The sequence below is a fragment of the Vibrio cyclitrophicus genome, from assembly GCA_023206055.1.
Taxonomy (GTDB): Bacteria; Pseudomonadota; Gammaproteobacteria; order Enterobacterales; family Vibrionaceae; genus Vibrio; species Vibrio cyclitrophicus_A.
In genome coordinates, this window is the sequence record CP065366.1 from 3287267 (window position 1) to 3344317 (window position 57051).

The window sequence follows — 57051 nt, forward strand, 5'->3', positions numbered from 1 at the left end:
CTTTGTGCTGCAAACACTTTACGACCTTGTTGACGCTTTGCATAGTTAACGACGATACGACGTTGACCACGCTCCATGAAAACTACGAAGTAAATTACAGCAAAAGACAATACCGCGATAAACAACAGAAGAAGCACATGCAATTCACCTTGACGCGCTTGCTCGATTGTTTGACCGATTGCAGAAGGCAATCCAGCAACAATACCTGCAAAAATCAGAATGGAAATACCATTACCGATTCCTCGCTCAGTGATTTGTTCACCTAACCACATCAAAAACATGGTACCAGTTACTAAACTCACGGTAGCAATAAGCGTAAACATGGTTTGGTTGATAACAACCAGATTGTCGACCATGTTTGGTAAGCCTGTTGCGATACCAATAGCTTGGAATGTTGCAAGTACAAGCGTGCCGTAGCGTGTATATTGGCTTATCTTACGACGGCCTGCTTCACCCTCTTTCTTGAGTTCCGCTAACGCTGGATGAACTACAGTTAGCAATTGGACTACGATCGATGCCGAAATGTACGGCATGATACCCAATGCTAATATAGATGCACGCTCAAGAGCACCACCGGAGAACATGTTAAACATTTCTACGATGGTACCTTTTTGCTGATCGAACAAATCGGCAAGTACAGCTGCGTCAATACCAGGGATCGGCACAAAAGAGCCGGCTCGGAATACTAAAAGTGCACCAATTACGAATAACAAGCGCGACTTTAATTCACTTAAGCCGCTCTGAGCACTACGAAAATCTTTTCCTGGTTTCTTAGCCATCTGTACCTCGTTCCTCGAGATTATTCCTCGATTTTACCGCCTGCAGCTTCGATTGCAGCTTTAGCGCCTTTAGTCACGCGTAGACCTTTAACAGTCACAGCTTTGCTTAGGTCACCAGAAAGAACGATCTTAACAAACTCGATGTTCTTAGTGATAACGTTAGCAGCTTTAAGGCTGTTAAGATCAACTACGTCACCTGTTACTTTCGCTAGCTCAGCTAGACGAACTTCAGCAGACACTAGGCTCTTACGAGAAGTGAAACCGAATTTAGGTAGACGTTGTTTTAGAGGCATTTGACCGCCTTCAAAACCTGGACGAACAGAGCCGCCAGAACGTGACTTTTGACCTTTGTGACCGCGGCCACCTGTTTTACCAAGGCCAGAACCGATACCACGACCTACACGCTTCTTAGAAGGTTTAGAGCCAGCAGCCGGTGATAGAGTATTCAAACGCATTCTGATTACTCCTCAATCTTAACCATGTAGTAAACCTTGTTGATCATACCGCGTACGCACGGTGTATCTTCAAGTTCTACTGTATGGTTGATGCGACGAAGACCTAGACCTTTAAGACACGCTTTGTGCTTAGGTAGGCGACCAATTGAGCTTTTAGTTTGAGTTACTTTAATAGTTGCCATCGTGTTCTTACTCCGAAATAGATTCAACAGTTAGACCACGTTTAGCAGCAACCATTTCTGGTGACTTAACGTCTACTAGAGCACCAATCGTTGCGCGAACAACGTTGATTGGGTTCGTTGAACCGTATGCTTTAGAAAGTACGTTATGTACGCCTGCAACTTCAAGTACGGCACGCATTGCACCACCGGCAATAACACCTGTACCTTCAGCAGCTGGCTGCATGTAAACTTTAGAGCCCGAATGACGACCTTTCACCGGGTGGTGAAGAGTGCCTTCGTTAAGCGCAACAGTAACCATGTTACGACGCGCTTTTTCCATTGCTTTTTGAATCGCAGCAGGTACTTCACGAGCTTTGCCGTAACCGAAACCTACACGACCATTACCGTCACCAACTACTGTTAGTGCAGTGAAGCTCATGATTCGACCACCTTTAACCGTCTTAGATACACGGTTAACTGCGATCAGCTTTTCTTGCAAATCATTAGCTTGTTGTTGTTCTTTAGCCATCTTCCAACCCTACCTTAGAATTTCAGACCAGCTTCGCGAGCAGAATCTGCTAGCGCCGCTACTCGACCGTGGTATTGGAAACCAGAACGATCGAATGCAACTGAAGCTACGCCTTTTTCAAGAGCGCGCTCAGCAACAGCTTTACCAACTGCTTTAGCTGCATCAACGTTACCAGTGTTCTTAACTTGCTCACGGATCGCTTTTTCTACAGTAGAAGCAGCTGCGATAACCTCAGAGCCGTTTGCCGCGATAACTTGTGCGTAAACATGGCGAGGAGTACGATGTACTACCAGGCGAGTTGCACCAAGTTCTGCAATCTTACGACGTGCACGTGTAGCACGACGGATGCGAGATGCTTTCTTATCCATAGTGATACCTTACTTCTTCTTAGCTTCTTTAGTACGCACATTTTCATCTGCGTAACGAACACCTTTGCCTTTGTAAGGCTCAGGAGCACGGTAAGAACGAATGTCAGCCGCAACTTGACCTACTACTTGCTTATCGCAACCAGTAATGATGATCTCAGTTTGGCTAGGGCACTCAGCTTTAATACCTTCAGGTAGAGCGTGCTCTACTGGGTGAGAAAAACCAAGAGTTAGAGCTACAGAGTTGCCTTTCATAGCAGCACGGTAACCAACACCTTTAAGAGTTAGCTTCTTAGTGAAGCCCTCAGTAACACCCACAACCATGTTATTAACTAGAGCGCGAGCTGTACCAGCTTGTGCCCATGCGTTAGTAACACCTTCTTTCGGACCGAAAGTTAGGTTGGTTTCTTCCTGTGCAATAACTACGGCGCTGTTAAGAACGCGAGTAAGCTCACCTTTGCTACCTTTTACAGTAACTTCTTGGCCGTTTAGTTTCACCTCTACGCCAGCTGGAATAGCGACAGGTGCTTTAGCAACACGAGACATAATCTACTCCTTAAGCTACGTAACAGATGATTTCACCGCCAAGACCTGCTTTACGAGCAGCACGGTCAGACATCAGACCCTTGGAAGTAGAAACAACTGCAATACCAAGACCACCCATCACTGTAGGTAAAGAGTCTTTATTTTTATAAACTCTTAGACCAGGACGTGATACACGCTTGATTTGCTCGATTACAGGTTTAGCTTGGAAGTACTTAAGAGTAACTTCTAGCTCAGGTTTTGCTTCGCTGTTAACAGCGAAGTCTACGATGTAACCTTCAGCTTTAAGTAATGCAGCAATTGCAACTTTAAGCTTTGAAGAAGGCATTTTTACAGCAACTTTGTTTGCTGCCTGACCGTTACGAACTCGGGTCAGCATATCCGAAATCGGATCTTGCATGCTCATAAGATTTACTCCAAATGATTAAGTGGCAATTACCAGCTAGCCTTACGAAGACCCGGAATCTCGCCTTTCATGCAAGCTTCACGAACCTTAATACGGCTTAGACCGAATTTACGTAGGTAACCGTGTGGACGACCAGTTTGGTTGCAACGGTTGCGCTGACGTGATGCACTTGAATCACGTGGAAGAGATTGCAGTTTAAGAACCGCATTCCAACGATCTTCTTCAGATGCGTTTACATCGCTAATGATAACTTTTAGCGCAGAACGCTTTTCAGCGAACTTAGCTACTAGTTTTGCACGTTTAGCTTCACGTGCTTTCATTGATTGTTTAGCCATAACAGTAACCCTACCCTTACTTACGGAATGGGAAGTTAAAGGCAGCCAGCAGAGCTCGGCCTTCCTCATCGGAACCCGCAGAAGTCGTGATAGTGATATCAAGACCGCGGACGCGATCGACTTTATCGTAGTCGATTTCCGGAAAGATGATTTGCTCGCGAACGCCCATGCTGTAGTTACCGCGACCGTCAAAAGACTTAGCGCTAACACCACGGAAATCACGTACACGTGGAAGTGCGATAGAGATTAAACGCTCTAAAAATTCCCACATGCGCTCACCACGCAAGGTTACTTTACAACCAATTGGGTAGCCTTCACGAATTTTGAAACCAGCTACAGATTTACGCGCTTTAGTGATAAGTGGCTTTTGACCAGAGATCGTTGCCATATCAGCTGCTGCGTTTTCTAGCAGTTTCTTATCGTTGATTGCTTCACCAACGCCCATATTTAGGGTGATTTTCTCAATCCTAGGGACTTGCATGACGCTTGTGTAGCTGAACTCTTTGGTAAGCTCAGCGACTACAGACGACTTGTAGTAATCATGCAGTTTCGCCATAGTAGAACTCCAAATTACTTCTAATTAGTTAGAAACAGTTTCGCCGTTAGATTTGAAGAAACGAACTTTCTTGCCATCTTCGATACGGAAACCGATACGGTCTGCTTTACCAGTAGCCGTGTTAAAGACTGCAACGTTAGAAGCATCAATAGCTGCTTCTTGTTCAACGATGCCACCTTGTTGACCTAGAGCCGGAACCGGCTTTTGGTGTTTTTTAACAAGATTGATGCCTTCAACAACAACTTTACCAGTTGTCAGAACCTTAGTTACTTTACCTTTCTTGCCTTTATCTTTACCAGCAAGAATGATTACTTCGTCATTACGACGGATTTTAGCTGCCATGTTGCCGCTCCTTACAGAACTTCAGGTGCTAGTGATACAATCTTCATGAATTTCGCGTTACGAAGTTCACGAGTCACAGGACCAAAGATACGTGTGCCGACTGGTTGCTCAGTAGTGTCATTTAACAATACACAAGCATTACTGTCGAAGCGAATGACAGAACCGTCTGGGCGACGAACGCCTTTACGGGTGCGCACTACTACCGCCTTCAGAACATCACCTTTCTTTACTTTACCGCGAGGAATCGCTTCCTTCACTGTAACCTTGATGACGTCACCGATATGTGCATAACGGCGGTGAGAGCCACCCAGAACCTTAATACACATTACCTTGCGCGCGCCAGAGTTATCTGCTGCGTCAAGTGTACTTTGCATCTGGATCATTGTTAGTGCTCCGCTAAATATTAAAACTAGACCCTCTCGGGTCGGGCTGCCTCTTTAAAAGGGACGCGAATTGTACCACCCTTTTTTTAAATTGGGTAGACAAAAAACAAGCGGCTCCAAAAAATTATTTGGAGCCGCTTATAAGTTATAGAATTACAAAGATTAAATCTTCGCTTTTTCTAGAACTTTAACCAATGTCCAAGACTTAGTCTTAGACAGAGGACGACACTCAGCGATTTCAACTTTGTCGCCTAGGCCACAAGTGTTGTCTTCGTCGTGTGCGTGTACTTTAGTCGTGCGTTTGATGAACTTACCGTAAATTGGGTGTTTTACAGTGCGCTCAATAGCAACAACGATAGACTTGTCCATCTTGTCACTTACTACACGGCCTTGCTGGATGCGGTTAGTTTCGCTCATTATGCGCCTGCCTTTTCAGTCAAAACAGTTTTCACACGTGCGATGTCACGGCGTACAGCTTTTAGAGTATGAGTTTGCTGAAGTTGACCAGTTGCAGCTTGCATGCGCAAGTTGAACTGTTCACGTAGCAAATTCAATAGCTCAGCGTTAAGCTCTTCAACGTTCTTTTCGCGTAGATCTTGTGCTTTCATCACATCACCTGCTTAGTTACAAAAGTAGTTTTAACAGGCAGTTTACGTGCCGCTAGGCGGAACGCTTCACGTGCCAACTCTTCAGGTACGCCATTCATCTCGTACATAACTTTGCCTGGTTGGATTTGAGCAACCCAGTACGCAACTGAACCTTTACCTTTACCTTGACGAACTTCAAGAGGCTTTTCAGTAATCGGTTTGTCTGGGAAAACACGGATCCAGATTTGACCTTGACGCTTAATGTGACGTGTCATAGCACGACGTGCCGCTTCGATTTGACGTGCAGTCAGACGACCACGGCCAACAGCTTTAAGACCGAATTCGCCGAAGCTTACTTCAGTACCTTTAGCTAGACCACGGTTACGACCAGTCATAACCTTGCGGAACTTAGTACGTTTTGGTTGTAGCATCGTTCGACTCCTTACTTACGGCCTTTACGCTGCTTCTTAGGCTTATCGCCTTTTGGCTCTACTGCGTTAGCAGCTGGCATACCGCCTAGAATCTCACCTTTGAAGATCCAAACTTTAATGCCGATCACACCGTATTGGGTGTGAGCCGAAGAAGTTGCGTAATCAATGTCTGCACGTAGAGTGTGTAGAGGCACACGGCCTTCACGGTACCACTCAGAACGTGCGATTTCAGCACCGCCAAGACGGCCGCCTACTTGTACTTTGATGCCTTTAGCGCCTAGACGCATAGCATTTTGTACCGCACGCTTCATTGCACGACGGAACATAACACGACGCTCTAGTTGAGACGCGATGCTATCAGCTACAAGCTGACCATCTAGCTCAGGCTTACGTACTTCAGCGATGTTAATTTGCGCTGGTACACCTGCGATTTTAGCTACAGCTGCGCGTAGCTTCTCTACGTCTTCACCTTTCTTACCGATAACAACGCCAGGACGAGCAGTGTGAATAGTCACACGGATGCTCTTAGCTGGACGCTCGATAACGATACGAGATAATGATGCTTTTTGTAGTTCCTTGGTAAGGAACTGACGTACCTTGAAGTCGCCGTCTAGGTTGTCAGCGAATTCGTTGGTATTAGCAAACCATGTAGCATTCCAAGGCTTAACGATGCCAAGACGAATACCATTAGGATGTACTTTCTGACCCATTGCTTACTCTCCTAGTCTTTAGCGATCTGCTACAACAATAGTGATGTGGCTTGAACGCTTCAAGATACGATCCGCACGACCTTTAGCACGAGGCATAATACGCTTCATGATAGGGCCCTCATCTACGAAGATTTTAGCGACATTTAGATCGTCGATATCTGCACCTTCGTTATGTTCCGCGTTAGCGATAGCTGACTCAAGAACTTTCTTAACTAATACAGCAGCTTTTTTGTTGCTGAAAGTTAGAATTTCTAGAGCTTGGTCTACCGACTTACCGCGAATTTGGTCTGCAACTAAGCGAGCTTTCTGTGGAGAAATACGAGCAAAGTTATGTTTAGCTAAAGCTTCCATCATCTACTCCTATTTCTTCTTAGCTTTCTTATCTGCAGCATGACCGCGATAAGTACGAGTTGGTGCAAATTCGCCCAGTTTGTGACCGATCATTTCTTCGGTAACGAAAACTGGAACGTGCTGACGACCATTATGGACAGCGATGGTCAAACCAATCATTGTTGGGATGATCATTGAGCGACGGGACCAAGTCTTAATAGGCTTTTTGTCTCCGCTTTCCACCGCTTTCTCTACCTTCTTCAGCAAGTGTAGGTCAATAAAAGGACCTTTCTTGAGAGAACGTGGCATGGCGATTCCTCTTTATAAATTATTTAGTGCGACGACGTACGATGTACTTGTCAGTGCGCTTGTTCTTACGAGTCTTGAAGCCCTTAGTAGGAACGCCCCAAGGAGAAACTGGGTGACGACCACCAGATGTGCGGCCTTCACCACCACCATGTGGGTGATCCACCGGGTTCATTACTACACCACGTACGGTTGGACGTACGCCGCGCCAGCGTGAAGCACCAGCTTTACCAAGTTCACGTAGCATATGCTCAGAGTTACCAACTTCACCGATCGTTGCACGACCTTCAGAAAGAACTTTGCGCATTTCACCAGAACGTAGACGGATAGTTACGTATGCACCATCGCGAGCGATGATTTGAGCATAAGCACCAGCCGAACGAGCTAGTTGAGCACCTTTACCAGGCTTAAGTTCAACACAGTGTACAGTAGAACCTACTGGGATGTTGCGCATCGGCAGAGTATTACCTGCTTTGATTGCAGCATCTACACCAGATTGAATCTGGTCGCCTGCGTTAACACCTTTAGGTGCAATGATGTAACGACGCTCACCGTCTGCGTACAGAACTAGAGCGATGTTAGCACTACGGTTTGGATCGTATTCTAGACGCTCAACTTTCGCTGGGATGCCATCTTTAGTACGTTTGAAGTCAATCAGACGGTAATGGTGTTTATGACCACCACCGATGTGACGTACTGTAATACGACCGTTGTTGTTACGACCACCGTTCTTAGAGTTTTTCTCTAAAAGTGGTGCGTATGGCTTACCCTTGTGCAGGTCAGCGTTAACAACTTTAACGACGTGACGACGACCAGGGGAAGTCGGCTTACATTTAACAATAGCCATTTTTACTACTCCTGTTATTCCGCGCCGCCAACGAAGTCAAGATCTTGACCTTCTTTCAAAGTAACGTAGGCTTTCTTAACGTCTGAACGACGGCCTTCACGCATACCTTGACGTTTGGTCTTACCCTTTAATACAAGAGTATTTACAGACTTAACTTCAACTTCAAATAGCTTTTCTACAGCTGCTTTGATCTCTTTCTTAGTTGCATCTTTAGCTACTTTGAAAACGATAGTGTTCGCTTTCTCAGCTGCCATAGTTGCTTTTTCAGAGATGTGCGGAGCACGTAGAACTTTTAAGATACGCTCTTCAGTGATCATGCTAGCATCTCCTCAACTTGCTTAACTGCGTCAGCAGTCATCAGAACCTTGTCGAAAGCGATTAGTGATACTGGATCAACACCAGCAACATCACGTGCATCTACTTTGTATAGGTTACGAGCAGCTAAGAATAGATTTTCATCTACTTCGCCAGTCACAATCAGAACGTCATTTAGCTCAAGCTCTTTAAGCTTAGCTACAAGTTCTTTTGTTTTTGGTGCTTCTACAGAGAAGTTATCAACAACGATTAGACGCTCTTGACGAATCAACTCAGACAGAATGCTCTTCATAGCACCGCGGTACATTTTTTTGTTTACTTTTTGGCTGTGATCTTGTGGTTTCGCAGCAAAAGTAACACCACCTGTACGCCAGATTGGGCTACGAATTGTACCAGCACGTGCACGGCCAGTACCTTTTTGGCGCCATGGCTTAGCACCGCCGCCTGATACTTCAGAACGAGTCTTTTGAGCACGAGTACCTTGACGAGCACCTGCTGCATATGCAACAACTACTTGGTGTACTAGAGCTTCGTTAAAGTCACGTCCGAAAGTAGTCTCGGAAACAGTTAGTGCATCAGCACCTTTAACCATCAATTCCATTACTTACTCCTAGACGTTATGCTTTAACAGCAGGTTTTACGATCACGTTACCGCCTGTTGAGCCTGGTACTGCACCTTTAATAAGGAGTAGATTGCGCTCAGCGTCAACACGTACGATCTCTAGGTTTTGAGTCGTTACACGCTCAGCACCCATGTGACCTGCCATTTTCTTGCCTTTAAACACGCGGCCTGGAGTTTGACATTGGCCAATTGAACCCGGTGCGCGGTGAGACAAAGAGTTACCGTGAGTCATATCTTGAGTAGAGAAATTCCAACGCTTGATAGCGCCTTGGAAGCCTTTACCTTTAGATGTACCAGTAACGTCTACTTTTTTAATTTCGTTGAAAAGTTCTACGTTTAGCTCAGCGCCAACTTCAAACTCTTCGCCGTTTTCTAAACGGAATTCCCAAAGACCGCGACCTGCTTCTACACCCGCTTTCGCGAAGTGACCAGCTTCAGGTTTAGTTACACGGTTAGCTTTCTTAGCACCAGTAGTTACTTGGATTGCTGCGTAGCCGTCTGTCTCAAGAGTTTTAACTTGAGAAATACGGTTCGCTTCAACCTCAACAACAGTTACTGGGATAGAAACGCCTTCTTCAGTAAATACGCGGGTCATACCCACTTTACGTCCGACTAGACCAATCATTATTCTTATCTCCCTTAACCTAGGCTGATTTGAACATCAACGCCAGCTGCAAGATCAAGACGCATTAGAGCATCAACAGTTTTATCTGTTGGCTCAACGATGTCGATCAAACGCTTGTGAGTACGAATTTCGTACTGATCACGTGCATCTTTGTTGACGTGTGGAGAGGTAAGAACAGTGAAACGCTCTTTACGAGTAGGAAGTGGAATAGGACCACGAACCTGTGCGCCAGTACGTTTTGCTGTTTCAACGATTTCCGCAGTTGAAGCATCGATTAGCTTGTAATCAAACGCTTTAAGGCGGATACGAATACGTTGGTTCTGCATGAGACAGAGCTCCAATTATTAAAAATTACACAAACAATATCGCCACTCAAGCTCGAAAGAACGAGAGAATGCCGATTGATTTATGTGAAACCGTAGCATCCAAAATCAGGACGCATTGTCAGTTAACTTTTGAAGTAAACTTAAAGTTTACTATTTTTATTAACCGCGAACATAAGCTGAGTATACATTACTAGGTAAGACCTACTCCTCAGTGCTCATTGGTTCACAAACCGGCCTTAGCCAGTGCGATGCATTATACAGATCACACTTTAGTATGCAAGTGGTGTTGGAAAAATAATCGGAATATATTGAAAAAGGAGCTTAAAGGATATGAGATATTGTGTGGGAAAAGAGTTTTTCTTCATAAATAACAAAAGGGAAGCCGAAGCTTCCCTTTTTCAATGCAGTTCTTCTAATGAAGAGTGTGCAAAATCAATTCGCGATTAAGCGAAGATTTTAGCTACAACACCAGCACCAACTGTACGGCCACCTTCGCGGATTGCGAAACGTAGACCTTCGTCCATTGCGATTGGAGCGATTAGCTCAACAGTCATTTGAACGTTGTCACCTGGCATTACCATTTCTACGCCTTCTGGTAGAGTGATGTCGCCTGTTACGTCAGTTGTACGGAAGTAGAACTGTGGACGGTAACCCTTGAAGAAAGGAGTGTGACGGCCGCCTTCGTCTTTAGAAAGTACGTATACTTCAGACTCAAACTTAGTGTGTGGGTTGATTGAACCTTTAGCAGAAAGTACTTGGCCACGTTCAACGTCATCACGCTTAGTACCACGTAGAAGTGCACCAACGTTCTCACCTGCACGACCTTCGTCAAGCAGCTTACGGAACATTTCAACACCAGTACAAGTAGTAAGAGTCGTTTCTTTGATACCAACGATTTCTACTTCGTCACCTACGCGTAGGATACCGCGCTCGATACGACCAGTAACTACTGTACCACGACCTTGGATTGAGAATACATCTTCAATAGGAAGTAGGAACGGTAGATCAACAGCACGCTCTGGAAGTGGAATGTAAGAATCTAGTGCTTCTGCAAGCTCAACGATCTTGTCTTCCCACTGCTTTTCGCCGTTTAGAGCGCCAAGTGCAGAACCTTGAATTACTGGAAGGTCGTCTCCTGGGTACTCGTACTCAGAAAGAAGTTCACGAACTTCCATTTCTACTAGCTCAAGTAGCTCTTCGTCATCAACCATGTCACATTTGTTCATGAATACGATGATGTAAGGGATACCAACTTGACGACCAAGTAGGATGTGCTCACGAGTTTGTGGCATAGGGCCATCTGTAGCAGCAACAACTAGGATACCGCCGTCCATTTGAGCAGCACCAGTGATCATGTTTTTAACATAATCGGCGTGTCCAGGACAGTCTACGTGTGCGTAGTGACGTTCAGGAGTATCGTACTCAACGTGAGAAGTTGCGATTGTGATACCGCGCTCGCGCTCTTCTGGAGCGTTATCGATAGATGCGAAATCTTTAGCAACACCGCCGTACACTTTTGCAAGTGTAGTACAGATAGCAGCAGTTAGAGTTGTTTTACCGTGGTCAACGTGGCCGATAGTACCAACGTTTACGTGCGGTTTCGTACGTTCAAATTTTTCTTTAGACACAATCGTGTTCCTTCCTAGTTATGATTCGCCACGTTCATTATTGAGCGAGACGCGCCAGAAATTGCTATTTTATGCGCCAACTCTCGTTAGCGCAATATTTGGACGCATTGTTCTTTCAAAAAATGAAAAAAAATGCCTTCCTTTTGTTTTAACCACGCTCTGCAATGATTGCTTTTGCAACATTGTTAGGCACTTCAGCGTACTCACTAAACTCCATAGAGTAAGAAGCACGACCTTGTGTCGCAGAACGTAAATCAGTTGCGTAACCGAACATGACAGACAACGGAACTTGTGCACGAATTATCTTCAGGCCAGCTGTCCCCTCGTCCATACCTTCGATGATGCCGCGACGACGGTTAATATCGCCAACAACGTCACCCATCCAGTCTTCTGGAGTAGTTACTTCAACTTTCATCATAGGCTCAAGCAGAACAGGTTGCGCTTCAAGTGCACCCGCTCTGAAAGCCATAGAGGCAGCGATTGTAAACGCCATCTCACTTGAATCTGTTTCATGGTAAGAACCATCATATAGTGTAGCTTTGATATCCAAAACTGGATAGCCAGCAAGTACACCATTGTTCATCTGCTCTTCAACGCCTTTAGCAACTGAAGCGATAAACTCTTTCGGTACGATACCATTGGCAATTTCATCCACAAAGACAAAGCCTTCTCCAGCTTCTGATGGTTCTAGTTTAAGCCATACATGACCGTACTGACCTTTACCACCATGTTCACGGATAAATTTACCTTCCGCTTTCGCTGTACCACGAATCGTTTCACGGTAAGCCACTTGCGGGTTACCAACGTTGCAGTTCACGCTAAATTCACGTTTCATACGGTCAACGATGATATCTAAGTGTAGTTCACCCATACCAGAAATCAGTGTCTGGCCTGTTTCCGCATCCATATCAACGCGGAACGATGGGTCTTCCGCTGCTAGTTTACCTAGAGCGATAGTCATTTTATCTTGATCAGCTTGAGAGCTTGGCTCTACAACGATCTGAATAACTGGGTCTGGGAATTCCATGCGCTCAAGAACAATCTTATGGTTCTGATCACATAGCGTTTCACCAGTGGTCACATCTTTCAGGCCAATGATGGCTGCGATGTCACCTGCTCGTACTTCTTTTACTTCTTCACGTTTGTTTGAGTGCATTTGAACAATGCGACCTAAACGCTCACGTTGTTTCTTCACAGAGTTGTAAGCAGTTTTACCGCTTTCTACAACACCAGAGTAAACACGGATGAAAGTTAAAGTACCAACGAATGGGTCTGTTGCAATCTTAAATGCTAGCGCCGAGAACGGTTCTTTGTCGTCTGCGTGACGCTCTACTTCATTCTCGTCTTCATCGATACCTTTAATTGCAGGTACATCGACTGGAGAAGGAAGGAAATCAACAACTGCATCTAGAACAGCTTGTACACCTTTGTTTTTGAATGCACTACCACAAGTAGCAAGTACGATTTCATTATTAAGGGTACGAGTACGAAGACCTTGTTTGATTTCAGCTTCTGTTAGTTCACCTTCTTCAAGGTACTTATCCATCAGCTCTTCATTTGCTTCTGCAGCAGCTTCAACAAGTTCTGTGCGATATTCTTCAGCCATTTCTTGCATGTCTGCAGGAATATCTTCGTACGTGAAAGTCATGCCTTGGTCAGCTTCGTTCCAGTTAATTGCCTTCATCTTGATAAGATCGACAACGCCTTGGAAGTTTTCTTCAGCACCAATGTTCAGTTGAATTGGAACAGGAGTTGCGCCTAGGCGGTCCTTGATCTGTTCAACTACGCGCAAGAAATCTGCGCCTGTACGGTCCATTTTATTAACGAAAACCATACGTGGAACTTGGTACTTATCAGCTTGACGCCATACTGTCTCTGACTGAGGTTCAACACCAGAGGAGCCACAGAACACAACAACTGCACCATCAAGAACACGCAGAGAACGTTCTACTTCGATTGTGAAGTCAACGTGTCCAGGAGTGTCAATGATGTTGATACGGTGGTCCGAGAACTGAGCTTCCATACCACGCCAAAACGTAGTGGTTGCTGCTGAAGTGATCGTAATACCGCGCTCTTGCTCTTGCTCCATCCAGTCCATGGTTGCTGCACCATCGTGAACTTCGCCGATTTTGTGAGAAAGGCCGGTATAGAACAGAATACGTTCACTTGTGGTTGTTTTACCTGCATCTACGTGAGCAACGATACCGATATTACGGTATTGCTCTATAGGAGTTTTACGAGCCACGGTTGAATCCTCTTATTAGAGACTTAGGGACTATTGCTATGTCTAGAGTATGCATTAAAAGCGATGCTTCGCTAAAAATTGCTTGCCCTAGAAATAGCAATAGTTCCTAGCATAAGCATAGGAACTAAAGAAGTGCCGCAAGGAACCTTGCAGCACTAAAAAGGTATTACCAACGGTAATGTGCGAACGCTTTGTTTGCGTCAGCCATGCGGTGAACGTCTTCACGTTTCTTAACCGCAGTACCTTTGTTCTCAGACGCGTCTAGCATTTCAGCAGCTAGGCGTTGAGCCATAGATTTTTCACCACGCTTACGCGCAGCTTCAACTACCCAACGCATAGCAAGAGCGTTACGGCGAACCGGACGAACTTCTACAGGTACTTGGTAAGTTGAACCACCTACACGGCGAGATTTAACTTCTACCGCTGGGCGAACATTTTCAAGAGCTTCTTCAAATACAGCTAAGTGGTCTTTACCAGACTTCTCAGCCATTGAATCTAGTGCAGTGTAAACGATTTTCTCTGCAGTAGATTTCTTTCCGTCAACCATAAGGATGTTAACGAATTTTGCCAGCAATTCAGATTTGAACTTAGGATCTGGAAGGATCTTACGCTGACCTATTACGCGACGACGTGGCATGGATATTCTCCGTTGTCTTCTTCAGGTTTTTTCCAAAACTTTTCAGAATAATAAATAAAATAGTGTTTGGCCTTACTTAACGCTTTCTTTTAAAAAAGAAAATGCATTAAGACTTAGGACGTTTCACACCGTACTTAGAACGACCTTGTTTACGGTCGTTAACGCCAGCACAGTCTAGCGCGCCGCGAACAGTGTGGTAACGAACACCCGGAAGGTCTTTTACACGACCGCCACGGATTAGTACAACACTGTGCTCTTGAAGGTTGTGACCTTCACCACCGATGTACGAAGTTACTTCGAAACCGTTGGTTAGACGTACACGACATACTTTACGTAGTGCCGAGTTAGGTTTTTTAGGTGTAGTAGTGTAAACACGAGTACATACACCACGTTTTTGTGGGCACGCTTCTAGTGCAGGCACGTTGCTTTTAACAACTTGCTTTACACGAGGCTTGCGAACCAACTGGTTAATAGTTGCCATTAACTAGCTCCTGAAATTTACTTGAAAGTAAGCTTTGTGAAAAATCTATCCCTAATCACAAGTCGTAATTAGGGACGCAAAATTCTATTCAGCAGTGGGAGGTGTGTCAAGAAATATACAGATCTTTTTTAGCCGTCTAGAGCTCAGGATGGTCTAATTTTAACCAAACTGATAAAACACGATTACCAAGTCACTGATTTGTCGTTTAAAACCGTCAGTTTAACGAAGCCATCGAAGTCAACTTGATCAATGGTACTTGAGACAAGTAGTTGTAAACCTCGGCTATCGAGATCTGGTTTTAAGACTGATACCTGCTCTACTGCGCAGATTTGAGTAAATAACTCATGATTTGGAAGGCAAACATACACCGCATCTTCCACCAAAAGAAACTGATCCTGTGGCTGAGAATAGGTTAATGCGAGTTTAAATTTGTCGACTGATTTTACGATATGAAGCATAGCGTCCCCTAGAAAGTCAGTATCTGTTGGCACTGAGCTAACTTCTGAGTTAACTCGTCGGCTTCAACGATGGTCACATCGATTAGCAGGTTTTCTGCTGAAAGACCAAACTGACTCAGGCTACGCTGACACACATGTACCTGTTCGATGTCGTACAGGTCCATAAGTTTGAATGCAGAGATGTAGTCACGCGATAATGTTTCGTCGGGCTGCTGCGCTTTGAGAAGCTGTGTCACGCCATCACCAACAAAGAACACGGCGATGTCTTCACTGTATGCGGACGCAGCAAGTAATGCATCTAACCCTTCTCTACCCGCAGCGGTCGTATGAGGGAAACTGTTAAATATAAAGGCTAACTTTCTCAAAACTGCACAACCCTATCTTGCGTTAGTAGCGCTTCTGATAAGCTCCCTAATCCGGCCTGAGTGAATCCAGGAGCTAGGTTAGAGGCACTGAGTTGATGTTGCTCTGCTTCTTCAGAGCTAATCACTCCGCGTCTTAACGCGGCAGCTACACAGGTTTCAAGGCTAACATTGTGTTCATCAGCCAGCCTTTGCCAAGCTGAAGCCAAGTCAAATTCATCGTTGGCCGGTACGGTAAGGTCTGAGCCGTTACTGACGCCATCTTGATAGAAGAACACACTGTGAAGTTTGTAGCCCTGTTTAATCAGAGCCACAGCAAACTGGTAAGCACTTCTTGCTGACTGTGAGCCGTAGACAGGCCCATTGACTAGGAGTGTATAGCTTAGCAACCCTCTTCATCCTCTGTTTTACGTTGGCGGATGTATAGGTACACGGTGTGCTTAGAGATGTTCAGTCGTTCAGCAACGCGGTTGATCGCGTCTTTAATATCGAAAATACCTTTGTCGTACAGCTCCATCACGATCTGACGGTTCTTAGTATTGTTCGATACCGATTTGTCAGCGTTAATTTCTTCAATGGTGCGTTCAACCGTTTGGTCGACAAGTTCTTCAACGTCACTAGCAAAGTTAACCGATGATGCAGCTTCGTCTGCGTCTTGCGTAGGCATGAACGATTGCAGTACTTGTGAGAATGGCGCATCTAGGTTGACGTTAATACACAACAAGCCAATCACTCGGTCTTCACCATTGCGGATAGCAACCGTGATCGACTTCATCAATACTCCGCCTTTAGCACGAGTAAAGTATGAACGTGAGAAGTTACGCTTAGAACCTTCAATATCTTTCAGCATCTTTAATGCAAGATCGGTGATCGGCGAACCAACCTGACGACCTGTATTTTCGCCGTTGGCAATTTTAATCGCAGAAGTATTGAGGTCTTCTAAAGAGTGTAAAACGATTTCACAAAACGGACCAATAAGGCTCGCAATACCGTCAACAACGGCCTCATAAGATCTTAGAATGATTTTATCGTGTTCACTGAATGGCATAACGTGGACTGATTCCATTTCAAGTAACACATCTGCATTGACTGTTTCTGTAGTAGTCACTTATTCCTTACCTTCGTGTGAAAAATCAACAAATTTATGTAAGTTTATCAGAAAATTTTAATTGCACACCTAGCTAACATTGCAACTAGTGATTTAGAACAAGTTTAAAAATCAAATACTCATCTTCAAATCATAAAAAAAGCCTAACTCAAAGTTAGGCTTTTTATTCAATCAACGTATTGTAGTACGAGGCTTTTAACCGATATTACTGTGCAGGAGCTGCTTCAGCGTTATCGATGTTTAGTAGTTCTACTTCGAACACTAGCGTTGAGTTAGCTGGGATAGTCGGTGTGTCTTGCTCACCGTATGCTAGCTCTGGCGGGATCACAAACTTGTACTTAGAACCAACTTGCATCAGTTGTACGCCTTCAGTCCAGCCTGGGATTACGCGGTTTAGTGGGAATGTTGCTGGTTCGCCACGATCGTAAGAGCTGTCGAACTGAGTACCGTCTGTTAGCGTACCTTTGTAGTGTACTTGAACGGTATCTGTGTCTTTTGGAGAAGCACCTTCACCCGCAGTCATTACTTGGTAAAGTAGACCAGATTCAGTTTGCTTAACGCCTTCAGTTTTAGCGAACTCAGCGCGGAAATCATCACCAGCTTTCTTCACTTCTGCAGACTTCTCTGCCGCTTGTACTTGCATCGTTTCAGCAACACGCTTGTCTAGAGCTTCAAGAGCTGCGCGAGTTTCTTCTTCGTTCAGTGCTGTTTTCTCTGCGAATACGTCTTCGATACCTTGAAGAACCATATCTTTGTCTAGGTTAATGCCTAGCTCGCTTGGCTTATCAATGCTTGTGCTTAGGTAGTTAGCGAAAGATACACCGATTGCGTAAGCCGCTTTGTCATCTTCTGTTTTAAAGTTTACTGCTTCAACTTTAACTTCTTCTACCTGTGGAGCTTCTGCCTTTGGTTCTTCTTTCTGACAACCAACTGCTAGCATAACCGTCGCGGCAAGCAGTGATACTTTTAAAACTGATTTCATTGAATTCTCCAATTAATGGCCAAGCCATTGGTTATTGTGCACAAATCTAATGATTAGATTGGTGTGAATACGTTAGTTATAACAATATACTAGTCATATGTCTTTCGACACAAACCGGATTATTAGATGTGATGCGAATATTTTTCCACTCATTGCTATGTACAATTGTCATCACCTTGTTAAATGGTTGCTTTTTCTTCCAAGATGATGAGCAGCGTTGGGAAATTGAACCCAATGGTGCCACCAGCTTTGCCCTAAGCAGAGATGGACGCTTCGCTCTACTCTACTCTCAGAAAAAACACTTACTGCTCTGGGATTTAGATCAAAACAAAGAACTCGCTCAACTTGGCCCGCAAGACCAATCTGAAAACCAAGTATCGCGTATCCGTATCTCGGACAATGGCCGCTTTGCGATTACCGCAAGTCAGTTGAACTTCGCCGTCTGGGACTTATCTTGGACTCAAGCTGAGGGGCTTTGGTCTATTTCCGATGGCTTGATTCGCGATGTCGATATCTCTAGCAATGGTGAAAAGGTCTTACTTGGCCTTTCTAATGGCAAAGCCATCTATGTGGACTTAGTCACCGGACGCCGTCTGGAGTTCCTCGCTCACCGAGAAAAAGTGAATTCAGTGTCCCTTTCATCCAATGGGCGCTACGCATTATCAGGCGGTAACGACTACAAAGCTTACCTTTGGGATACCGAATCAGGCTTGGTGTTACGTACCTTCGAGCATGAACAAAGAGTAGTACGAGTTGCACTACAACGGGATGGAGAATTGGCTTTTACTTCCGATGGCGGCAACCAAGCCATGATTTGGGATCTAGAAACGGGTGAACCTCAAGCGCAATTACAGAGTTGGTCTCGACAACTGATTTTCTCAAGTGCGCGTTTTTCTGATGACGGCAGTATGTTGGTGACAGGTACGCCATCAAGCCAAGTGAGTGTGTGGAATACTCAGGATGGCAAGCGAATTTCTCGTCACGATGCTGAGCCACTAAAAGATGCTCGCCCTCCCCGTGCGGTAGTGTATGATGCAGCCTTTGATGAAAAGAACCGTGTGATATCGGGCACCTCTGCGGGCATCGCCCAAGCTTGGAATGTGGATTAAGAACGATGACAGAAAAGCGAATTGAACAACTAGAAAGCCGCGTGAATGACCTAGAATGTCAGTTGGCTTTCCAAGAACAAACCATTGAAGAACTCAATGAAGCGCTTAGCCAACAACAGATGTTGATCACGAGAATGCAAGATCAAATGAAGTTCGTGGTGGGTAAAGTGAAAAATATGGATGGCTCAAACCTCGCTGACGCATCAGAAGAGACGCCACCTCCACACTATTAAGTGCGGCTCCAAATAACGAATGGGTTCTAGTGACGCATATCGCTAGTCTCTCGTCCTCGATGTGTAAACACATTTCAGGACGGGACATAGAAAACTAAAAGGGCGACAGATGCTTATCTGTCGCCCTTTTGTTTGTTTAATCTGCGCTAATTCAACTAGAGCGAATTAAACCAATACAAGCTTAGTCATCAGCATAAATTTTCACTTCCACACAACCGTTAGTATCAACACTCGCGCGATACATCCCTGAGCTGTTCATACCAAAGTGAATATCACCTTGGCCATCAATCGCTATCAAGCCACCTTCGCCACCCATGGTTTTCAGTTCACCTTGGATGATGTGTTCACAAGCAGTATGCACGTCTTCTTTGAGATAACGCATTCGTGCTGCTACATCACTGGCAACCATCTTTCTTAAGAAGAACTCGCCCATTCCGGTAGTGGAAACCGCAACGTTACCATTCTCGGCAATGGTACCTGCACCAATGATTGGTGAATCACCGACACGACCATATTTCTTATTAGTCACACCGCCAGTGCTTGTCGCAGCTGCTAGGTTACCCGCTTGGTCTAACGCCACCGCGCCAACTGTTCCGTATTTTTTGTCGTCAGGGTATTTCTCGGCTTGCTGCTCGTCGTATTTTGCTTCCGACAAAGCAAAGATGCCTTTCTCTTTCATTGATAGAAGCTGGTCGTAGCGACGCTCAGTAAAGAAGTAATCCTGCTCGGTGAAGGTGTACTCATGCTCAAAGGCGAACTTCTCAGCACCTTCACCAATCAACAACACATGATCGCTTTTCAGCATCACATCACGCGCAAGTTCAATCGGGTTTTTGATATGACGGACACCAGCAATCGCACCCGCATCCATTTCACGGCCGTGCATAACAGAAGCATCCATCTCAACAAATTCATCATGAGTCAGAACCGAACCTTTACCAGCATTAAAATGTGGGCTGTCTTCCATCACTTTAACCGATGCCACCACCGCATCCAGAGCATCACCGCCCGATTGCAGTACTTGATAGCCCGCTAAAACTGACTTTTCCAAAGCCTCGGTAATACCCGTTTTTAATTCATCGCTCATTTGCTCTCGTAAGATGGTGCCTGCACCACCATGAATGGCAATTGAAAAAGGTTGTGACATGCAAACTCTCCACTGATGTCGTCTTATAATGTTGTGCCTATCAATATCACATCCATGGTTCTATGTCTGATAGCCAAAACCAAACTTTTTACGAATGCTTAGATTTGCGGACACTTAGTTTGGTAGATAAAAGCGAGGTCAAAAAGCTAGACATCCAATACGAAAAAAGCCTCCAACAAAGGAGGCTTTCAAGATTCTTAATCTAAACCGCTAATTCGGTATTAGTGAGAACCACAGCTACCGCCGCCGCAGCAGCCGTCTTTTTTCTCTTCACCGTGGTCGTGGCCTTCGCCACCACAGCAACCGCCTTCGTGGTCATGATCGTGACCGTGGCTGCCACAGCCGCCTTCTTGGTGAACGTGACCGTGTTGAACTTCTTCTTCAGTCGCTTCACGTACCGCTACAACTTCAACGTCAAACGTTAGAGTTTGGCCGGCTAGCATGTGGTTACCGTCAACAACAACTTCGTCGCCGTCTACTTCAGTCACTTCAACTGGGATTGGACCTTGGTCAGTATCCGCTAGGAAACGCATGCCAACTTCGATTTGCTCAACACCTTGGAACACGTCAGCAGGAACACGTTGAACTAGGTCATCGTTGTGATCGCCGTATGCGTCTTCTGGAGTAACAGTTGCTGAGAACTTATCGCCAGCTACTTTGCCTTCAAGCTCTTTTTCAAGACCTGTAATTAGGTTGTTGTGACCGTGAAGGTAATCTAGTGGAGCTTCTGCAGTTGATTGGTCAACTACTACGCCATCTTCAAGTTTCACTTGATATGCAACACTAACTACTACGTTCTTTTCAATTTTCATGAGAGCTCCAAGGAGGTTTGGACTAAGCTCGAACAGTTGAGCTTAGGAAAAATTCTGTACCGGGATATTATGGGGATCAATTAACGAAACTCAATCATTCTGGCTTAAAAATACCGATCATTTCTTGATTCGCGTGTTCAGATTTCTCTACAGTTTTTGGTTTACGCTGTTCTGAGAAGTCACAATCGACACATTCCACCAGCTCGATATTGTTTTCAATCCACCAACGGAGTGTGTCTTGAGTGTTGCAACTTGGGCAGTTCGCCCCTGCGATAAAGCGTTTTTTCTGTTTCACGTTCATATCCTTTACTACTCTAGATTCGCGGTTCTTCCCACTCACTCTATTAGACGTTAAGCAGAGACCGCGTTTATTATTAGATTGGTTCTATGATCTATTACTTCTATGCCCAAGCTCTATTCCTAAGCTCAAGCACTAGTTATCACTTTAAGCTACTGCCAATAGTTTCGAGATTGGTGATCGTTTTCCATCTCGTGTCCAAAGATCTCCTCAAGCTCTTTACGAGCCTCTTTCGCTCTTTGGGCTAACTCGGCATCTTCGTTATGCTGAGGCAACAACTCTTTCAGCATACCATTATCCAACTTTCTAAAGTGTGCTTCGGCTCGCTTCGCTTTATATGGATGCATGCCAAGTTCAGTCAATGTTTGACGCCCTAAATCCAATGCTCCAAGGAAGGTTTCACGAGAGTAGTTACTCACACCGTGGTTAAGTAATTGATACGCTTCAACACGGCTTCGTGCACGCGCTAAGATCTTTAAGCGCGGGAAGTGCTGCTTACATAAATCGACGGTTTTCATGATTTCATCAGGGGAGTCAGTACACAACACAATCGCTTCTGCTTTATCAGCACCGGCTGCGCGTAATAGCTCTAGGTGAGTAGAGTCACCATAAAATACCTTGTAGCCGAATTTTCTAAGGATATGTATTTGGCTGGCATCACTTTCAAGGACGGTGATACGAATCTTATTAGCGTACATCAAGCGACCAATGATCTGACCGAAACGACCAAAACCAGCAATGATCACTCTAGGGCTACGATCAACCACATCTGAAGACATCGCACTTTCGCTGATTTGATTAAGTTGACGAGCAAAGAATCGGTCTTGTAGCTTAAGCATCAATGGCGTGGTCACCATAGACAGGCTCACCACGACCAATAAGAACGACACTTGTTCGCCACTCAAGATGCCCTGCGCACTTGCTGCGGTAAAAATAACGAAAGCAAACTCACCACCTTGGCTGAGAATCATCGCCATTCGGCTACGCGCTTTTGTCTGTGTACCAAAGATACGGGCAAGTGCATACAGTACCAAACCTTTCAACACGACCAACGCACAAACTGCAATCAGTATCGCGAATGGGCTTTCGGCTAGTAAACCTAAGTTCACTGCCATACCCACAGAGATAAAGAACAGGCCAAGCAATAACCCTTTGAATGGGTCAATCGCAATTTCAAGCTCGTGTCGGTATTCACTTTCAGCCAGAAGAACACCCGCTAAGAAAGTACCCAGCGCCATCGACAAACCAATCTGCTGCATGATAACGGCAATACCAATCACCAATAGCAGCGCTGCAACGGTAAACAACTCACGCACACCGCTCATGACTACATAGCGGAATAGTGGTCTCAGTAAGAAATGACCACCAACAAGTAAGCCAATCACGCCGCCTAGCATCCACAACATGTCAGCCCAACTACCGCCCGTATTACCCGCAAGCAGAGGTAACACCGCTAACATAGGGATTACTGCAATATCTTGAAAAAGTAAAACTGCAAAACCTGACTGTCCCGCTTCTTTACCACCAAGCTCTCGCTCTTCAATAACGCGCAAGGCGATGGCTGTCGAAGATAGGGCTAACCCCATACCTATCACGAGGCTAGTTTGCCAAGTTAATCCGAACAGACAGGCAATGGCGGTAATAATCAGAGTGGTGATCAACACTTGCGCACCACCTAAGCCGAGAATAGGCGCCCGCATCTGCCACAGTTTTTTGGGATTAAGCTCTAAACCAATAAGGAAGAGCAGCAGCACCACCCCGAACTCAGAGAAATGTAGAATCGCCTCTACGTCACTAATTAGGCCAAGCCCCCATGGACCAATAGCGACACCCGCTAATAAGTAACCTAATACTGAACCTAAGCCTGCTCGCTGCGCGATAGGAACCGCAACCACAGCCGCCGCTAAAAATATAACGCTACTTTGTAGAAAATCATTAGTCAGAGCCATCATCTGCTCCTATATCTTGTAGCGGGTCTCGCAACCAGTTTCGATACGCTTCGGCGTGTTGGTAACGCGTCATATCGGTGACATTTCGTGCCCAGTGTAAAACCAAAGGGGATATCCAATTCATTTGACACAAAGAAGCGGTGAGCTCGAATGGTTGCAAGATCTCTTGTAATGGATATTTATTATAGCCTGCGGCACCAAACGCCTCTTCTTTACCACCCGTGGTGATAACATTGCGCCAATGCTTACCCTTAAGTGCACTCTGCTCACCAAACGCAAAGCCCTTGCCTAATACTCGGTCAAACCATTCCTTCAATAACGAAGGGCATGAGTACATAAACAAAGGATGTTGGAACACAATCACATCGTACTGCAGAAGCAGTTCATGCTCATAAGGCACATCAATAAAGAAGTCAGGATAGAGGGCATAAAGATCGTGAATTTTAACATTCCCAAGCGACTCTATCTTTTTAACCATGATCTGGTTAGCGATAGAGGTTTGCGGCTCTGGGTGTGCATAGATCACTAATACCTTTGGCACGGGTTTGTCTATCGAGGGAGTAATACTCATTCCTTTGAAACATTCCTTTAAGGGCTAAACGGTGGCAAGGCCACTAGAATTTAAATAAAAGTTATTAATATGTTATTGGCATCATAACGCAAATTGCATTGTGATCGACTTTTATCTGGTTTCAGCCTACTATGCAGGCGTCTGTTCACCTCTAATTTCTATGCTACTTCAATTATGATTACTTTCTCTGATATTCAATTGCTACGCGGCGGTAAGCCACTCCTCGACCAAGCATCTGCGACTTTTCACCCTGGCGACAAGATCGGTTTGGTTGGTAAAAACGGCTGTGGTAAATCTACGCTATTCGCCTTAATTAAGGACGAACTGTCTATTGATGCAGGCTCATTCAGTAAACCTGCCCATTGGGAAATGGCTTGGGTTGCTCAAGAAACACCTGCATTAGAAAGAACAGCCATTGAATATGTGATTGATGGCGACCGAGAATACCGCGGCCTTGAAGATCAATTAGAGAAAGCGGAACAAGCCGACAACGGCACATTGGTAGCAGAGATCCACGGCAAGATTGAAACCATTGGTGGTTACAGTATCAAGGCGCGCGCTGCCGAGTTACTCGACGGCCTAGGCTTTAGCCAAGAACAAATGACATGGAACCTGACTCAATTCTCAGGTGGTTGGCGTATGCGTTTGAACCTAGCGCAAGCCCTACTGTGTCGCAGTGACCTACTGCTACTCGATGAACCTACCAACCACTTGGATTTAGACGCAGTAATGTGGCTAGAGCGTTGGTTACAAAGCTACCCTGGCACGCTAGTGCTTATCTCGCACGATAGAGACTTCTTAGACCCTATCGTCAACCGCATCGTGCATGTTGAAAATCAGCAGCTTAATGAGTACACGGGTAACTACTCATCGTTCGAAACCCAACGAGCGCAAAAACTGATTCTGCAACAAGCGATGTACCAAAAGCAGCAGAAACAGATGTCTCACATGCAGAGCTACATTGACCGTTTCCGTTACAAAGCGTCAAAGGCTCGCCAAGCGCAAAGCCGCATTAAAGCGCTAGAGAAAATGGAGCAAGTGCTGCCCGCTCAGTTTGATAACCCATTCAGCTTTGAGTTTAGAGAACCAGACGCACTACCAAACCCAATCATGATGATGGACGAGGTCTCTGCCGGTTACGATGACAATCTGATTCTAGAGAAGATTCGCCTGAACCTAGTACCGGGCAGTCGCATTGGTCTACTTGGCCGAAATGGTGCTGGTAAATCAACGCTGATTAAACTGCTTTCTGGCGAACTGAAACAACAAGGCGGTGAGCTGAGCTATTCACAAGGCGTGAAGATTGGTTACTTTGCACAGCACCAATTAGAGACTCTGCATCCAGAAGAAACACCACTGCAACACATGATGCAGATTGCCCCTAAGCACACCGAGCAACAACTGCGTGACTACCTAGGTAGCTTCGGTTTCCAAGGTGAAAAAGCGCTCGATAAAGTGGCACCCTTCTCAGGTGGTGAAAAAGCGCGTTTAGTTCTGGCGCTACTGGTATGGCAAAAGCCGAACCTATTGCTACTCGATGAACCAACCAACCACTTGGATCTCGACATGCGTCAGGCTCTGACTTTTGCATTGCAGACATTTGAAGGTGCAATGGTTATCGTATCGCACGACCGTTACCTACTGCGTGCAACTACCGATGACTTGTATTTGGTACACGACCGTCAAGTAGCACCGTTTGATGGTGATCTAAGCGATTACTACAAATGGCTAACCGAACAACAGAAAGTTGAGCGCAAAGAAGCACAAGCATTGGCACCAGCAAAAGACGGCGCCAACAGTGCAGCCGCGAAAAAAGAGCAGAAACGTAAAGAAGCCGAGTTCCGTAAACTGACGGCACCACTGCGTAAAAAGCTGACTCAATTTGAAAAGCAAATGGATAAGCTGACACTATCTCTCGAAGAAGCTGAGCAAGAATTATCCGACACTTCACTGTATGAAGCTGAAAATAAGGCTAAACTGAATAAAGTACTCGCTCTACAAGCGAGCAGTAAGTCACAGCTAGAAGAAGTTGAAATGGATTGGATGTCCACTCAAGAAGAGCTTGAGCAGATGGAACTGGATATGGATAGCTTATGAGCCCAGAGCACGCCCCAATATCACTAACACTGGAACGACTATGGCAATTTAGCCTTCAGTATTACAGTGTGCGCGGTGTAAAGGATGCGTGCCTAGCTTTACAAAACCAGTTCCACGGCAACGTCAATCTACTGCTGCTTCTCAAATGGCTTGATGAGCATCAATTGTCTTTTGCTGAAGAAGAGTGGCACAAGGTGCAACAGTGCTTGAGCCGCTCTGAACCCCTGCTTCATAGTTATAGAGAGCTACGTAAACACCTCAAAGCACACGTTCTTGACTCACTATACCGTGAAGCCTTGCAGTTTGAGTTACAGCTTGAGAAGCAACAACAAGCCGATCTTGTCGACTGTATAAACTCCCTACAACTGTACGCTAACCAGCAATCACCGCTCACGTTTCAATACTGTCGTTTATTAGGGGCTGAGAACCTCTACAACGCTTTTTCTGAACCAGCACCTCAGCCCTAGCTCGTTCTCTTTCCTTTTTATGCAATCAAGATCCAAGCTTAACGGTGTGCGTTCGCTCTTCATGTACATTTGCTAACTAATACGCACCATGAAGTATTTAACACTCCTAACCTTGATATTACTCAACCAGTTACCCTTAGCTTGTTTTGTATCTCGTTAAGTGAAAGCCTTGCGCTTATGCCGAGAATCAACCAAGCTCGAATAAAACGTGGGCGTTCCGTTACAAGCTCAACACGTTATCAAAGCCCATAAAAGAAGCATGGATCGTTTTTATGACAATATTTACCGCAGCCGCTGGTCTCTCTAACCCGCACTTACAAACCTTAGTGCCAAGGTTTATTAGAAAGCAGGCGCTGTTTAATCCTCACTGGCAAACCTTAGAAACACCCGATGGTGACTTTCTTGATCTTGCTTGGAGCGAATCACCAGACGGTGACACCCCTGATAATGATGACCGAAGTAACAAACCTATATTCGTTCTATTCCACGGTTTAGAAGGTAGCTTTGAGAGCCCATACGCTAATGGACTGATGAACGCGTTTGCTAAGGATGGTTGGTTGTCCGTGATGATGCACTTCAGAGGTTGCAGCGGAAAACCGAATCGCTTGGCTCGCGCTTACCATTCAGGTGAAGTCGAAGATGCACGCTTTTTCTTAAGACACCTGCACGCCCAGTTTCCGAATAACCCTAAGGTTGCGGTTGGTATATCCTTAGGGGGAAACATGCTAGCAAACTATTTGGCTGAGTACGCAGACGACCCATTACTGTCGGCGGCGACAATCGTATCTGCTCCTTTTGATTTAGCGTGTTGCTCTAGTCGCATTGAGCGCGGTTTCTCCAAGCTCTATAAGAAGTACTTGCTCAACTCTCTAAAGTCGAATGCGCTAAAAAAGGTTAACCTACTACAGGAAAAACTTGGCATCACCGCTGAAGCCATCAAGAACATCACCAAACTGTATGAGTTTGATGAACGAATCACTGCGCCTCTGCACGGCTTCAAAAATGCACAAGATTATTATGCGCAATGTTCTGCGCTGCCTAAGCTCAATAAGATCAAACTGCCAACTCAGATCATTCATGCCAAAGACGACCCTTTCATGACCGATGATGTGATTCCAAAATTCGTTCTACCCGACAACATCGATTATCGTCTGTTTCAAAAAGGCGGGCATGTTGGGTTTATTACTGGCAGCACACTCAAGCCAAGGTTTTGGCTAGAAGAAGCCTTGCCTGCCTACTATGAAAGTATCCAAGGTTCGGCATAATGACCGAGCGTTAGTAAATAGAAGCAAAACATTACTAAGCACACGCATTTCTACATCAATAAACATATCTATGAACATAAAAGAGAGAAGTATTTATGATCATCCCATGGCAAGACATTGCGCCAGAGACACTGGAAAACCTCATCAAAGAGTTCGTGCTGCGTGAAGGCACGGACTACGGCGACGTAGAGGTTTCACTGCAAAACAAAATTGACCAAGTGAAACATCAATTAGCTTCAGGAGAAGTCAGCATCGTGTTTTCTGAGCTCCATGAAACCGTTGATATTCAAGTCACAAAACGCTTCTAAGCTGCGCTCATAAAGGAGCCGTGTTATAGTGGTAAACGATTGCTAACAAGTAAGTTACTCAAAAGACAAGGGTTGTCATGTCCGCTAAACATCCAATTATTGCGGTGACGGGTTCATCTGGAGCCGGCACCACCACCACCTCAGAAGCCTTCCGTAAAATGTTCAATATGATGGACGTGAAGGCAGCTTGGGTTGAAGGGGATAGTTTCCATCGCTTTACTCGCCCAGAGATGGATGTCGAGATCCGTAAAGCGCGCGAGCAAGGTAAGCACATCAGCTACTTTGGTCCACAAGCCAACGACTTTGGTGCGCTAGAAGAATTCTTCCGTAAATACGGTAACGAAGGTACAGGTAAAGTAAGAAGCTACCTGCACACCTTCGATGAAGCCGTGCCTTACAATCAAATGCCCGGCACCTTCACGCCATGGCAAGAAATCCCTGAAAATTCCGATGTGATGTTTTACGAAGGCTTACACGGCGGTGTGGTTGACGGCGACATTAACGTTTCTCAACACGTCGACTTGCTGATCGGCATGGTACCTATCGTCAACTTGGAATGGATCCAGAAATTCGTTCGCGACACCCGCGATCGTGGTCATTCTCGTGAAGCTGTAATGGACTCTATTGTTCGCTCGATGGATGATTACCTTAACTATATTACCCCGCAATTTTCGCGTACTCACATCAACTTTCAGCGTGTTCCAACCGTAGATACATCGAACCCACTTAACGCCAAAGGGATTCCAAGTTTAGACGAAAGCTTCGTAGTTATACGTTTGCGTGGCATCAAAAACGTCGATTTCCCCTACCTTCTGGCTATGATCGATGGATCATTTATGTCTCGTCATAACACGCTCGTGGTGCCAGGCGGCAAAATGAGTTTTGCTATGGAGCTCATTGTTAGGCCAATCCTGCAACAACTCATCGAAACCGGAAAAATAGGTTAACAAAACGACATTCTGGTTGATTACTTTTCATACCGTGATCATGTGCACAATTTTGCGTAAAAAATCGTAGCTTGGTCACGATTAAAATCAAGAAATAGTACCTGAAAAAGGATACTATTCTTAAACGAAACACAAGATAGCTTGCAGCACTCAACGAGTGCTCTTATCCTACAAGTCAATCCAGGCTTAGCTAAAACACGGAAAGCGGCAAGCATACCCTGCAGAGGAAGTGAGATATTATGGTTCTAGGTAAACCTCAAACCGATCCAACATTAGAGTGGTTCCTTTCACACTGTCATATTCATAAGTACCCTTCAAAAAGTACTTTGATTCATGCTGGTGAAAAGGCAGAAACCTTGTACTACATCGTTAAAGGTTCTGTGGCAGTTCTTATCAAAGACGAAGAAGGTAAGGAAATGATTCTTTCTTACCTAAACCAAGGCGACTTCATCGGTGAGCTTGGCTTATTCGAAGAAGACCAAGAGCGTACTGCTTGGGTTCGTGCTAAATCTCCTTGTGAAGTAGCTGAGATTTCTTTCAAGAAATTCCGTCAACTTATCCAAGTGAACCCTGATATCCTAATGCGCCTTTCAGCGCAAATGGCAAACCGTCTACAAGTAACTAGCCAAAAGGTTGGTGACTTAGCATTCCTTGACGTAACAGGTCGTATCGCTCAAACGCTACTAAACCTAGCGAAACAGCCAGATGCAATGACTCACCCTGACGGCATGCAAATCAAGATCACTCGTCAAGAGATTGGCCAAATCGTTGGTTGTTCTCGTGAGACAGTAGGTCGTATCTTGAAGATGCTAGAAGAGCAGAACCTAATTTCTGCACACGGTAAAACTATCGTGGTATACGGCACTCGTTAATCTCGATTAACTGAGCCAAAAATTTGAAAGCCACCAAATGCGAATTTGGTGGCTTTTTTGTTTTCTAAAGATCTAGAGAGCAGATGCTAGATGCGAATGGAACACCTCCCGCGTCCAAGCGCAAACACTCTCGAAGCGAAGCGTACCCGCATCTTTAAGGTAAAGCCCGTGCTCGTATCTTTCTTTAACCGTTGGTGCTCTCAAAGATCTTGTCAGCCGATGCTGCAACAAATCCTGTATAAAGCTCACCGTTGGCCATCGCATAACGCTTAGCGAACTCATAGAAGCCGCCAGGAATCATCTCATTGCCTTCAACAAATGAAACTGGGACTTTGTCTGCCATTGTTGATGATTGCTCTAATAAGACCTCTGGAGAGCCTTTAACCTCACCACCAGATGCATTGATAGTGAAACCAGATTCGCTCAAATAGTCATTCACGGCCTGAACTTCATCAAAGGCATTGAGTTGGTTTACGCTCACCGTAAAGTGGTTGGCACCGTAACCATGAGCCGCTAACCAAGACGCGTACTCACTCTCTTTTGCAAGCACTTGGAAATCCGCGAAGCTTAAATCCCAAAGGCGTCCGCCAAACAGGAATTCATGACCTTGAAGCTTGCTTGCATCGACTTGCTCAACCAACTTAGCAACGATCTGTTGTAACTCACCTGAGCACTCTTCTACCTTTAACTCACTGATGAACACTTTAGGTTGCTTTGGATCTGGGTGCTCGTAATGCTTCGCGACTAGCTTCTTGCTCTCAAACAGGTAGTCACCACATGCTTTATAGCCTAGCTCAAGGAAAGGCTTAGCCAGTGTTTCAATACCCAGCGGAGTTACATTGAAAGTACGCAGTGCAATGTGATCGTTAATCAGCGCTTCGTCTTCTTTCAGCAAGTGGTGTACTTTCTCAGCCGATGGACAAAGCCTATGAATGTAATCATCCCATAGTGATTTAAAGAGTAGATCGGGCGTCATGGTGACTCCTTGTCAGAGGTTCTAGCAAGCTAGTAATTTGGATTAGAAAGGGAGAGGCTGAGACACAGAGTCAGCAGCCATCAGCCTGTGACATACTTTTTCTATTATTATCTACCGCCCAATCTAGGTGTCGGACGTGATGGAAAAAGGAAGCGATAACACCACTTCCTATTTCAAACTTAACGCATGAGCCTAAAACTCATTAGTCTAGATTTAAAGCTCAATACCCGGGCTAAACGTTGCTGGAAGTTGAGTTTCACCGCCTTCCATTGACGCCATTGGGTAAGCACAGTAGTCCGCCGCATAGTAAGCACTTGGGCGTAGGTTGCCTGAAGCACCCGGGCCGCCAAATGGTGCATCACCACTTGCGCCTGTTAGCTGGCGGTTACGGTTAACAATACCCGCGCGGATATGGTCAACGAAGTATTCCCACTCTGAATCGTCGGTTGAAACTAAACCTGCAGACAAACCAAAGCGTGTGTCATTGGCTAATTCAACCGCTTGCTCTAACGATTGGTAACGAACCACTTGCAGCAATGGGCCGAAGTACTCTTCATCTGGCAACTCAGCAATGTTGGTTGCATCGATAATACCCGGAGAAACAAACGCCGCTTCACCCGCTTTTGCTTCGACTAGGCTGACACCGCCTAACGATTGAAGATTCGCTTGCGCGTCCAGAATGAACTTAGCCGCAGCTTCAGAGATCTGTGGGCCCATGAAAGGTGCTGGCTCAGCGAATGGCTGATCAACACGAATCTTCAAGGTCGCTGCAACGAGCTTATCAAGCAGTTGATCGCCCCTCTCGCCAACAGGAACATACAAGCGACGTGCACATGTACAACGTTGACCCGCACTGATGAAAGCCGATTGAATGATGGTATAAACCGTCGCGTCAGCATCACCAAATTGGTCACTGATCACCATTGGGTTGTTACCGCCCATCTCTAGTGCCAGCATCTTACCCGGTTGACCCGCGAATTGACGGTGAAGGATATGACCAGTATTGGCACTACCTGTGAATAGCACGCCATCAAGGCCTTTAGCATCGGCTAGTGCAATGCCTGTCTCTTTGGCGCCTTGCACTAGGTTAATCACGCCAGCAGGAAGGCCAGCTTCTTGCCATAGTTTCATCGCAAATTCACCTGTCCAAGGTGTTTGCTCTGACGGCTTAAATACCACGGTATTACCCGATAGCAATGCTGGAACAATATGACCGTTAGGTAGGTGACCTGGGAAGTTGTAAGGACCAAATACCGCCATTACGCCTAATGGACGATGACGCAGTACGATTTGGTTGCCTGCCGCTTCACGTGAAGCCTCACCAGTACGCTCGTGGTAAGCACGAATAGAGATAGCGATCTTACCCGCCATCGCGCCCGCTTCAGTGCGAGTTTCCCAAATCGGTTTACCCGTCTCTTTTGCAATAATCTGTGCAATCTCTTCGCTGTTCTCTTTTACCTTCTCAGCAAAGTTCAACACGATCGCTTCACGCTCTGCAAAGCTCAGTTTTTTCCAAACTAAGAACGCGTCGCGAGCCGCTGCTACTGCAGATTCAACCTGCGCTGGTGTTGCACTATCGCCTTGCCACACGACTTCATTGTTGTATGGGCTTACTGATGTCATGGCGTCGCCTTGACCTGCCACCCACTGTCCTGCTATCCACTGAGTCATACTTCTATCCTTAAAATCTTCGACAGATAATCGCCGCTCTTATTGAGCCAACATGCGAACGAATTCGCCTTCTTTTACTTCAAGAGCGCTTGCTACTTCAGATGATAAAATCACTGTGTCACTTGCTTGGTCATACGCGCCTTTCGCGGCTACTGCGCGGAAGTTCTCAAACGAGGTATTACCAATGAGGAAGTCTTTAGAGCTGGAGTGCTCTGCAATTTGAACCTGTGCTCGAATCGCATGACGCACGGATTCAATGTTTCTTAAATCACACTCAACCGTTGGGCCTGCATCAAAGATGTCGACATAACCACGGTTAGTGAAACCTTCACGTTCCAGCAACTTAAGTGCTGGACGTGTATTATCATGCACCTCTCCAATCACCGCCTGAGCCTCTTTGCTCAGCAGGTTCACGTAGATAGGCAGCTTTGGCATTAGGTCAGCAATGAAGCCTTTCTTGCCAATACCAGTTAGGTAATCGGCAAGCGTGAAATCAATTGAGAAGAAGTGCTCTTGCAGCCATTGCCAGAAAGGTGAGTTACCTTCCGCATCGGATACACCACGCATCTCAGCAAAAATCGTTTTCGAGAAACGCTCTGGGTGTTCTGACATGATCAAGAAGCGACACTTAGACATCAAACGACCATTCAATCCACCACGGAAAGCTGGGCGCAAGAACAGTGTGCAGATCTCACTGCATCCAGTGTAGTTATTGCCGAAAGTCAGTAGCTTCACGACGTTATTCACGCCAAGCTTTTGCGATGAATGAACCACTTTGCTGATGTGGTAAGAGTAAAACGGAACATCCCAGCCAATTGAGGCTTCGATACCTGTGGTACCTGCGACTTCTCCCGTTTCAGTGTCGAAGCCAACCATTAGGTAGCCTTCATCACCGGGTTCGGTTACGTCTTGTTTAGCAAAGCTGTATTCAGAATGAGTAATTCGGTTGGTTAACAGTTCTTCGTTAACCGGAAGAGATGTGAATCCGTGACCAGATTCAACCGCGCAGGTATGCAGCGCATCGTAATCAGATAATTTTATTGGGCGAACAACTAGCATCAATATTCCCTCCAGATGCAAAACAGGCCCAAAACCAGAAGCTTGGGCCCTTAGCAGTACGTCATGGGATCGCTCTAATGGCGATCATTCCTATGACGCCGCTCAGGCTAAACTAGCGTAGCGATTGCTTTGTCTAGTTTTGATAAACCTTCTTCAATTTCTTGTGTAGTGATAACCAGTGATGGTGTGAAACGAACCACGTTTGCACCCGCAACCAGTACCATCAAGCCTTGTTCGCCTGCTGCTACTAATACATCACGAGCACGACCTTGCCATGCTTCATTAAGCGCAGCGCCTAGCAATAGGCCTTTACCGCGAACTTCACTGAATATTTGGTATTTGTCGTTAATCTTAGCCAAACCATCACGGAACATAGCTTCGCGTTCTTTCACGCCAGCCAACGTTTCAGGTTGGCTTACTACGTCAACAACGGCTTCAGCAACGGCACACGCCAGTGGGTTGCCACCGTAAGTAGAACCGTGCGTACCCACTTTTAGGTGTGTCGCAAGTTCAGATGTTGTTAGCATTGCGCCGATTGGGAAACCGCCACCTAGTGATTTCGCTGTGCTTAGGATATCAGGTGTCACACCTAGACCTTGGTAAGCGTAAAAGTTACCGGTACGGCCATTACCCGTTTGCACTTCATCAAAGATAAGCAGCGCATTGTGTTTGTCACACAGTTCACGAACCGTGTTCACAAACTCAGATGTTGGAGAGATGATACCGCCCTCGCCTTGCAGAGGTTCCATCATGATTGCACATGTGCGATCTGAGATGTGCGCTTCTAGCGCTGCAATATCGTTATAAGGCAGGTGAGTTACATCGCCCGGTTTAGGACCGAAGCCATCAGAGTAAGCCTCTTGACCACCGACCGTTACGGTAAAGAAAGTACGACCGTGGAAACCTTGTTTGAATGCAATGATTTCAGATTTCTCAGGACCGTGAACATCTGCTGCCCAACGACGAGCTAGCTTCAATGCTGCTTCGTTTGCTTCTGCACCAGAGTTGGCAAAGAATACTTTCTCTGCAAAACATACGTCTGTTAGCTTCTTCGCTAGACGCAATGCAGGTTCATTGGTCATTACATTACTTAAATGCCAAATCTTGTTTGCTTGCTCAGTAACTGCGTTAACCATTGCTGGGTGACAGTGACCCAGACAGCTCACAGCGATACCACCAGCAAAGTCGATATACTCTCGGCCTTGTTGGTCCCAAACGCGTGCGCCTTCCCCTTTTACTGGGATCATTTCCATTGGGTTATAACAAGGCACCATCACCTCATTAAACAGACTACGTTCTACTTTTTTTTCCACTGTCATCGTACATTCCTTCTCGATACCGCAAGCTTCGCAAATAAGCGTACTGGTTCATAAGTGAGACAAAGATATTTTCTCTCGCCATAATCCCGCTGCAGCATTATATTTACATTTAATTAACCTTTTCAATAGTAGATTATTCTTTAGCCATCCCTAACAACCAGCTAAACGTCACTACCTATGACTATTTATGCATCAATTAATCTGTTTTATGAAGCTTTTTTTACCTAAACGCATAACCAGCAATAGCAAAGCCTTACTGGCATTGCGGTATATAGGGTTCGAGACGAAATAAGGCGAATAATTTTGCATAGGCTAAAAACTTAGCCTGAAGAGAGAGAAATGTTATAAAAAGTGATCGGCGTCAGAGGAGTAAGAGACGCGTAGCGCCCGAATTTAAACGCTTAACGAATGGACTAACAGGTTCAACTGGCTTATTTAGACGCAGAAAGAGTCAAATTTAAACACTCAACGCGCTAAGAAGTTAGCGAGAAGCTGGTGTCCTTGCTCTGTTTTAATCGACTCAGGGTGAAATTGCACCGCATCAATCGGCAAGGTTTTGTGTTGATACCCCATGATCTCATCCATGCTGCCATCTTCAAATTCCGTCCAAGACGTCAGTTCAAAGCAGTCAGGCAGCGTGCCATTTTTCACCACTAGAGAATGGTAACGTGTCACGGTTAGAGGGTTATTAAGCCCTTGAAAAACGCTCTTGCCATTGTGACGGATGGGAGAGGTTTTACCGTGCATCACTTGTCTGGCTCGAACCACTTCACCACCAAAGACTTGAGCAATGGCTTGATGACCAAGACACACGCCTAAGATAGGCAACTTACCCACGAAGTGTTCAATGACTTGCAGAGAGATTCCCGCATCATCCGGTGTACAAGGACCCGGCGAGATAACAAGATGGCTAGGATTCAGCGCTTCGATGCCCGCAATATCAATCTCATCGTTGCGAACAACTTTCACAGTGACCCCTAACTCACAGAAATACTGATACAAGTTATAGGTAAAAGAGTCGTAGTTATCGATGATAAGTAACATGGGTCGAAATCGTAGTAGTGCTGAAAAAATGACAGGGTGTATTGTGCAGTAAGAGATTAGAAAGGCAAGTCTTTCTACTTATTTACTATTTAAACGAGACCAATAAAGAAGAGGCGCACTAGGCGCCTCATATCGCTTTACTATGATTACTTACAATCTTTCTCGAAGATAGTATCACCCCAATGAGGGTTATCTACGAATGGGTTACGGTTGCCCTGAATCTTTTGAATTTTGCTATTGCGATTAAATTCAAAGTGATCAACTGGGTCTTGCTCATTCCATTCTAGAAGTACACAAACATTACCTAAAGCAGTGCCGTTATTAGTTACGCTCGACACAAGTTCAAGGTCTGGGTTAGATACATCGCTGGTATCTTTACCCTCATAGCGCGTTGCCATATAGAACATCATACGAGCAACGTCACCCTTCACTTCATCGCGCGGCTCAAACGAATCGCCATCACTGTAGTTCCCCGGAGCTTCGGTAATTTCATTCCCCCCCTGATCAAACTCCAAGTTACCACGCTTACTGTTTACCGACTCATCTGTCGGACGTAAGTGATGAATATCAGTGTAGGCTGATGCACTAGAGTTATTAAATCCGCCATTGGATTTCGGATAGGTATGCTCACGGTTCCAGTTGTCTTGCCCAAGGTTGCCCTGACCCGTTTTCTGGCCTTTCTCTTGTGAGCGACCTGTATACATCAAAATAACGTTGCTGCTGTTATTTGGATCTTCATCAGTTACATCCAAAGCATCCCAAACATCAAAGCTGCTTGATGAGTATGGTAACTTCGTCACGCCAGTGGAGATGATGTTGTTCAATGCTTCTTTCAGCTCATCGCCTGTTTTGTTCAATGCGCTGTCGTAGTAGCCATCAGGGTTGTGTACTTCACCCGGTGGAACTGGTGGCTCAACAATCGTTGTTTGACAAGTTACCTTAGGTAGCGTGCCGACAACGTGTGGATCATGTGCTTGTTCATATGCCGCATTAACACTGAATGCACACGGGATAAGTAAAGTCAGTAGTGTCTTTTTCATACTTTTAATTAGGGGCAGAAAGCCCCTACTCCTTAATGCAATGAGGTTACTTGTTAAAACGACGACGTAGGAAGCCAAGTCCTAGTAAGCTCAATAGACCGCCTGGGCCAAATGAACCACCATCGCTGCCAGAATCACTCATTTGAGTAATAGACACTTGCTGCGTTTCAATCACTTTACCTTCAACAGCAGTTGTTACTGTGTAGTCACCAACCTCTAGACCTGAGATAGGCACTTCCGTCCAACCCAGCGCAATTTCAAACTGGTCAAGCACGTCTTTCTGAACATTTGAAGAGGTCGCAACAAATGCCTGAGTAGCGTTATTGAAGCTCACCGACACTTCGTCTCCCACTTTTAAGTAAGCAGAATCTGAATACTGAGTAAGGTCAACAAAGTGATTAAAGGTACCACCTCCAATAGGCGCCTGTGGACGAGGTTCGTTAATTGGCTCATCAGGAAGCTCTACTGGCGTACCGGGTTGTACTGGCTGATCAGGGTCTGGGAACACAGGGTCAACTGGGTCAATTGGTTTACCGGCAAAAGCAATCGATAGTACAACTGGATCATGACCTGCTGCGCGGAACGAGTCAGAGTATGCTTGACCAAGTTCGTGTTTAGCATCCAATGTTTGAGATTCACCCGCATTGATATTCCAATGAGTTGCACCGATAACTTTCGACTTAAGTCCTGCAGAAGTCAGAATGTAGTCGAGACTACCATTCTCATCTCCTTGGACTACGTTATAGCTATTTGGATCTACAATCTCCATTACGTTCTCAAAACCGTAGCTATCGGCAACAACCACACCTTCTTCGTGTAGAGACTCGTCACCGATAAAGGTTTTCTCAGCCGTCTTGATCTCATAGTTTTCAGGTGCGCCTGAACGTTCAGTCAGTACCGTGATTGCATCTTCATTGTTGAATGTATTCAGGCTACCAAGAATGACTTTTTCACCTTCCATTTCAGCCAACTTCTTGCCTAGGTAATCCGCAGCAGACACACGTAAATTCTCACAACCGCCTTGGCGGTCGTCATCCGATGTATCTTCTAGACAAACTTGGTCTTTATCCGCAAAGTGGTTAACCGCAACCACAAGCTTATCTTCACGATCTTTGAACGAGAACACTGGGACAACCGCTGCATGTTGAGTCGTGAACTCACCATTTTCAGCTTCTTGTTTCGGCATCGGGATCACTTGTAGCGAATCTAAGCCAACTGTGCTCGGACGGAAAATAACAAAGTTCGCTGTCGCTAGCTCACCTACCGTTGTTAGTCCTTCACTGCCAGCAATGTTGTACTGCTTAGCCTCTGGAAGATCAGCATTAAGTTGAGTCACTAGGTAAGAAATCGCTGAGCTTTCTTCAAAGCCGTTGTTTTCAACTTCCATCAAACCAACAATATCAGCATCAAGCGCAGTTAACGCCGCAACAAGCTTCGCGGTTTGATGATCAAACTGAGTAGAATCTTGCGCACCAGGTGTTGCATCAAATGCTAAGAAGTCATTGCTCTCACCACCACCTTGCAAGCTATTGAAGTACTCTTGGGCGTTAAACGTTGCGATACGAACATCACCCGCATCAACTTTAGGTGCTAAGTCACGGTTATTACCACGTGCAATGAAAGTATCATTGTTCGCCTCTTCTGTTACGTAGAAGCGGTAGTCTGAATAAGAGTACCCAAGCACCCCCTGAAGGTTACTTGCTCGGTCGCCAACACGAATAAAGTCTTCTGTCGAACCATTTTGGTCAATGTCGGTTTTAGCAAAGTCTGGGTACCATGCCGGAGCGCCAACCGTATCTTTCTTAAATGATTCAACCACAAGGCGTGCATCATCATTACAGTCCGCCACTTTTGCTGCTTCGTCAGTACCAGGGAAGTTCACTTGGTTCGGGTGTACGCTAGCTTTGCCTTGGCTAAGGACTAGATTGTAACGCTGAGGTCCTTCATCCAAGCTGTAGCTACGTGAAACACGCATATCAACCGCAGAAGTTAGGTTAACCAGCATGCCTTCATGACGCTCTAACGTGAAATCGAATTCCGAGTCTGAGGCAATTTGCTCAAGGTTCACAGCCGATACAGAACCTGTGCCTACTGCTTTAATCTCTGTCGCAGGAATTTGAGTCCAACCAAAGTTTTCTTCAACGGGGCCAGTTACCTGAACCTTATCCCCCACACTTAAGCCAGTTACATCACCGACCACAAAGATACCGTCAGAAGTTTTTGGATCGCTGTCTGGCGTTTCATCTTGCATGTAGAAACCGACCGCAACATCACCATCAAGCGCTTCACTTTGAATCGCAGTGATAACACCCTCTACTGTGAAGGTTTCATCCGAGATGAACTTACCGTTGGCTGGGTCTGTGTATGGAGAAGCCCAAGAATCCCCCTGAAGCTGACTGATCAGTGTATCTGGTGATGGGTCCGGATCTGGATCAGGGTCTGGGTCAACCGAACCATTAACTTTGCCTAGGCCATCAAATGTGTCTTTCGCTAGCTCTGTCCAGTCTGATTCATTGTAAGTCGCTGAAGGTGAGGTACCATTTCTTTGCAAAGTGACATCTTTACCCCAGCCACTCTCTGTAGGAACCGCACCGACTACATCAACTAGGCTATCGCCATTGAACAGACCGACTGCGTCGCCACCATTGTGGTATAAACCACCGGTAATCGAGCTAACGCCATCATCTAACGTGATATCTGCAGAATCATGCAGAACAACCAATACCGAATTCGCAGGTAATGTTTGTCCATCAAAACTCACCATATCTAATGGGCTTACATCACCATCTTTATAACGAACAAGTTTGTAGCCTGTTAGATCAATATCTTCAGAACCATTGTTATAGAGTTCAACCGCCTTATTGTTTGAGCTACCTTCTACGTATTCAGTAATGACAACTTCACCGGCACCACCGCCACCTAGCTCAACTTTGCCAAAATCACTCCAATCATTCATATCTACAACTTCAAACTTATCTGCATCATAAGTTGTACTTGGAGACATATCCGTTCGGCGTAAAGTAACGTTTTCATTGAACTTACTGCCATCGCCAGCACCAACGATATCAACAACACTGCCATTGTTTCGCACTGCCACTGCATCATTACCATTGAAGTAAGTTACTGTAGATTCAACGTCACCTTTGCCTTTTAGTTCAGCATCAGCGCTTGCGTTGACGATGACGTAAGTTTGGCCCGACGCCAATGTCACACCATCTAAAGATTGACTGCTGTTCCAATCACCACCATTTGGTGCAAGATCGACGGTATATCCATCCAAAGTAGCAGAAGAAGAGCCGACATTGGCAATTTCAATTGCTTTATTACTCCCTGAACCTTCAGTGATCTCAGAGATGATGATATTGGCATTTGCCATAGGCGCAATAACCGCACCAACAGCAATCGCTATTAAACTTTTTTTCATGTTTGAACCTCAAAGGTAAACAGATTTATATCCATATCAGCCAAGTTAACGCTGTGTTTCCTCAGCTTTACTCAAAAGAAAGGGCTAGCAGATAACTACTAACCCTTTCATCAATTACTGACGGCGACGGCGTAAGAAACCAAGACCCATCAGTGACAACAGAGCACCGAAGCCAAAGCTACCACCTGAACCATCGTATTCAGGAGTCACTGGTGACACATTGCTTGAGTCTTGCTTACTAATGTTGGTAGTCATTGTCATTGACTCAATAACTTGAGCAGAAGATGCACCAGCACTTTGTGCAGCAACGCGGTCCCCCATTAGCTTCATGGAAATCGTGTATTCACCTGTATCAAGCCCAACCACGTCAAACATTACTGTTTGTGCGCCATCTTGACTCAATGTCACTTTCGGTAGAGAGACATTTTGTGGACGTGGAGAGATAGAGATTTCAGCTACATCACCAGATTTCGCATCAGCCGAAACCGGGAATGCGATATCAGCACGGCCACTCTTCACTGCAATGTTCACATTCGACTCACCCGCTTCACCATACTTGTAACCTAGCGATACCATTGCTGGGTCGTGGTCTGAAGAACGAATTGGTGTTTCTCTAGCAAATGGGTTAGAAACTTCGTCTGATGCTTTCTTGTAGTTGCTGTAGTCATTCAATGAAGATTCAGCCGCATTGATGTGCCAGTCAGCGGCATCAACTAAACGATCTTTCAATGAAGGAGTGATTAGAAGGTGATCCAGAGAGCCGATCTCGTTGTTGTATGAGTAACTCCACGTTGTTTTGCCAGCCGGTGTTTTCAAGTCAACCGCATTTAGGTAGCCAAATGTTGTCGTGATCTTTTGACCATTCTTTTCAAACACTTCATCACCAACAAAGGTGTAGCTTGATGCGTAAATGTCTTTGCCAGTTGAGTTCTCAGTAAGAACAAGCATTGGATCTTCGTAGGTGTATGAGTTCATGTCACCCAATACCACTTGGTCGCCACCAATCTTTGCCATTTCTGAACCTAGCTGGTATGCAGCCGATACTCGGAAGTTCTCACACGAGCCTTGGTAGTCATCGTTGCGAACGTCATCATTTACTGGATCAAAATCAGCCCAAGTTTCCCAACCAACCCAATCTTCATGACAAGTAGAGCCTTTTGATTTCAAGTGGTTAATCGCAACAGTTAGACGTTTACCAGTGTTGAGAACATGGAAGGTCGCCGCAACTGTATTACGTTGATAGTTGTCACCACTTTCACGAACGGCACCGTCACCATCAATAATCGCGCCACCATCAGGGTATTCCACTAGCGGAGCATGCTGCTCAGGCATTTGAATAATTTTACCTGACACAATCGAAACTTTAGACGGACGGTAAATCACACCCGACGTAATAGCATCTGTACCAATGGTGTCGTTTTGATCCAAAATGGTATCGCCATTCTTATCGAAACCAACGAACACATAACGATTATGGATCGAGTCTTGATCACCGCGCTTCGAATAATCTTCTTCATTGTATTTTGCGTTAACAGAAGCTAGAAGCGTCTTGATTGCACCAAAGTCACCAAAACCATTGTTCTCGATTTCCATCAAACCAAGAATATCTGCATCTAGACCGTAGATAGCCTCTACAATTTTTGCTTTCTGTAGTTCGTATTCTTCTTCCGATTCAGCACCACGGTTATCACCAAATTGATTTGAGCTACCGCCGTATGGAGAGTTAAACAGGTTTAATACGTTTTGCGTGGCAACTTTAACGGTAAAGCCAGCATCGAACTCTTCATTAACGATATCGTACTCACCAGAGCTTGAAACTGGACGTGGCGTATTCGGCGTAATATCAGCACTTGTCATCTGATAACCGCCGGCATCGGGATCCTTGACTACTAAGCGATATTCATCGTAGGTATAGGCAATCACACCCTCTACGTTTTTAATGCCATCATTAATACGAATTGGATTATCGTAGCTGAAGTTTGCGTAGTAAGGGATCTTGCCGTTACTTGGGGCTTTTTCACTGTCTAGGAACAGAGTGGCATCGCGGTTTTGTTCAATCTTAGCGATCGATTCAAAACTGCCTGCTACATACTCTTGGTTTGGGTGGAAGTTCGGTGTTTCATACGCTAGAGCCAAGTTATTACGGAACTGGCCTTTATGGTAAAGCTCGAAGTCGAAAGCAAATGCACGAGTTACGCGCATATCTTGGTTGCCGTCTTTGTTGTCATCCATGTCTTCAACAAGTTTGACGAACATACCCTCATGACGCTCTAACGTATTTGCAAAAGAAGCACCGTCTTCTGGAAGACGTTTTAACTCAACAGGACTCGGAGGAGTAACGCTATTGCCAGTTTCTGCCCAGTTTCCTGACATATTAAACTGTGTTTGACCAAAATATTCACGAACAGTACCAATCACGGTCACTTCTGTACCGACGGCGGGTTGAGTGCTTGAGAATACAAACAGGCCATCTGAAGTCAACGGGTTGCCATCGTGATCGTAAAGGAAGAAACCTTTAGAAAGACCACTACCAGCACTTGGCAATACGTAACCAACATACGCTGTTAGTTTGTATGACGCTTCAGTCTCATAGAATTTGTCTTCTTTTAATTGCGTTCCAAACTCAGCTTCAACCAGAGGAGAGAACTTACCTGTGCCCTGCACTTCAGCGATTGTGACTTCTACTGGCGGCGGCGGCGGCGTTGGTGGCTCTTCAAGCGTCAGCTTACCAAGGTCTTCGTAAACATCCGTACCTACGTTAGCCCAATGCAGTTCTACATACGAACTATCTGGCGCTGTTGCATCTTTAGTACGACGTAAAGTAACCTCTTTACCCCAAGTTGAGCCGCTAACACCAATAATGTCGTGAATGGTATCTGGGTTGTCATCAGCACCAATCCATACTGGATCATCCCCGTTAAAATTGAGTGCGTCATGCCCAATGCCGCCGTAACTGCCTGAATAAACGATCGTCGCACTATTTGCTGCAACTGCATCTTTCAAATCAGAAGTCGCGTTATCGCCCACAACAACAATACTTTCACCCGCTGCAATAGTGACACCTTTTAATACTGGAGTTGCATCATCCGGCTTTAAAACTTTATTTTTGTAACCGCTGTAATACAGAGCATGCTCGGTAAAGGTGAACGACGTGGTACCTGTATTGGTAATCTCAATCGCGCTGTTGATTGCGTAACTATCAACACTCGATTCTACATATTCTGTAATCAGAATATTATTGATGTCAGCCAGTGCCGCACCGCTAAGTACACTACTAATCGCACCAGCAAGTAGAGTCATTTTCTTATTCATTTTCTATATCTCTCTGATTTAATTAGAAGTAAACGCGTGCGTAAGCGTACGCATCTTGTGCTGCTTCACCGGTATTCCACTCAAGTGCGATCACGCTAGAAGGCGTGGGACGGTAGTTAACACCGAATGTGCCCCATACTCGCTCATCACCCCAACTGTGCGCATCGTTGCCACTTGCAGCTTGTTCGTTACGGTTATCAATCGCCCACTTTTCATATTCTTCAAAGTTGTAAGATGCTGTGAATTCCCAGTTGTCGGTAAACTGATATTTCGCAGACGCAAGGTAACCTTTATTCTCTTGAGTTTCGTACTCATTAAACACACCAATACACTGTCTTTCTCCAGAAAAATCGTCCTCTTGCCATAAAGTACATTCGCCAATATCTTCTTCTTCGTAGAATGCATTTACACCAAGGTGAAATGTTTCTGTCACCGCAAGGCGCGCACCAGCACCTAGTAGACGCTGCTCACCGTATTTCGATTTACCATCAGAACCGCCGCGACCTTCCGCACCTGCAACCACAGAGAAGCGATCGCCAAAGTAACCAATGTAACCACTAACGACTTCGCCAAGCTCAGAGCCAGAAGAGGACTCAGCACGGTTGGTATACGAAGCGCCTACTTTGATTGCACCAAAATATTTACCTTCATACTTTGCTGTCATGTCTTGGTCGCCAGATTCACCTGTTTCGACCGTAGTATCGAAAGTGAAGTCACCCCACTTGTCGTAATCATCAAATGCAGTATCGGTTAGACCTACCTCTACGTAGTGCTCTTGATTCTTGCTCTTGTACAGATCATATCCAATAAAGACTTTATCGATCGCCAGAACCATATCACCAGAACCGTATTCCCAGTTCTCACGCTCGTAGTCCAGCTCTAAGCGATAGTGCATCTTGTCGTTTTTGCCTTTCACACCCATAGTTGCGAATGAGTCATCAATGAAAGTTTGGTCTGCGTAAAACTCGCCGTATTTATAGTTAGCACCAATATGACCACCAACACCGACCTCACCATAGAGTTTTACGAAGTCACCATTTTCATCTTCATAGATGGTTACAGCATTTACTGCCGATGCCATGAATAAAGAAGAAATTGCTAGCGCCACTGCATTTCTTTTTAACATCACTTATTTCCTTAAATTCAACACTCGTAATGGAATATCGTTCCAAAGCCAGTTAGCGTGCAAAAATCTCATCCGTTAATTTTATAAATATGATTTCAGCTGAAATTTACGCGTAAAAAAGCACAGATTCACCAAAGTGATTCTGAATGTAGCCAAGCTTACTTAGTTATATTAAACCTGTGTAATCTCTTACTTTTATGTAACTAGATAAAGTGATAAGCACAATAAATGAGATTTATTTCACATTTATGTCGTGAATATTACGAGGGTGGTTATAAATTCAACAAAATGAGTAATGTACAATAGAGCATTGCATCTAAATGATAAAAATATTGCTATAGATCTCAGAAAATTAATTACCTAAGTGTTAATAGAATTATTAATAAGACCTAATTTTAGAGTTTAAAATTGGTACAATATAACAATTAAGGTGTGTTTGATTACGCACACTTACATATATATTAATTACCACTGTTATACATCGAACTAATGAATACACCTCTTTGTAAAATAAAACCAGTAGAAACAAAAAGCCCCTGCACTAGGCAAGGGCTTTGGTGGTCAACTTGAGCATTTAAGTTATGGGCGAGTAACAAAACCGACTGCTTCGTATGCTTTTTTCAGTGTGACTGCAGCACGCTCAGACGCTTTTTCAGAACCCGCTTTCATTACTGCGTCCATGTAAGCACGGTCAGCACGGATACGGTGGTATTCAGATTGAATAGGCTCAAGCATCTCAACCAATGCTGCGCCTACGTCTTTCTTGAATGGACCGTACATCTCAACGCCTTGGTACTGCGCTTCGATCTCTTCAAACGTTTTACCCGTCGCTGCTGAGTAAAGACCCATCAGGTTAGAGATACCCGCTTTGTTTTCCCAATCGTGAGCAATGCGTGGTGGCGTTTCTGCATCGGTTTGCGCTTTGTTGATCTTCTTGATGATCGACTTAGGCTCTTCTAGCAGAGTAATCACGTTCTTACGGTTATCATCCGACTTAGACATCTTCTTAGTCGCGTCTTGCAGGCTCATTACACGTGCATTCACTGTTGGAATGTAAGGTTCTGGCACTTGGAAGATTGGCGTTTCAGGACCGTAGATGTTGTTGAAACGAGTGGCGATATCACGCGCTAGCTCTAGGTGCTGTTTCTGGTCGCTACCGACTGGCACTTGGTGAGCGCCGTAAAGCAGGATGTCTGCAGCCATCAACACTGGGTAGTCGTATAGGCCTACGTTTACGTCGTTTGAGTGACGTGCAGACTTATCTTTAAACTGAGTCATACGGCTCAGTTCACCCATTTGCGTGTAACAGTTAAGAAGCCAACCAAGTTGAGCATGCTCTGGTACGTGTGACTGAACAAATAGCGTGCTCTTCTTTGGATCAACACCGACAGCAAGACAGATTGCTAGTGCGTCTAGAGTCGCTTCATGCAGTGCTTTCGGGTCTTGGCGAACCGTAATTGCGTGAAGGTCTACAACACAGTATTGGCAATCGTAATCATCTTGCATCTGTTGCCATTGACGTAGAGCACCCAAGTAGTTACCGATACTTAGTTCACCAGATGGTTGAACACCACTCAATACGATGGGCTTGCTCATGGTTTTAATTCCTTTGCTTATTCGCTAAGTTTATTGAACGCTTAGCTTCTTAACTTAAATATAGAAAAGCCGCACAGCTCTTTCTGCGCGGCTCATCCAGTGTACTCATTGATAAGTATTTTGCTAGTGGGTTAGCTAACTTTTGTACGCTTTATGCTGAAACTAGAACGACATCTAGTAATTGAGCAACGTTATCCGCCACATAGTCAGGGTTTGATGCTGAAATTGGCTCGCCATGATTGTAGCCGTAAGTCAGGCCAAACGAGTGACAACCCGCGTTCTTAGCTGCTTTGATGTCATTGCTTGAATCACCAACCATCAACATCTCTTCCGCTTTCACATTGTGCTTTTCTAGCAACCAGTTCAGCGCGACTGGGTTCGGCTTTTTCTCTGGGAAAGAGTCGCCGCCCAACACATCAACAAAGTACTTATCGATACCATGCTGCGCCAGAACGTCTGGTACAAATTTCGATGGCTTGTTGGTTACAAGCGCCATGGTGAAGCCCGCTTTGTCCAACTCAGCGAGCGTTTCTTTTACTGATGGATAAAGGTGGCTTAGCTTGTGGCCACCCTGCTCGTAGAAATCATCAAACAGGATGCGCGCTTTCTTTAACAGCTCAGGCTCTAGGCTTGGGTCAACCGTAAGGTTGCGGCTGAGTGAACGCCCGATAAGCACGTCAGCACCATTGCCTACATAGTCGCGAACTTGTTCTTCGCTTACTGAAGAAAAACCCAGTTCCTGACAAGCTTGGTCAGCGGCGACAGCCAAATCAGGCACGCTATCTAACAAGGTTCCATCCAAATCAAAGGCGATCAGTTTTATTGAGCTTAATGACATCTTACTTTCCTATTTATAATTGTCGTCTTATGAGTTGAGCTATAAGACGTAAAAAAGGGGCCAATGAGCCCCTTAATCTAAATTTTTTGATTTTAGGTCAACAGACCTTAGTTCTACTTTTATGCGTTAACTTTTGCAAGCTCTGCACGCATCTCATCAATCACTTCTTTGTAGTCCGGTTGATTGAAGATAGCTGAACCGGCAACGAACATATCTGCGCCCGCTTCTGCGATTTCACGGATGTTATCAACCTTCACGCCGCCATCAATCTCAAGGCGGATATCACGGCCAGATTCGTCAATAAGTTTACGAACAGCGCGTAGCTTATCTAGCGTGTGAGGAATGAAAGATTGGCCACCGAAGCCAGGGTTCACAGACATTAGTAGAATCATGTCTACTTTGTCCATGATGTAATCTAGGCAAGACAGCGGTGTTGCTGGGTTAAGAACCACACCCGCTTTACAACCGTGTTCTTTGATTAGCTGTAGAGTGCGATCGATGTGCTCTGATGCTTCAACGTGGAAGGTAATCATTGATGCGCCGGCTTTCGCAAACTCAGGCACAATGCTGTCCACAGGCTTAACCATTAGGTGAACATCGATAGGAGCAGTGATGCCGTAGTCACGCAGCGCTTTACAGATAGGTGCGCCAAAAGTCAGGTTCGGTACGTAGTGGTTGTCCATCACATCGAAGTGCACAACATCAGCACCGGCTGCGAGTACTTTTTCTACGTCTTCACCAAGACGAGCAAAATCTGCAGACAAAATCGATGGAGCGATTAGAAAATCTTTCATACCAAACCTCTTAAGAGTGAGTAAATTGAGAATATCACCGCCTTGTGACATCTCATATACAAATACAAGACTCAATTCCAAGGCTATTTGGTGTGCAATTCTACCTAAGCACCTAAGCAGATCCTAGCAGTTCGAAAGATTAGTTTATGAAAGTACCCGTTGGTCACTCAATTTAATGAGTTCGAGGGTTATGTTGGCCGCTATAATTCTTCTGAAGCGTGCTGCTGGTTTTTCTCTTTATGGAAAAGCGCCAATAGCTCATCAACTTTATTACGGCCAGCGCCGTTACGGCTGATGGTGCGCTTAACCTTGACCACGTTTAGTTCTGCACCATGGTATAAACGGCGCGTTAAGGTGGTGTCATGGTTTGAAATCAAGACAGGGATGCCTCGTTCCATTGCCGCTCTTTCTGCAACATCAGCCAAGGCCGCTTGGTCATCTAAGCTGAAGCCATTACCCGCATAAGAGGTAAAGTTAGCCGTGTTCGACAGTGGTGCGTATGGAGGATCACAGTAAACCACACAGCCTTTACGGGCGCGGCTAAAGGTTTCATGGTACCCCTCACAAACAAAGGTGGCTTTTTTCGCTTTCTCGGCAAAAAACTCCAGCTCAGCTTCTGGGAAATAAGGTTTTTTATAAGAACCAAATGGAACGTTAAAACCGCCCTTCTTGTTGTAACGACATAGGCCATTGAAGCCAAATCGGTTCATATACAAGAAAGCCAACGAACGATACATGACGTTATCTGTACCATTGAACTCAGCGCGAATATCTAAGAAAACTTCTTTGCGATTGTTCTCGGGACAGAACCAGCGCTTCGCTTCCGTGATATAAGTTTCAGGATCGGTTTTAAGTAGGTTGTACAGGTTGATAAGATCGGGATTGATATCTGCAAGCAGGTACTGTTCAAAGTCAGTATTCAGAAATACTGAGCCGGCACCGACAAACGGTTCTACCAATTTACGAGCAGGTGGCAGGTGACGTTGGATGTCTTCAACTAGGCCATATTTACCACCAGCCCATTTTAGAAAGGCACGCTGCTTTTTCATTTACTGCTCTATCTATCAACTCAAAAATAAGGCTGCGGAATGTAACATATTTTGAGGCTAAGCTCAGGGTTATTTCGCACGTTCTATCTCTCGATGTACTTGATTCATCGATTTTGCCCAAGGTTCCAACTGTTGAAGTGGTTTTGATAACGCACTTACCGCATCTCTCGCCACTTGAATCGTTGGGTAATCTTGATAAGTGATAATAAACCACTTGGTGTCGTTGCGAAGTGTTGGGTAGATACGAACCTTGTTCTCAAGGTCATACTCTTCAATGAAAGATTGGACGTCTTCCAATGAGGTCATCGCACTCAACTGCAAAGTATAAGCTCGCGGCGAGATAGCTTGTAACTCTTCACGAGAAAATGAGAATGTAATTTTCTTAGTCGGTGGCGAGGACTGTGTTAGGTCTGCTGCTTCATCGGCTGAAGGCTGTGACTCCACTTTGCCTGCATCTGACTGCGAACTCACCGCGGCACCTGTGTTTTCTTCAACAGCCGCGTCAATCGCGCTGGTATCGGCACTTTCAGGTTTATCATCAAGCAGAGCATCAACCACGTCAGAGGTGATCACAACACGCTGCTGATCTTGTTCGACTTCTCCAACACTCGCAGTATCTTCAACGACAGTCGGTGGCAGAGACGAACTGTCATCATCCGCACCTTGGTAACTCATGTCGGTTGCAGCTTCAGAATCAACAGATCCATCAACGCCAGCTTTTTCAGTGCCACTTTCCACTTCAAAGGTTGGAATAGCCGTCTGTTCAATCGGTGCGATAAGCGACTGCGCTTTATCGTTTGGTGTTGGTTGACTGAACATCCACCAATAACCACCACCAATTAACAACAGCAACAAGGCCACCACAATCGTGATATTGATAGGTGAGCCAATAATTGAGCGAATAATAATCCTTTTTTCCACTTTCAATTCTCCTAAAGCCATTAACTCACCAGGCAGAGGTTGCGCTTTATTAAACGCACGTCGCACGCGAGTTTCAGACTCATCATCAACATATCGAATCACCAGTGATTCGAAGAAATGTTCAGCTTCTGGTTGCGAAAGGTCATCGATCTCGAGATCGATAGGCTTGTGTTGTTGGCCGTAACTAAGACGTGTTAATAGCGTGTCTAAGTGACCAGTATCCGAGAAGAGAACGATATTGATCGTCCATTGAGGGTTTGATTGAGCTTCCAGTACCAACATCCATAATTCGGATACCAATAGCTCAGAAAGTCGGTGGGCATCATCAACAACGATAACCACATTACACGCCTCTCCATCCAGTAACCTTGTCAGGCTATCTGATAAAGAATCGTGTTGATTAAACAGGGGATCAGAAACAATTTGGCTAAGAATAAGCGCGCGGCGTTGTTGATCGTCTTGGCTTGGATGACAAAGCAGTAAACACTGATTTTTTTCTGTCGACCATGCTTCAAGATAACGCTGAGCCAACCAAGATCGGCCAGAGCCAGCTTTACCAGCAACCGTGACTAGGTTTGAGCCAAAGTTAGTCAAAAGCTGTAAGCGCTCTAGCAGCTCAACTTGAGATTCTAACTCTAATACTCTTAATTCATGAGCCAAACTCATTGGGGATCCCTACTGATAAGATCGATCAGTAAAACGCTTCAGTTGCCTAGAGTTTAGCTAGGCAACCTCACAACCAAATTTAAAGAGTACGGCAGAAATCGATCGCTTGTTTAATGATGTCTTGAGGCACATCAGCAACCACTTCAGCAGTACCAATACTTGTTGGCAATACCAAACGCAACTGACCAGACAGCACTTTTTTATCGCGCATCATGTGCTTCATAAAGTCTTCAAAAGACATGCTTTCTGGCGTATGGATTGGCAGTTTCGCATTCTTGAGTATAGAAATAATTCGCTCAAGTTGCTGCTGAGAGATCAGTCCCTGTAATTGCGCAGTTTTCGCTGCCATTACAGTGCCTGACGACACAGCTTCACCATGTAGCCAATTACCATAGCCTAGTTCTGCTTCGATCGCATGACCAAATGTATGACCTAGGTTCAATAACGCTCTGATTCCTGACTCTTTTTCATCGATAGCAACCACTTCAGCCTTAATTGCACAACAACGAGCAATTGCGGTAATCAGTGCCTCTTCATCAAGTTGATAAAGTTTATCTAGATTCTGTTCCAACCAATCAAAGAAGGCTTCATCGTAAATGATGCCGTATTTGATCACCTCAGCAATGCCTGCTGCAAACTCACGCTCTGGAAGCGTCGATAAACAGTTGGTATCGATGATCACAGATTTCGGTTGGTAAAAAGCGCCGATCATATTCTTACCAAGAGGATGGTTTACTGCAGTTTTACCACCAACAGAAGAGTCCACTTGAGAAAGAAGGGTCGTCGGGATTTGAATGAAATCAATACCGCGCTGGTAACAAGAAGCAGCAAAACCGACCAAATCACCGATAACACCACCACCCAAAGCAATTACCACCACATCGCGGCTGTAATTTCCTTCAAGCATGTAGCTCATCACTGAGTTGAACGTTTCAAGTGTTTTGTATTGCTCACCGTCTGGCAACTCTAAAAGAGAAGTTTGACAGCCTACTTGATCCAATAGCGATAAAATTTTATCAGCATAAAGAGGCGCTACTGTCACATTACTGATAACAACAACTTTCTGTTTACCTGACAAAAAAGAAAGGTACGCCGGGTCTTCAAATAACCCGGCGCCAATAGAGATAGGGTAGCTACGCTCAGCTAGATTGACCGTAATCCGTTCCATGGGTTTGCTCTCCGAAAAATGAACTTAACGTTCTTCTAGCATTTTTACGATCTGGTTGGCTACCACTTTTGCACTTTGGTCGTCAGTACGAACTGTGTAGTCCGCCACTTCTTCGTATAGTGCGTTGCGAGATACAGCTAGATCTTCTAGCACATCACGCGGGTTGTCTGTTTGAAGTAGAGGGCGTTTCTTGTCGCGATTAGTGCGAGCAAGTTGCTTTTCAATTGTTGTCTCTAGGTATACAACAATGCCTCGTGCAGATAGACGGTTACGGTTTTCTTTGCTCAGCACTGAACCACCGCCTGTCGCAAGAACAATACCTTGTTCTTCTGTCAGGTCGTTGATTACAGATTCTTCGCGCTTACGGAAACCATCTTCGCCCTCAACATCAAAAACCCATGCGATGTCTGCGCCAGTGCGCTCTTCGATCACAGTGTCAGAGTCTAGAAACTCCATATGAAGTTGGGAAGCTAGGTGTCTACCAATTGTACTTTTGCCGGCGCCCATTGGGCCAACAAGAAAAATATTGCGTTTCTCAGCCATGTTTTTAGCAGTAATTTACAACGTTAATTCAATGACATCGCCACAAGGTAGGTCAGTACAAGTACTGAAATTAAAAGGCCCGTGGCACCGATTCCTCACAGATAATTCGTGATAAGACCCGAAATTATCAAGGTTAGGTGCCACTAATGCAACTTTATTTTTAATCTAATTGTTCATTACTGAATCACAACTTTGGGTGTGACAAAAATAAGTAGTTCACTTTTACCCACATTTTCATAGCTGCGACGGAACAATGCACCCAAAACTGGCAGGTCTCCCAACAGAGGCACTTTATCCACCGTACTGCTCACGCTGTGCTGGAATATCCCACCAAGCACGACAGTTTCACCATTATTAACAAGCACTTGCGTGCCAATACGTTGAGTATCAATCGCCACAGCTTCTCCAGTTCCGGTTTTTACCACTTGCCCTGGTCTATCTTGAGTCACACTCAAATCCAACACCAAGCGATTGTCGGGCGTTATCTGCGGCGTCACCTTGAGACTCAATACCGCTTTCTTAAATGCGACCGACGTTGCACCACTTGAAGAGGACTCTAAGTAAGGGATTTCAGTACCTTGCTCAATATAAGCCGGCTTTTTATTGGTGGTAATTAAGCGTGGGCTCGAAATGATCTCAGCTTTCGACTCTTGTTGCAGTGCTGAGAGCTCAAGATCGAGCAATGTATCTGAGCCCAGTTTGGCCACCTGAAACGCAATACTCGAGGCGTTCGGCGATGTTGCCCCTAAATTGACGTTGAGATAATCATCAATCACGCTGCTGCCGCTATCGTCGTCATATGGCGTAATCGCTGATGGGTGGTTCCCTTCAATTGAACCGCCAACAGTGAAGCTTCCGTTGGTTGAGGAAACGCCCCAGCGAACGCCAAGTTCATCAAGATTACCCTCAGTGACGGTTACAATACGCGCCTCTATCTGTACTTGCTTAACGGGAATATCTAGCGATTCAATGATGCCTCGGATCACTGCAATGTTTTCTTCCAATTCACGAATGAGCAGTGAGTTGGTGCGTTCATCAATGGTAATTGAGCCGCGATCGGACAACATGCTAACCGCACCTTCGCCGCCAATCATATCGGCGATGTCGGTGGCTTTTGCAAAGTTAATCTTGATGATTTCCGACTTAAGCTCCCCTAGCTCCTCTTCTAAACGCGACTTTTCTAACGCTTGCTGCTCTCGAAGATCGAGTTCCGCTTTCGGCGCGACCAAGATAACATTGCCATCCACGCGCTTATCCAATCCTTTAACTTGCAAGATAATGTCGAGAACTTGCTGCCAAGGTACGCCATCTAAGCGTAACGTCAGGTTTCCGGCTACCGAATCAGACACCACGAGATTGAAGTCGTTGTAGTCGGCAATCAACTGCAGGACATTTCGTACTGGGATGTCTTGGAAGTTAATCGATATCAGCTTACCCTCTTTCTCTAGAACGCTTTTTTCTTTGGTCGCTTCATCGATAACTGGTTTACTGATCACCACCTCAATAAAGCGCCCCTTTAGATTGTATTCATACTGATAGTCATTGCTAATCGTCGCGAGAAGCCGAGTGCTTGGTGTCTCTTTATATACTTCAATGCCTTCAACCAAGGTAGCGAAGTCTTTCACATCCAGTAGGTAGAGTTTGTCATCGTCAACCTCAGTATTTATGAGTTCGATACTTAACCCTTCCTGAGCACGCTGCACATCGACCACCGCAGTGGTGGTGGCTAGCTCAATAATAATGACGGCGTCTTTATCCTTATTAACCCTAAAATCAATATTCTCTAATTTATTTGGTAGGCTTTCTGCATAACTGAATACGCTAAAAACCAACATCACAGACACAGCAAAACCTTGTAGAGCCTTGCTCACTAATCTACTTATTCCTTTAATCATATTTACATCTCATATCCACATCATGTGACATTGGTTTACTTCAGAGCCAGCCTAACGTTGCGCTTATGCCAACAACCTAAGCCATCTGGAAGAGTTTCATTAATCTGAACGTACTGGCTCGTCACCTTAGTAACTCGGCCATTGTTTAGGCCGATAAACTGGCCTTTCTTGACGTTTACCACGTTGCCTTTGGGTGTTTGCACTAAGCCGAACACACTTGATCCACTGCCCATCACGCCTCTTAAACGAAGCTTACTCAGCGGGTACTTCTCTAACTTGCCATTACGAGAACGGGCGCTGGGTTGCCAGCAGTCTTTCTTAACCAAGGGTTGGTTTTGCACGATGGCTTCTTTAGGCAGTTCAAAGGGAGGACGAAAAGTGCGGCGCTGATAAGTCGCCGCCGTGAATTCAGTTGCTGGGACAAGCTGCTCAACCTCTTTTCTCGCCTTGGCTTCAACCTGCGTCACAAAGTCTTGTAGTGAGTCTTGATTCGCTTTGCAGCCAGATAGCGCAAGCAGCAACACGATTGAGTAAAACGCGCTATTGGGTTTCATCATTGACCTCCGATTTAAACTGGTAGGTATAAGCTCGAACCCTAAAGTGCAGCGTGCTGCTTTCTTGGCTGACTCGCTGCCAATTCACATCATCAAAACTAATGATGCGCGGCAGTTTGGCGATGGCAGCCGAGAAGTCGCCGATCTCGTGATAGTCACCCGTCAGCTCGATATTGAGCGGTAAACGATAGAGAAACTCCTTATTCTGCTTTTGACCCCAATCGATTCGAGTGAAGGTCAGCGAATTATCCAAGCCGAGTTCATTCACAGACGCCAACATACTGGCGAGCTCTTTTTGAACGGGCAGTTGCTCTAACAGATAATCGTAGCGACTGGTTAGCTCATCCAACTGGCTCTGCAACTTAGGTAAGGCTGCCACCTTATTAGCCTTTATTCGCAAGGTCGTCTTTAAGGTTTGTTCTTGTTGCTTCATCTGTTGCAGTTCATCGTCGAGAGGCAGCACATAAAGCCAAGTGCCGACACCTTGGATTAACACTATCAACACAAGGATCACGAGAAACTGAGGCAGCAATGGCCATTCGGTGATCTCATCAACATCAAGATCCTGAAAACTCATCCTGTTTTGCCAACTAATCCTATTTTGAAGGTTAGCCATGATGCACCCCCTTCTCTTTTTTGCTCGCGGCTGTGCTCTCTGCGGTGGTGTTTTCTAAAGACACAGAGCTGAACACAAAAGAGACCTTGAAGGTCTGGAACTCCTTATTGAAGCGCTTGCGGTTATGAACAATTGAGTGCATTTCGACACTTTCAAGTGACTCAGAACGCTCTAAATGATCCAACATAGTCGCGAGGCGAGCGGTACTGTCACTGATGCCCGACATTTCAATCTCCTGACCATTCATCTTTATCTTGTCGACATACACACCCTCTGGAATCAGCTCCGGCATCAAGTTCATGAAGTCGGTGGTCTTATTGCGGCCAAGCTGCAGCGACTCAACCACATCCAGTCGAGTCAGAATGGCTTTGTGTTCTTGCTCTGCGACTTTTAATGACTGAATTTGTCGGTCGAGCTCAGCGATGTATTGATTGAGATAGTTGAGGCGCGCTTGCTGCTTGGCTTGTTGGTCATGAAAGTAGTTACCGACCGCCCATTGCCCGCCAAGCGCGATGATGACGCCAAGAATAACCAAATGAACAAAACGCTTTTTATGCTGAGAACGAATTTCGTCGCGCCAAGGCAGCAGGTTAATTTGATGCAACATGCTTTTCTCCCTGCCACTTGAGTCCACTCATCGCCATACCCGCGGCAATGCCAAAGTGTTGCCAGTCCATTGGCAGTCGACGTCGCTTCGCTACTTTGTTCTCAAACAGAGATAAAGGGTTGAGCGACTCACAGCTCAACTGAAAATGGCGCTCTAGCTCTTCAGTGACCATCGGGATGCTCGCTCCCTCACCCATTAGCCAGATCCCTGAAATAGGCAGAAGTGCATTGACTGACGAATAGAGCTGCAACTGACGCTTAAGCTTTTCGATTAAATTGACAATAAATCGATGGGTATCTTCAGCCGTACCGAACACACCTTCTATATCACTCGGGTTATCTGAGCTGCGAAGGTCTTGAGTGCCAAAGGCAATGTCTTTATAGAAAGGCGCTGAACTCTGCGGAATAATCCCTAGCGAGGTTTGGTCGATTCCAACATCCACCAGCAACCAGTTCTTCTTATCGGGATACAAACGCGAAGCCAATTGCCAGACATTAAGCAGCCCGTGCCCCTGCGTATCCACCACCACAGGTTTAAAACCAGCCTTAGTTAATGCATCAGCGCGGCTATCGACCACTTCCTTACGAGTGGCATACACCTGATAACTGCTTGTCGATCCTTTACCAAATCGTTTGTCTTCCAGCTTTACAAAATCTAAACTCAGCTCCTCAATAGGAAAGGGAGACTGGTGAGCAAAGGTTTGATAGATCGAAAACTCTTTTTCTCTGTCTTCTAACTCACTCTCTATTTGCAGTACTTTGCTGATCACCGTGTTATCAGGTACTGAAATGGCGACGTTACGACAGCCAAAAGGCAGTCCTTTCCTAAGTTCTTTGAGTTTCTTAACAGTTTTCTGATACTCCAAAGTATGGTTAGCTGTAAAAATGTCGTCCGAAATCGGCAG

At 45.3% G+C, this 57051-nt stretch carries 65 protein-coding genes (2 of these 65 only partly in view); 8 read left to right on the forward strand and 57 right to left on the reverse strand.

The annotated features are described in order from the left end of the window. From secY to fkpA, 31 genes are all read right to left on the reverse strand, one after another. A protein-coding gene (gene secY / locus ITG09_14590; GenBank protein ID UPR51878.1) for a preprotein translocase subunit SecY crosses the window boundary here: on the reverse strand, positions 1–779 show its 5' portion. 556 nt of this gene lie to the left of the window's left edge; the window shows 779 of its 1335 coding nt (coding positions 1–779); it begins with the start codon at positions 777–779; its stop codon lies beyond the left edge, outside the window. A 20-nt stretch (positions 780–799) separates the two neighbouring features. After that, positions 800–1234: a 50S ribosomal protein L15 gene (gene rplO / locus ITG09_14595; protein UPR51879.1), complete on the reverse strand. Its 435-nt coding sequence runs from the start codon at positions 1232–1234 to the stop codon at positions 800–802. Between the two features lie 5 nt (positions 1235–1239). Beyond that, positions 1240–1416: a 50S ribosomal protein L30 gene (gene rpmD, locus ITG09_14600; protein ID UPR51880.1), complete on the reverse strand. Its 177-nt coding sequence runs from the start codon at positions 1414–1416 to the stop codon at positions 1240–1242. 7 nt (positions 1417–1423) lie between these two features. Continuing rightward, positions 1424–1924 (reverse strand): 30S ribosomal protein S5, encoded by a 501-nt coding sequence (rpsE, locus tag ITG09_14605; GenBank protein UPR51881.1) that lies wholly within the window; start codon positions 1922–1924, stop codon positions 1424–1426. Positions 1925–1938: 14 nt separating this feature from the next. Beyond that, positions 1939–2292, reverse strand: a complete 354-nt coding sequence (rplR, locus tag ITG09_14610; GenBank protein UPR51882.1) for a 50S ribosomal protein L18 — start codon at positions 2290–2292, stop codon at positions 1939–1941. Between the two features lie 9 nt (positions 2293–2301). After that, a complete protein-coding gene (gene rplF / locus ITG09_14615; GenBank protein UPR51883.1) occupies positions 2302–2835 on the reverse strand; it encodes a 50S ribosomal protein L6 in 534 nt (177 codons plus the stop codon). A 10-nt stretch (positions 2836–2845) separates the two neighbouring features. Beyond that, positions 2846–3238, reverse strand: a complete 393-nt coding sequence (rpsH, locus tag ITG09_14620) for a 30S ribosomal protein S8 (protein UPR51884.1) — start codon at positions 3236–3238, stop codon at positions 2846–2848. A 29-nt stretch (positions 3239–3267) separates the two neighbouring features. Continuing rightward, positions 3268–3573: a 30S ribosomal protein S14 gene (gene rpsN, locus ITG09_14625; protein UPR51885.1), complete on the reverse strand. Its 306-nt coding sequence runs from the start codon at positions 3571–3573 to the stop codon at positions 3268–3270. A gap of 16 nt (positions 3574–3589) precedes the next feature. After that, positions 3590–4129, reverse strand: coding sequence for a 50S ribosomal protein L5 (rplE, locus tag ITG09_14630; GenBank protein ID UPR51886.1), 540 nt, complete (start codon positions 4127–4129; stop codon positions 3590–3592). A 24-nt stretch (positions 4130–4153) separates the two neighbouring features. Then, entirely contained in the window at positions 4154–4471 is a 318-nt protein-coding gene (rplX, locus tag ITG09_14635) for a 50S ribosomal protein L24 (GenBank protein UPR51887.1), read from the reverse strand. 11 nt (positions 4472–4482) lie between these two features. Continuing rightward, positions 4483–4854, reverse strand: a complete 372-nt coding sequence (rplN, locus tag ITG09_14640; GenBank protein ID UPR51888.1) for a 50S ribosomal protein L14 — start codon at positions 4852–4854, stop codon at positions 4483–4485. Positions 4855–5016: 162 nt separating this feature from the next. After that, a complete protein-coding gene (gene rpsQ / locus ITG09_14645) occupies positions 5017–5271 on the reverse strand; it encodes a 30S ribosomal protein S17 (protein UPR51889.1) in 255 nt (84 codons plus the stop codon). Next, positions 5271–5462: a 50S ribosomal protein L29 gene (gene rpmC, locus ITG09_14650; protein ID UPR51890.1), complete on the reverse strand. Its 192-nt coding sequence runs from the start codon at positions 5460–5462 to the stop codon at positions 5271–5273. The genes rpsQ and rpmC overlap by 1 nt, the downstream gene beginning before the upstream one ends. Then, positions 5462–5872, reverse strand: a complete 411-nt coding sequence (gene rplP / locus ITG09_14655) for a 50S ribosomal protein L16 (protein ID UPR51891.1) — start codon at positions 5870–5872, stop codon at positions 5462–5464. Before rplP ends, rpmC begins: the two co-directional genes overlap by 1 nt. 11 nt (positions 5873–5883) lie before the next feature. Beyond that, positions 5884–6582, reverse strand: coding sequence for a 30S ribosomal protein S3 (gene rpsC, locus ITG09_14660; GenBank protein ID UPR51892.1), 699 nt, complete (start codon positions 6580–6582; stop codon positions 5884–5886). Between the two features lie 18 nt (positions 6583–6600). Further along, on the reverse strand, positions 6601–6933 hold the full coding sequence (gene rplV / locus ITG09_14665; GenBank protein ID UPR53652.1) for a 50S ribosomal protein L22: 333 nt from the start codon (positions 6931–6933) through the stop codon (positions 6601–6603). Between the two features lie 9 nt (positions 6934–6942). After that, positions 6943–7221: a 30S ribosomal protein S19 gene (rpsS, locus tag ITG09_14670; protein UPR51893.1), complete on the reverse strand. Its 279-nt coding sequence runs from the start codon at positions 7219–7221 to the stop codon at positions 6943–6945. Between the two features lie 19 nt (positions 7222–7240). Further along, the gene (gene rplB / locus ITG09_14675; protein UPR51894.1) at positions 7241–8065 is read right to left on the reverse strand and encodes a 50S ribosomal protein L2; all 825 of its coding nucleotides are present in this window, start codon (positions 8063–8065) and stop codon (positions 7241–7243) included. Between the two features lie 14 nt (positions 8066–8079). Further along, complete coding sequence (rplW, locus tag ITG09_14680; protein UPR51895.1) at positions 8080–8382, reverse strand: 50S ribosomal protein L23; 303 nt, start codon at positions 8380–8382, stop codon at positions 8080–8082. After that, positions 8379–8981, reverse strand: coding sequence for a 50S ribosomal protein L4 (gene rplD, locus ITG09_14685; GenBank protein ID UPR51896.1), 603 nt, complete (start codon positions 8979–8981; stop codon positions 8379–8381). The genes rplW and rplD overlap by 4 nt, the downstream gene beginning before the upstream one ends. 16 nt (positions 8982–8997) lie before the next feature. Next, positions 8998–9627: a 50S ribosomal protein L3 gene (gene rplC, locus ITG09_14690; protein ID UPR51897.1), complete on the reverse strand. Its 630-nt coding sequence runs from the start codon at positions 9625–9627 to the stop codon at positions 8998–9000. A gap of 14 nt (positions 9628–9641) precedes the next feature. Continuing rightward, positions 9642–9953 (reverse strand): 30S ribosomal protein S10, encoded by a 312-nt coding sequence (gene rpsJ, locus ITG09_14695; protein ID UPR51898.1) that lies wholly within the window; start codon positions 9951–9953, stop codon positions 9642–9644. A 443-nt stretch (positions 9954–10396) separates the two neighbouring features. After that, on the reverse strand, positions 10397–11581 hold the full coding sequence (tuf, locus tag ITG09_14700; GenBank protein UPR51899.1) for an elongation factor Tu: 1185 nt from the start codon (positions 11579–11581) through the stop codon (positions 10397–10399). Positions 11582–11729: 148 nt separating this feature from the next. Continuing rightward, complete coding sequence (gene fusA, locus ITG09_14705) at positions 11730–13826, reverse strand: elongation factor G (protein ID UPR51900.1); 2097 nt, start codon at positions 13824–13826, stop codon at positions 11730–11732. A 166-nt stretch (positions 13827–13992) separates the two neighbouring features. After that, on the reverse strand, positions 13993–14463 hold the full coding sequence (rpsG, locus tag ITG09_14710) for a 30S ribosomal protein S7 (protein UPR51901.1): 471 nt from the start codon (positions 14461–14463) through the stop codon (positions 13993–13995). A gap of 106 nt (positions 14464–14569) precedes the next feature. Further along, entirely contained in the window at positions 14570–14944 is a 375-nt protein-coding gene (gene rpsL, locus ITG09_14715) for a 30S ribosomal protein S12 (GenBank protein ID UPR51902.1), read from the reverse strand. Between the two features lie 182 nt (positions 14945–15126). Continuing rightward, complete coding sequence (gene dsrH / locus ITG09_14720) at positions 15127–15402, reverse strand: sulfurtransferase complex subunit TusB (protein ID UPR51903.1); 276 nt, start codon at positions 15400–15402, stop codon at positions 15127–15129. Between the two features lie 8 nt (positions 15403–15410). Next, positions 15411–15767, reverse strand: a complete 357-nt coding sequence (gene tusC, locus ITG09_14725; GenBank protein UPR51904.1) for a sulfurtransferase complex subunit TusC — start codon at positions 15765–15767, stop codon at positions 15411–15413. Continuing rightward, a complete protein-coding gene (gene tusD / locus ITG09_14730) occupies positions 15764–16153 on the reverse strand; it encodes a sulfurtransferase complex subunit TusD (GenBank protein ID UPR51905.1) in 390 nt (129 codons plus the stop codon). Before tusD ends, tusC begins: the two co-directional genes overlap by 4 nt. Further along, the gene (locus ITG09_14735) at positions 16147–16872 is read right to left on the reverse strand and encodes a transcriptional regulator (protein ID UPR51906.1); all 726 of its coding nucleotides are present in this window, start codon (positions 16870–16872) and stop codon (positions 16147–16149) included. Before ITG09_14735 ends, tusD begins: the two co-directional genes overlap by 7 nt. A 205-nt stretch (positions 16873–17077) precedes the next feature. Continuing rightward, entirely contained in the window at positions 17078–17854 is a 777-nt protein-coding gene (fkpA, locus tag ITG09_14740; protein UPR51907.1) for an FKBP-type peptidyl-prolyl cis-trans isomerase, read from the reverse strand. Positions 17855–17985: 131 nt separating this feature from the next. Here fkpA and ITG09_14745 point away from each other — a divergent pair, with 131 nt between their 5' ends. Next, positions 17986–18963, forward strand: coding sequence for a hypothetical protein (locus ITG09_14745; protein UPR53653.1), 978 nt, complete (start codon positions 17986–17988; stop codon positions 18961–18963). Positions 18964–18968: 5 nt separating this feature from the next. Beyond that, positions 18969–19196, forward strand: coding sequence for a SlyX family protein (locus ITG09_14750; GenBank protein UPR51908.1), 228 nt, complete (start codon positions 18969–18971; stop codon positions 19194–19196). A gap of 181 nt (positions 19197–19377) precedes the next feature. On the opposite strand, the gene ITG09_14755 is transcribed toward ITG09_14750, so the two are convergent. The 5 genes from ITG09_14755 to kefG form a co-directional block, all read right to left on the reverse strand. Beyond that, complete coding sequence (locus ITG09_14755; GenBank protein ID UPR51909.1) at positions 19378–20343, reverse strand: isoaspartyl peptidase/L-asparaginase; 966 nt, start codon at positions 20341–20343, stop codon at positions 19378–19380. Between the two features lie 221 nt (positions 20344–20564). Next, positions 20565–21155 (reverse strand): peptidylprolyl isomerase, encoded by a 591-nt coding sequence (slyD, locus tag ITG09_14760; GenBank protein ID UPR51910.1) that lies wholly within the window; start codon positions 21153–21155, stop codon positions 20565–20567. A gap of 94 nt (positions 21156–21249) precedes the next feature. Beyond that, positions 21250–21450, reverse strand: a complete 201-nt coding sequence (locus ITG09_14765; protein ID UPR51911.1) for a YheV family putative metal-binding protein — start codon at positions 21448–21450, stop codon at positions 21250–21252. A 155-nt stretch (positions 21451–21605) separates the two neighbouring features. Next, positions 21606–23402: a glutathione-regulated potassium-efflux system protein KefB gene (kefB, locus tag ITG09_14770; GenBank protein ID UPR51912.1), complete on the reverse strand. Its 1797-nt coding sequence runs from the start codon at positions 23400–23402 to the stop codon at positions 21606–21608. Further along, entirely contained in the window at positions 23389–23973 is a 585-nt protein-coding gene (kefG, locus tag ITG09_14775; GenBank protein UPR51913.1) for a glutathione-regulated potassium-efflux system ancillary protein KefG, read from the reverse strand. The genes kefB and kefG overlap by 14 nt, the downstream gene beginning before the upstream one ends. Positions 23974–24147: 174 nt before the next feature. Here kefG and ITG09_14780 point away from each other — a divergent pair, with 174 nt between their 5' ends. The 6 genes from ITG09_14780 to crp all read left to right on the forward strand — a co-directional run bounded on the left by ITG09_14780 (position 24148) and on the right by crp (position 29929). Further along, on the forward strand, positions 24148–26070 hold the full coding sequence (locus ITG09_14780; GenBank protein ID UPR51914.1) for an ABC transporter ATP-binding protein: 1923 nt from the start codon (positions 24148–24150) through the stop codon (positions 26068–26070). Further along, the gene (locus tag ITG09_14785; GenBank protein UPR51915.1) at positions 26067–26537 is read left to right on the forward strand and encodes a TIGR02444 family protein; all 471 of its coding nucleotides are present in this window, start codon (positions 26067–26069) and stop codon (positions 26535–26537) included. Before ITG09_14780 ends, ITG09_14785 begins: the two co-directional genes overlap by 4 nt. A 272-nt stretch (positions 26538–26809) precedes the next feature. Then, positions 26810–27802, forward strand: a complete 993-nt coding sequence (locus tag ITG09_14790; protein UPR51916.1) for a hydrolase — start codon at positions 26810–26812, stop codon at positions 27800–27802. A gap of 95 nt (positions 27803–27897) precedes the next feature. Continuing rightward, positions 27898–28110, forward strand: a complete 213-nt coding sequence (locus tag ITG09_14795) for a YheU family protein (protein ID UPR51917.1) — start codon at positions 27898–27900, stop codon at positions 28108–28110. Positions 28111–28187: 77 nt separating this feature from the next. Next, positions 28188–29057: a phosphoribulokinase gene (locus ITG09_14800; protein ID UPR51918.1), complete on the forward strand. Its 870-nt coding sequence runs from the start codon at positions 28188–28190 to the stop codon at positions 29055–29057. A gap of 239 nt (positions 29058–29296) precedes the next feature. Next, positions 29297–29929: a cAMP-activated global transcriptional regulator CRP gene (gene crp / locus ITG09_14805; GenBank protein ID UPR51919.1), complete on the forward strand. Its 633-nt coding sequence runs from the start codon at positions 29297–29299 to the stop codon at positions 29927–29929. Between the two features lie 184 nt (positions 29930–30113). Here the strand turns inward: crp and ITG09_14810 are convergent, their stop codons facing one another. From ITG09_14810 to pilM, 21 genes are all read right to left on the reverse strand, one after another. Then, positions 30114–30905, reverse strand: a complete 792-nt coding sequence (locus tag ITG09_14810) for a DUF1338 domain-containing protein (GenBank protein ID UPR51920.1) — start codon at positions 30903–30905, stop codon at positions 30114–30116. Positions 30906–31118: 213 nt separating this feature from the next. Further along, positions 31119–32576 carry a succinylglutamate-semialdehyde dehydrogenase gene (gene astD, locus ITG09_14815; protein UPR51921.1) on the reverse strand — a complete coding sequence of 486 codons (1458 nt, stop codon included), beginning with the start codon at positions 32574–32576 and terminating at the stop codon, positions 31119–31121. Between the two features lie 39 nt (positions 32577–32615). Further along, positions 32616–33635, reverse strand: a complete 1020-nt coding sequence (gene astA / locus ITG09_14820) for an arginine N-succinyltransferase (protein ID UPR51922.1) — start codon at positions 33633–33635, stop codon at positions 32616–32618. Positions 33636–33742: 107 nt separating this feature from the next. Next, a complete protein-coding gene (locus ITG09_14825; protein ID UPR51923.1) occupies positions 33743–34954 on the reverse strand; it encodes an aspartate aminotransferase family protein in 1212 nt (403 codons plus the stop codon). 465 nt (positions 34955–35419) lie between these two features. Then, on the reverse strand, positions 35420–35998 hold the full coding sequence (locus tag ITG09_14830; protein UPR51924.1) for an aminodeoxychorismate/anthranilate synthase component II: 579 nt from the start codon (positions 35996–35998) through the stop codon (positions 35420–35422). A 146-nt stretch (positions 35999–36144) separates the two neighbouring features. Further along, positions 36145–37038, reverse strand: a complete 894-nt coding sequence (locus ITG09_14835; GenBank protein ID UPR51925.1) for an endonuclease — start codon at positions 37036–37038, stop codon at positions 36145–36147. A gap of 46 nt (positions 37039–37084) precedes the next feature. Next, positions 37085–40462 carry an ExeM/NucH family extracellular endonuclease gene (locus ITG09_14840; protein UPR51926.1) on the reverse strand — a complete coding sequence of 1126 codons (3378 nt, stop codon included), beginning with the start codon at positions 40460–40462 and terminating at the stop codon, positions 37085–37087. A gap of 114 nt (positions 40463–40576) precedes the next feature. Continuing rightward, the gene (locus ITG09_14845; protein UPR51927.1) at positions 40577–43774 is read right to left on the reverse strand and encodes an ExeM/NucH family extracellular endonuclease; all 3198 of its coding nucleotides are present in this window, start codon (positions 43772–43774) and stop codon (positions 40577–40579) included. Positions 43775–43796: 22 nt separating this feature from the next. After that, positions 43797–44900, reverse strand: a complete 1104-nt coding sequence (locus ITG09_14850) for a porin (GenBank protein UPR51928.1) — start codon at positions 44898–44900, stop codon at positions 43797–43799. 579 nt (positions 44901–45479) lie between these two features. Continuing rightward, positions 45480–46496 (reverse strand): tryptophan--tRNA ligase, encoded by a 1017-nt coding sequence (gene trpS / locus ITG09_14855; GenBank protein ID UPR51929.1) that lies wholly within the window; start codon positions 46494–46496, stop codon positions 45480–45482. 151 nt (positions 46497–46647) lie between these two features. After that, on the reverse strand, positions 46648–47334 hold the full coding sequence (locus ITG09_14860; GenBank protein ID UPR51930.1) for a phosphoglycolate phosphatase: 687 nt from the start codon (positions 47332–47334) through the stop codon (positions 46648–46650). Between the two features lie 119 nt (positions 47335–47453). Continuing rightward, positions 47454–48128, reverse strand: coding sequence for a ribulose-phosphate 3-epimerase (locus tag ITG09_14865; protein UPR51931.1), 675 nt, complete (start codon positions 48126–48128; stop codon positions 47454–47456). A gap of 200 nt (positions 48129–48328) precedes the next feature. Next, positions 48329–49177, reverse strand: a complete 849-nt coding sequence (locus tag ITG09_14870) for a Dam family site-specific DNA-(adenine-N6)-methyltransferase (GenBank protein UPR51932.1) — start codon at positions 49175–49177, stop codon at positions 48329–48331. Between the two features lie 69 nt (positions 49178–49246). Next, positions 49247–50764: an AAA family ATPase gene (locus tag ITG09_14875; GenBank protein UPR51933.1), complete on the reverse strand. Its 1518-nt coding sequence runs from the start codon at positions 50762–50764 to the stop codon at positions 49247–49249. A gap of 79 nt (positions 50765–50843) precedes the next feature. After that, positions 50844–51932 carry a 3-dehydroquinate synthase gene (aroB, locus tag ITG09_14880; GenBank protein UPR51934.1) on the reverse strand — a complete coding sequence of 363 codons (1089 nt, stop codon included), beginning with the start codon at positions 51930–51932 and terminating at the stop codon, positions 50844–50846. Between the two features lie 24 nt (positions 51933–51956). Continuing rightward, the gene (gene aroK, locus ITG09_14885; protein UPR51935.1) at positions 51957–52475 is read right to left on the reverse strand and encodes a shikimate kinase AroK; all 519 of its coding nucleotides are present in this window, start codon (positions 52473–52475) and stop codon (positions 51957–51959) included. Between the two features lie 176 nt (positions 52476–52651). After that, complete coding sequence (locus ITG09_14890; GenBank protein ID UPR51936.1) at positions 52652–54370, reverse strand: type IV pilus secretin PilQ family protein; 1719 nt, start codon at positions 54368–54370, stop codon at positions 52652–52654. A 35-nt stretch (positions 54371–54405) separates the two neighbouring features. After that, positions 54406–54924 (reverse strand): pilus assembly protein PilP, encoded by a 519-nt coding sequence (locus ITG09_14895; GenBank protein ID UPR53654.1) that lies wholly within the window; start codon positions 54922–54924, stop codon positions 54406–54408. Further along, positions 54911–55540, reverse strand: coding sequence for a type 4a pilus biogenesis protein PilO (gene pilO / locus ITG09_14900; protein ID UPR51937.1), 630 nt, complete (start codon positions 55538–55540; stop codon positions 54911–54913). Before pilO ends, ITG09_14895 begins: the two co-directional genes overlap by 14 nt. After that, positions 55533–56147, reverse strand: a complete 615-nt coding sequence (locus ITG09_14905; protein ID UPR51938.1) for a PilN domain-containing protein — start codon at positions 56145–56147, stop codon at positions 55533–55535. Before ITG09_14905 ends, pilO begins: the two co-directional genes overlap by 8 nt. After that, positions 56131–57051: the 3' portion of a type IV pilus assembly protein PilM gene (gene pilM, locus ITG09_14910; protein ID UPR51939.1), read on the reverse strand. 105 nt of this gene lie beyond the right edge of the window; the window shows 921 of its 1026 coding nt (coding positions 106–1026); the start codon falls outside the window, past its right edge; it ends in the stop codon at positions 56131–56133. The genes ITG09_14905 and pilM overlap by 17 nt, the downstream gene beginning before the upstream one ends.

Excerpts from the sequence above, each read along its gene's own strand:
- rplO (UPR51879.1), bottom strand. The coding sequence starts at position 1,234 with ATGCGTTTGAATACTCTATCACCGGCTGCTGGCTCTAAACCTTCTAAG.
- rpmD (UPR51880.1), bottom strand. The coding sequence starts at position 1,416 with ATGGCAACTATTAAAGTAACTCAAACTAAAAGCTCAATTGGTCGCCTA.
- rpsE (UPR51881.1), bottom strand. The coding sequence starts at position 1,924 with ATGGCTAAAGAACAACAACAAGCTAATGATTTGCAAGAAAAGCTGATC.
- rplR (UPR51882.1), bottom strand. The coding sequence starts at position 2,292 with ATGGATAAGAAAGCATCTCGCATCCGTCGTGCTACACGTGCACGTCGT.
- rplF (UPR51883.1), bottom strand. The coding sequence starts at position 2,835 with ATGTCTCGTGTTGCTAAAGCACCTGTCGCTATTCCAGCTGGCGTAGAG.
- rpsH (UPR51884.1), bottom strand. The coding sequence starts at position 3,238 with ATGAGCATGCAAGATCCGATTTCGGATATGCTGACCCGAGTTCGTAAC.
- rpsN (UPR51885.1), bottom strand. The coding sequence starts at position 3,573 with ATGGCTAAACAATCAATGAAAGCACGTGAAGCTAAACGTGCAAAACTA.
- rplE (UPR51886.1), bottom strand. The coding sequence starts at position 4,129 with ATGGCGAAACTGCATGATTACTACAAGTCGTCTGTAGTCGCTGAGCTT.
- rplX (UPR51887.1), bottom strand. The coding sequence starts at position 4,471 with ATGGCAGCTAAAATCCGTCGTAATGACGAAGTAATCATTCTTGCTGGT.
- rplN (UPR51888.1), bottom strand. The coding sequence starts at position 4,854 with ATGATCCAGATGCAAAGTACACTTGACGCAGCAGATAACTCTGGCGCG.
- rpsQ (UPR51889.1), bottom strand. The coding sequence starts at position 5,271 with ATGAGCGAAACTAACCGCATCCAGCAAGGCCGTGTAGTAAGTGACAAG.
- rpmC (UPR51890.1), bottom strand. The coding sequence starts at position 5,462 with ATGAAAGCACAAGATCTACGCGAAAAGAACGTTGAAGAGCTTAACGCT.
- rplP (UPR51891.1), bottom strand. The coding sequence starts at position 5,872 with ATGCTACAACCAAAACGTACTAAGTTCCGCAAGGTTATGACTGGTCGT.
- rpsC (UPR51892.1), bottom strand. The coding sequence starts at position 6,582 with ATGGGTCAGAAAGTACATCCTAATGGTATTCGTCTTGGCATCGTTAAG.
- rplV (UPR53652.1), bottom strand. The coding sequence starts at position 6,933 with ATGGAAGCTTTAGCTAAACATAACTTTGCTCGTATTTCTCCACAGAAA.
- rpsS (UPR51893.1), bottom strand. The coding sequence starts at position 7,221 with ATGCCACGTTCTCTCAAGAAAGGTCCTTTTATTGACCTACACTTGCTG.
- rplB (UPR51894.1), bottom strand. The coding sequence starts at position 8,065 with ATGGCTATTGTTAAATGTAAGCCGACTTCCCCTGGTCGTCGTCACGTC.
- rplW (UPR51895.1), bottom strand. The coding sequence starts at position 8,382 with ATGATCACTGAAGAGCGTATCTTAAAAGTTCTACGTGCTCCGCACATC.
- rplD (UPR51896.1), bottom strand. The coding sequence starts at position 8,981 with ATGGAATTGATGGTTAAAGGTGCTGATGCACTAACTGTTTCCGAGACT.
- rplC (UPR51897.1), bottom strand. The coding sequence starts at position 9,627 with ATGATTGGTCTAGTCGGACGTAAAGTGGGTATGACCCGCGTATTTACT.
- rpsJ (UPR51898.1), bottom strand. The coding sequence starts at position 9,953 with ATGCAGAACCAACGTATTCGTATCCGCCTTAAAGCGTTTGATTACAAG.
- rpsG (UPR51901.1), bottom strand. The coding sequence starts at position 14,463 with ATGCCACGTCGTCGCGTAATAGGTCAGCGTAAGATCCTTCCAGATCCT.
- rpsL (UPR51902.1), bottom strand. The coding sequence starts at position 14,944 with ATGGCAACTATTAACCAGTTGGTTCGCAAGCCTCGTGTAAAGCAAGTT.
- dsrH (UPR51903.1), bottom strand. The coding sequence starts at position 15,402 with ATGCTTCATATCGTAAAATCAGTCGACAAATTTAAACTCGCATTAACC.
- fkpA (UPR51907.1), bottom strand. The coding sequence starts at position 17,854 with ATGAAATCAGTTTTAAAAGTATCACTGCTTGCCGCGACGGTTATGCTA.
- ITG09_14745 (UPR53653.1), top strand. The coding sequence starts at position 17,986 with ATGCGAATATTTTTCCACTCATTGCTATGTACAATTGTCATCACCTTG.
- ITG09_14750 (UPR51908.1), top strand. The coding sequence starts at position 18,969 with ATGACAGAAAAGCGAATTGAACAACTAGAAAGCCGCGTGAATGACCTA.
- ITG09_14755 (UPR51909.1), bottom strand. The coding sequence starts at position 20,343 with ATGTCACAACCTTTTTCAATTGCCATTCATGGTGGTGCAGGCACCATC.
- slyD (UPR51910.1), bottom strand. The coding sequence starts at position 21,155 with ATGAAAATTGAAAAGAACGTAGTAGTTAGTGTTGCATATCAAGTGAAA.
- kefB (UPR51912.1), bottom strand. The coding sequence starts at position 23,402 with ATGGCTCTGACTAATGATTTTCTACAAAGTAGCGTTATATTTTTAGCG.
- kefG (UPR51913.1), bottom strand. The coding sequence starts at position 23,973 with ATGAGTATTACTCCCTCGATAGACAAACCCGTGCCAAAGGTATTAGTG.
- ITG09_14780 (UPR51914.1), top strand. The coding sequence starts at position 24,148 with ATGATTACTTTCTCTGATATTCAATTGCTACGCGGCGGTAAGCCACTC.
- ITG09_14785 (UPR51915.1), top strand. The coding sequence starts at position 26,067 with ATGAGCCCAGAGCACGCCCCAATATCACTAACACTGGAACGACTATGG.
- ITG09_14790 (UPR51916.1), top strand. The coding sequence starts at position 26,810 with ATGACAATATTTACCGCAGCCGCTGGTCTCTCTAACCCGCACTTACAA.
- ITG09_14795 (UPR51917.1), top strand. The coding sequence starts at position 27,898 with ATGATCATCCCATGGCAAGACATTGCGCCAGAGACACTGGAAAACCTC.
- ITG09_14800 (UPR51918.1), top strand. The coding sequence starts at position 28,188 with ATGTCCGCTAAACATCCAATTATTGCGGTGACGGGTTCATCTGGAGCC.
- crp (UPR51919.1), top strand. The coding sequence starts at position 29,297 with ATGGTTCTAGGTAAACCTCAAACCGATCCAACATTAGAGTGGTTCCTT.
- ITG09_14810 (UPR51920.1), bottom strand. The coding sequence starts at position 30,905 with ATGACGCCCGATCTACTCTTTAAATCACTATGGGATGATTACATTCAT.
- astD (UPR51921.1), bottom strand. The coding sequence starts at position 32,576 with ATGACTCAGTGGATAGCAGGACAGTGGGTGGCAGGTCAAGGCGACGCC.
- astA (UPR51922.1), bottom strand. The coding sequence starts at position 33,635 with ATGCTAGTTGTTCGCCCAATAAAATTATCTGATTACGATGCGCTGCAT.
- ITG09_14825 (UPR51923.1), bottom strand. The coding sequence starts at position 34,954 with ATGACAGTGGAAAAAAAAGTAGAACGTAGTCTGTTTAATGAGGTGATG.
- ITG09_14830 (UPR51924.1), bottom strand. The coding sequence starts at position 35,998 with ATGTTACTTATCATCGATAACTACGACTCTTTTACCTATAACTTGTAT.
- ITG09_14835 (UPR51925.1), bottom strand. The coding sequence starts at position 37,038 with ATGAAAAAGACACTACTGACTTTACTTATCCCGTGTGCATTCAGTGTT.
- ITG09_14840 (UPR51926.1), bottom strand. The coding sequence starts at position 40,462 with ATGAAAAAAAGTTTAATAGCGATTGCTGTTGGTGCGGTTATTGCGCCT.
- ITG09_14845 (UPR51927.1), bottom strand. The coding sequence starts at position 43,774 with ATGAATAAGAAAATGACTCTACTTGCTGGTGCGATTAGTAGTGTACTT.
- ITG09_14850 (UPR51928.1), bottom strand. The coding sequence starts at position 44,900 with ATGTTAAAAAGAAATGCAGTGGCGCTAGCAATTTCTTCTTTATTCATG.
- trpS (UPR51929.1), bottom strand. The coding sequence starts at position 46,496 with ATGAGCAAGCCCATCGTATTGAGTGGTGTTCAACCATCTGGTGAACTA.
- ITG09_14860 (UPR51930.1), bottom strand. The coding sequence starts at position 47,334 with ATGTCATTAAGCTCAATAAAACTGATCGCCTTTGATTTGGATGGAACC.
- ITG09_14865 (UPR51931.1), bottom strand. The coding sequence starts at position 48,128 with ATGAAAGATTTTCTAATCGCTCCATCGATTTTGTCTGCAGATTTTGCT.
- ITG09_14870 (UPR51932.1), bottom strand. The coding sequence starts at position 49,177 with ATGAAAAAGCAGCGTGCCTTTCTAAAATGGGCTGGTGGTAAATATGGC.
- ITG09_14875 (UPR51933.1), bottom strand. The coding sequence starts at position 50,764 with ATGAGTTTGGCTCATGAATTAAGAGTATTAGAGTTAGAATCTCAAGTT.
- aroB (UPR51934.1), bottom strand. The coding sequence starts at position 51,932 with ATGGAACGGATTACGGTCAATCTAGCTGAGCGTAGCTACCCTATCTCT.
- aroK (UPR51935.1), bottom strand. The coding sequence starts at position 52,475 with ATGGCTGAGAAACGCAATATTTTTCTTGTTGGCCCAATGGGCGCCGGC.
- ITG09_14890 (UPR51936.1), bottom strand. The coding sequence starts at position 54,370 with ATGATTAAAGGAATAAGTAGATTAGTGAGCAAGGCTCTACAAGGTTTT.
- ITG09_14895 (UPR53654.1), bottom strand. The coding sequence starts at position 54,924 with ATGAAACCCAATAGCGCGTTTTACTCAATCGTGTTGCTGCTTGCGCTA.
- pilO (UPR51937.1), bottom strand. The coding sequence starts at position 55,540 with ATGGCTAACCTTCAAAATAGGATTAGTTGGCAAAACAGGATGAGTTTT.
- ITG09_14905 (UPR51938.1), bottom strand. The coding sequence starts at position 56,147 with ATGTTGCATCAAATTAACCTGCTGCCTTGGCGCGACGAAATTCGTTCT.